The sequence below is a fragment of the Bradyrhizobium sp. SZCCT0148 genome (assembly GCF_018129985.1).
Taxonomy (GTDB): Bacteria; Pseudomonadota; Alphaproteobacteria; order Rhizobiales; family Xanthobacteraceae; genus Bradyrhizobium; species Bradyrhizobium japonicum_H.
The window spans coordinates 1-55,709 of record NZ_JAFCKT010000018.1 but is presented as its reverse complement, the minus strand read 5'-3'; the positions used below and the strand labels follow the sequence as shown (position 1 = coordinate 55,709).

Here is a 55,709-nt window from a genome sequence, read left to right as displayed (position 1 = left end):
TCCGCAGCGAGCTGATCGAGGCTGGTGATCAGCGTCACCGGCGGCGGCAGCATCTCGGCCTTTGCGGGATTGCGGATCAGCGCGATGACGTGATGCCCGGCGCCGCTGAGGCTTGCCGCGAGGCGGCTGCCGATGAAGCCGGTAGCGCCCGTGATCAGCACGGTCTTGCGGCCGGGAAGCTTTTCGACGAGTTCGGCCGCCGGCACGCTTCGCATGCGGCCGAGCCGGCGCATCGCCGCAAAGTCCCTGAGGCCGCACAGGGCCGCACCGAGCGCGCAGGCGGTGGCGGCGATGCTGAGCAGGCCCTGGTTCATCACGCTCACGCCGAAGGGCTGCATCGCCCACTCGGTCAGCACCGGCAGCAGCAGCACGAGAATGGCGCCGTAATTGATCGCGAGCAGCGTGTGATTGATGCGCTCGCTCGGCGGCAGCTTCCGGCTTAGATCCTCCTCGACGAAATCCATCAGGGTGATGACGATCTCGGCGACCAGGACCGCGACGATCAGCAGCGCCAACGATCCGTAAACCTCCAGCCAGCCGAGCACGAGGAACAAGAGCGCATAGAGCATGTTGCGGATGCCGTGCAGCTTGAGCTCGAAGCGCTGCGACACGCGCCAGGCCAGGCGTTCAGTGAACTCATGATGATAGAAGGTGTCGAACACGCCCATCACGATCTGGATGGCGATGAGGGTCCACAACAGCGTCGTCATGATATGGCCTCCCTGAAGGTGGCGGACTGGTGGATCAGCGCACCGTAACGCGGATGGATGACATCAAGGGTGAAGCGGAATGCGCCGTTGCCGAGGTCGCGGTGCGTCACCGTGAGATCGCCCGGCGTCAGCCAGCGCGGCAAGGGAATCCAGAGGCGTCCGAGCTGGAGCCCGTAGCCTGCGCTGCGGAAGATCAGCGTCTGGTCTTCGACCGCTGTGCGGAGCGCCATCGAGACGCCGAAGCCGACATATTCCTCGAGCCCGGTTGGACCGGCAAAACGCTTGGCGGAATGGATCACGTTCGGAAAGCCGCGCTTGCGCGCGCAGATGCGGGTCCAGGTCTGACCGCCGGTTGTGCCGTCCTCGGTGACCGTGACGATCATGGGAACACCGGTGTCGCGGCCGGTCGGCAGTGGCCCGCCGATCAGCCTCGCTGCTTGCGCGACCCACCAGCCGATCTCGCTGAAGGAGATCTCGTCGATCACGCCTACATAGACGATGCTGTCGCCGTCGGCGACGCGCTTGGAGAAACGCCGCCAGGTCGCGAGCGGCAAGCGGCCCCAATCCTCGTCCGACAGCAGCGCGCGGAAGCGACGGTCGTCGAGTAGCTTGATGTGAGCGGAGGAAGATGCGCTGGAGCCTGATAACCTTGCCGACGTCATCGCACCCTCCTCAAAACTATTTGACCTTGCCCAGCGGCAGCAGGCTGGCGATCTTTTCGCCAAGCCGCATCAAGGCGACCAGCCGCGGCCGCGGCACCTTCAGCATCTGCATGAACCAGTGATCGGCGAGCTCGGTGAAGGCGAGCATCTCCTTCAGTCGTTTGCTCGCGACCGGGTTGATGGTGGGATCGCCCGCGGCATCGGACACGCAGACCCTGAGTGCCGCGATCGCCGGATCGAGCTCCCGCTCCTTGCGCCGCGCCGCGATGCGGGCGGCGACCTCCCAGATATCGGTCTCGGCCTCGTAATGGTCGCGGCGGTCACCGAGGATCGGCACGCGCCTGATCAGATTCCAGGCGAGTAGCTCCTTGAGCGAGTTGGAGACGTTCGAGCGCGCCATGCCGAGGGTCTCGGCGATGTCCTCCGCCGTCATCGGCGCCTCGGCGAGATAAAGCAGCCCGTGAATCTGGCTGACCGAGCGATTGACACCCCACTCGTCCCCCATGTCGCCCCAATGCAGGATGAAGCGCTCAACGGCGGCGGGTAGTCTCTTTCTTCCGGTTATTTCTGTCATGACAGAAATATCTGACAAGACCGTTCCCTTGTCAAGTTGGCTTGGGGCCGGTACGAGTGCGGGATATCTGCCTAAAAATGCTCCACCGGTGGGGAACCATCCATCCCTCGCGGCGTTTGCCCCAGTTATGCGGGGTCCCGGAATGGTCGAAAAATTCAGTCAGCAGAGAGACTTGTTCGAAAGCGAACGTAGTTTCCGGCTGTTGGTTGAGGGAGTTGCGGACTACGCCCTCTACATGCTCGATCCCAAGGGGATCATCACGAGCTGGAACATCGGCGGCGAGCGTATCAAGGGCTACTCGCCGGGCGAGATTCTCGGCCAGCACTTCTCCCGCTTCTACACCGAAAGCGACCGCGCCAACGGCAAGCCGGGCCGCGCGCTCGGCATCGCCAGGGAAAAGGGCCGCTACGAGGAGGAAGGCTGGCGCGTTCGCAAGGACGGCACCTTCTTCTGGGCAAGCGTGGTCATCGACCCGATCTACGAGGGCGGTGAGCTGGTCGGCTTCGCCAAGATCACGCGCGACATCACCGAGCGCCGCAACACCCAGCTCAAGCTTGAGGCGATGCAGAAGCAGCTCGCCGAGTCCCAGAAGTTCGATGCGCTGGGACAGCTCACGGGCGGGGTCGCCCACGACTTCAACAACCTGTTGATGATCATCAGCGGCAGCCTGCACATGCTGAAGCGAGGGGCCGACGACCCCGTCAAGCTTCAGCGCGCGGTCTCGGCGATCGAAACCGCCACCAAGCGCGGCGCGGCGCTCACCAACCAGCTCCTTACCTTCGCGCGGCGGCAGAGCGTCAATCCGCAGGCGATCGATTTCGCCGAACGCATCGCTGCGATCCGCGAGGTGCTCGATGCCGGCGTCGGCAGCTCCGTGCGCCTGGCCTTCGAGATCGGCCGTGACGTCTGGCCGCTCAAGACCGACGCCTCGGAACTCGAGACCGCGCTGCTCAACCTGGTCATCAATGCCCGCGACGCGATGCCCGACGGCGGCACGGTGACGATCGGCGCGCGCAATGTTGCACTCGACGAGGCGCCGCTCGCCGGCGACTTCGTTGCAATCGACGTCACCGACACCGGGCTCGGCATTCCCTCCGACGTCCTCGACAAGATCTTCGAGCCGTTCTTCACCACCAAGCCGATCGGAAAAGGCACGGGCCTCGGCCTGTCCCAGGTCCACGGCTTCGCCCATCAGGCCGGCGGCACGGTGAAGGTCACAAGCGAGCTCGGCAAGGGCACGACGTTCACCATCCTGCTGCCGCGTGGGAACGAAGTCCCATCACAAGAGATGACGGGAGAACCGGCTTTCCAAGGCAGCGGCACGGTCTTGCTCGTGGAGGACAATCCGGACGTCGCGCTCGTCAGCGTCGGCCTGCTCGAACAGCTCGGCTACCAGGTGCGCCGGGTCGCGGACGCCGAAGCCGCCTTGCGTGAGATCGAAAGCAACGGCGTCGACTTCGTGTTCTCCGACATCGTCATGCCCGGCAAGATGGACGGCCTCACCCTCGCCCATCATCTCCGCCAGATCCGCCCTGGCTTGCCGATCCTGCTCGCCACCGGCTACAGCGAGGTCGCCGCCGGCGTGCGCGGCGATTTTCCGATCCTGCGCAAGCCGTATGAAATCCACGAACTGAGCGAGGCGATCGCCAAGCTGCCAAGGTGATGGCTCTTCGCCTCACCCCGCGTGCGGGACGCGGGGGATGCACTTACACCGTCGGCAACACCGAAAACGCTTCCCCTGCCCTGCGCAGGTTCAGCTCATCCGCGCTCCCCGTCTCGCTCGTCACGCTGTCCACGCGTGAGGACGGCGGCCCGTGGCGGCACAGCGCGACCATATCGGCAACATGCTTCGGCGCTCCCGCGAACAGCGCTTCGACGCAGCCGTCGCGGCGATTGCGCACCCAGCCTTCGAGGCCGCTTGCAGTCGCCTGCGACTCGAGCCAGGCCCGATAGCCGACGCCCTGCACGCGCCCGTGAATCATTACCTGGAGGATGGCTTGGCTCATTTTTTCAGCCCGAGAAAGTCGGCGCTGCGTGCCTTGACCTCGGCCGCGCGCATGACGCGGTTGGTCAACTCCGCCGACGGCAATCCGTTCAGGTCCTTTGGCGCCGTGCCTTCGCGCAATGCCTTCTGGGTCTCGTAGACGGCCTGAGTCGCCGCGGCGATCGGCGCGTGGCCCTGCAGCGCGATGCGCACGCGCCGGCCAGCGAGGTCATCGATCGCGTTCATTTCCTCCGGCGCACCACCGAGCACGAGGGGGAGACGCGTTGCAGAGGCAATCGCCTCGAGTTCGGCGCGCGACTTGAGACCGGTGAAGAACAGCGCATCCACGCCCGTCGCCTCATACGCCTTGGCACGCCTGATCGCGTCCTCGATCGAGCTGATCGAGGCAGCACCGGTGCGGCCCATGATGACCAGCGAAGGATCGCTGCGACCGTCGAGCGCCGCCTTCATCTTGCCGACGCCTTCCTCGAGCGAAATCAGCTGCGCCTTGGCCTCACCGAAGGCGGCCGGCAGCAGCGTGTCCTCGATGGTGAGGCCGGCAGCGCCGGCCGCCTCCAGCTCCTGCACCGTGCGGCGGACATTGAGCGCATTGCCATAGCCGTGATCGGCATCGACCAGCACGGGGAGCGTCGAAGCGCGCGACATCCGCCGCATCTGCTCGGCAAGCTCGGTGAGCGTGATCAGCGTGATATCGGGATCGCCGAGCACTGCCAGCGAAGCGACCGAGCCGCCGAACATGCCAAGCGGAAAGCCGAGATCCTCGGCGATGCGGATCGAGATCGCATCATAGACCGAGCCGGGATGGACGCAATCCGAGCCCGACAGGATGGAGCGCAGTTTCTCGCGGCGGGAACGAAAGGCCATGTTGCTGTCTCATAGGATCGCGAAGGCTGCATCATACTCCGTTATCGCGAGCAACGGAAATATGGCACTCTCGTGCCCCGGACGCAGCGCGGCGCCCTTCAGCGCTGCGCTGCTGAGCCGGGGCCCATGCTGCTGGAGTGATCCGCCAACGATCTGGGTCCCGGCTCTGCGAAGCAACGCGAATGCGTTGCATCGGGTCCGGGACACGCGAATGCGCTTAGTTACGCAAACTCCAGGATCAGCGCGTCCACCGCGAGCGTCGCGCCGGGACTGGCGTGGACCTTCTTCACGGTGCCGTCCTGCTCGGCGCGCAGCACGTTCTGCATCTTCATGGCTTCAACCACCGCCAGCGTCTCGCCGGCCTTGACCTCCTGCCCTTCCGTCACCGCAATCGAGACGATGAGCCCAGGCATCGGGCACAGCAGCTTCTTGCCGGTGTCGGAGGCCGTCGTCACCGGCATCAGCCGCGCCGAAGTCGCTTCCGCTTCGGTCCAGACATAGACCGGGACCTCGACGCCCTGATGCGCGAGGCGGATGCCGTTGGGAATTGGCCGCACCTGCACAGCAACCAAGTGGCCGTCGATGGTGCCTTGCCAGACCGGATCACCCGGCTTCCACGGCGAGGCCAGCAGATGCGAATTGCCGGCCTTGCCCGCGGCGTCGACGAAACGCACCGCGATGGCGTCGCCCTCGCGAGCGACCTCGAGCTGGATCTCCTGACGGTCGAGCCAGACCGCGCGGCGACGCTCGCGCAGCACGACGCGGCCACCCATCTGCCCCGAGATCTGCCGCTTGCGCTCACCCAGCACGTGATCGATGGCGGCGCCGACCGCGGCGATGCGCCGGGCGACCTCGCCTTCCGGCACGCGGACCGCAAAGCCCTTGGGGAATTCCTCGGCAATGAAGCCGGTCGACAGCCGCCCCTCGCGCCAGCGCGGATGATGCATCAGCGCCGACAGGAACGGAATGTTGTGGCGGATGCCGTCGACGTAGAAGGAATCCAGCGCGGTCGCCTGCGCCTCGATCGCGGCCGCGCGCGAAGGTGCATGCGTGACGAGCTTTGCGATCATCGGATCGTAATGGATCGAGATCTCGCCGCCCTCCTGCACGCCGGTGTCGTTACGCACGGTGATGCCGTCCTTGCTCACTTCCGCAGGCGGCCGGTACTTCACCAGGCGCCCGATCGAGGGCAGGAAGTTGCGGAACGGATCTTCGGCGTAGAGGCGCGATTCCACCGCCCATCCGGTCAGCGTGACGTCCTTCTGCGCGATGCCGAGCTTTTCCCCGGCGGCGACACGGATCATCTGCTCGACGAGGTCGATGCCCGTGACGAGCTCGGTGACGGGATGCTCGACCTGGAGACGGGTGTTCATCTCCAGGAAGTAGAAGCTCTTGTCCTGGCCTGCGACGAACTCGACGGTGCCGGCGGAATCATAGTTCACGGCCTTGGCCAGCGCGACCGCCTGCTCGCCCATCTTGCGACGGGTGGCCTCGTCGAGCAGCGGCGACGGCGCCTCCTCGATGACCTTCTGGTTGCGGCGCTGGATCGAGCATTCGCGCTCGCCGAGATAGACGACGTTGCCGTGCTTGTCGCCCAGCACCTGGATCTCGATGTGGCGGGGATCGACGATGAACTTCTCGACGAAGACGCGGTCGTCGCCGAACGAGGCTTTCGCCTCCGCCTTGGCGAGGTTGAAACCTTCCGCGACCTCGGCGGTCGAATGTGCGATCCGCATGCCCTTGCCGCCACCGCCGGCCGAAGCCTTGATCATCACGGGATAACCGATCTCGTCGGCGATCTTGACCGCGTGCTTGTCGTCCTCGATCACGCCGAGATAGCCGGGCACGGTCGAGACCTTGGCCTTGGCGGCCGCCTTCTTCGACTCGATCTTGTCGCCCATCGCTGCGATCGCGCCCGGGTTCGGGCCGATGAAGACGATGCCGGCAGCTTCCAGCGCACTCGGAAACGCCTCGCGCTCGGAGAGGAATCCGTAGCCGGGATGCACGGCCTGCGCGCCCGTCTTGCGGCAGGCCTCGACGATCTTCTCGATCACCAGATAGCTCTCGGCCGCCGCCGGCGGGCCGATCAGCACGGCCTCGTCGGCCATCTCGACATGGAGGGCGTCGCGGTCGGCTTCGGAGTAGACCGCAACCGTCTCAATTCCCATGCGGCGCGCGGTCTTGATGACCCGGCAGGCGATTTCGCCGCGATTGGCGATCAGAATGCGTTTGAACATGCTTTTCTTGAGTCTCGACCTTGGGCGGGACCCTTCCCTGGCCGTTCGGGCCTATGGGGGACGGGCCGTGTGGCTCCCGTGGTACATCAAAATGGGCCGGAGGCAACGGTCTAAATCCCGGCCGTCTGGCGTACCAGCGCAAGACCGACACGGGCTCGGGGGGCGGGGCCCGCGCCGCCCAGAGGCCTTACCCCTTTTTGGGCATGGACGCCGATTTGGCGACGTCCCGAACCAGGTTGTGAATGAAGTCCAGCTTGGCGACCACGGCCTGCGACAGGATGAAGGGATAGAGGTCGCGCGCGCCCATGGCGCGGTTGACGCTGTTCATGGCGAAGGTGAAAGGCAGCCATGCGTCGACGAGCGCCTGGACGTCCCGGGCCTCGTAGGGGTTGAACCGGATGCGCGCCGTCAACTCCCCGTCGCGGTCGATCTTGGGCCGCACCTCCATGCCGAACTCGCTGGCCATCTCCAGGGTGTCGACGATGTGGAGGTAGTGCGCCCAGGTCTCGGCGAAATCTTCCCAGGGGTGCATGGTGGCGTAGGCCGAGACATAGTTCTGCTGCCAATCGGGTGGCGCGCCTTCGGCATAGTGACGCTGCAGGGCCTGGCCGTAATCGGTGGAATCGTCGCCGAAGACCGCGCGGCATTCCTCGAGCTTGCCGCCGTCGCGGACCAGTACGTCCCAGAAATAGTGCCCGACCTCATGGCGGAAATGGCCGAGCAGCGTCCGATAGGGCTCGCCCATCTCGAGCCTGCGCCGCTCGCGCTCGATGTCGTCGGTCTCGGTGAGCGCGATCGTGATCAGACCGTTGTCGTGGCCGGTCATGACCTTCTCTCCGCTGCTGGGATCGTCGGCCAGGAAATGGAAGATCAGACCATGCTCGGGGTCGTCCTGCCGGGTCCGAAGCGGCAGCTTCCAGCGGATCAGGGAGTAGAACAGGCGGTGCTTGGCCACCTCCAGTTCGCGCCAGCCGGCAAGCTGGGCGGGATCGGACAGATCCGGCACGATGCCGTTGTGACGGCAGGCGCGGCAATAGCCGGTGGTATCGCCCGCATCCGTCAGCCAGTTGCAGGCATCGTACGCGGCATTCCGGCACAGCATCCGGCTTTCGCCCTCCTCCGCCAGGATCTTCCAGGCTTCGCCGTCGGGCTCGATCGCCGACATCGTCTCCTTTTCCGGCAGGAAGGCGACCTGGTGGCCACAGCGTTCGCAGGCACGGTTCTCGAAATAGAGAACGTTGCCGCAGGCCTGGCAGGCAAAGAGCTTCAAGATTTATCCTCTTGGGAAAGGGAGCCTTATCAAAAAGGCATTGGTGGCGACTCGCGAAAGACGCGCCCGCCGGCCGATCGTTCCCGTCTTCGGAACAAAATGCCGGACGCGGCGTTTGATCGATAGCATCGCCAGCCGTTCAGTGGCGCTTTCCATACCAATTCCTTTAAACAATGGCCATCACGCTCCGTCTGTGTGAATATCGGTCCGGCACGTGCGCTCCCGCATGACAACGGCCGATGCCTTGAACGATCCCCTGCCCGAGACCCTCGCCGCCGCTAGGCTGCGCCAGCACCTCGAAGACGTCGCCCGCGAGCGCGACAATGCCTATCGCGCGCTCCAGGAGCGCGAGGCCGAACTGGCGCGCATCCAGCGCATCGGCAAGGTCGGCGGCGTCGAGGTCGATTTCCGCGACGGCTTCAAGAACCGCCGCTCCCCCGAATACCTCATCATCCACGGCCTGCCGCCGGAGGCGGCCGAGGAATCGCACGAGGATTGGGTCAATCGCATCCATCCCGACGACCGCGACGCCACGGTCAAGCACTTCATCGATGCGCTCGCCGGGACCAGCGAGGACTACACCGCAGAGTACCGCATCATCCGCCCCAATGACGGCGAGACGCACTGGATACGGGTCGTCGCCAAGATCGAGCGCGACCAGGATGGCCGCGCCATCCGCCTCGTCGGCGCCCACATCGACATCACCGACCAGATGCTTGCGCGCGAGACCCTGCGCGAGAGCGAGGAGCGATTTCGGCTGATCGCCGACAGCGCACCCGTGCCGATCTGGGTGACCAAGCTCGACCGCAAGCGGTCCTTCGCCAACCAGGCCTATGTCGACTTCGTCGGCCTGCCCTACGACCAGGCGATCGACTTCGACTGGCGCAAGGTGCTGCATCCCGACGACCTGCCGCAGGTGCTGCAGCAATCCGTTCAGGGCGAAGCCTCGCTCAAGCCCTTCGTGCTGGAGGCGCGTTACAAGAACGCCGCCGGCGAATGGCGCTGGCTTCGCTCGGAATCGCAGCCGCGCTGGGACCCGACCGGCAAGCATATCGGCTTCATCGGCGTCGCCCACGACATCACCGTCGCCAAGCAGGCCGAGATCGAGCTGCGGCAGCTCAACGAGACACTGGAAGAGCGCATCGCCGAGCGCACCGCCGAGTTGGAATCAAACGAGGCGCGCCTGCGCGCGATCCTCGAGACCAGTAACCAGTATCAGGGCCTGGTCAATCTCAAGGGCGAGCTGCTCTACGCCAACAAGACCGCACTCGACGGCATCAAGGCGAGCTCTTCGGATGTGATCGGAAAGCCGTTGTGGGAGGCGCCCTGGTTCAGCGCGACGGAGGGCATGAGCGCGATGGTGCGCGAGGCCTTTCACACCGTGCTGCAGGGAGACGCCGTGCGGCTGGAGATGCGCCTGCGCCTTCCCGTCGGCGAGCGCGATTTCGATTTCGGCATGCGCCCCGTGCTCGACCGCCACGGCAACATCACCGGCGCCGTGCCTGAATTCGTCGACATCACCGAGCGCCGGCGCGGCGAGGAAGCTCTGCGGCAGTCGCAGAAGATGGAGGCGATCGGCCAGCTCACCGGCGGCGTCGCACACGACTTCAACAATCTCCTCACCATCATCCGCTCGGCCACCGATTTCCTGCGCCGCCGCGAACTGCCGGAAGAGCGCCGCCGCCGCTATGTCGATGCGATCTCCGACACAGTCGAGCGCGCCTCAAAGCTGACCTCCCAGCTGCTGGCGTTCGCGCGCCGGCAGCCGCTGAAGCCCCAGATCTTCAACGTCGGCAGCCAGGTCGAAGGCGTCGCACAGCTGGTCCGGCCGCTGGTCGGCGCCCGCATCGACATCGCGGTGGAAATTCACGATGCCGACTGCTTCACGGTGGCCGACATCGCCCAGTTCGAGACCGCGCTGATCAACCTCGCCATCAACGCCCGCGATGCCATGGACGGCGAAGGCCGCCTCGTGATCGCCGTGCGCAAGGTCTCGGGCATCCCGAGCCTGCGCGCTCAATCGGCGCGCGGTGGCGACTATGTCGCGATCTCCGTCACCGACACCGGCAGCGGCATCGCACCGGAACATCTCGACTCGATCTTCGAGCCGTTTTTCACCACCAAGGAGGTCGGCAAGGGCACCGGCCTCGGCCTCAGCCAGGCCTTCGGTTTCGCAAAGCAGTCCGAGGGCGACGTCGCGGTGACGAGCGTCCAGGGCAAAGGCGCGACCTTCACCATCTACCTGCCGCTGGGGCAAAGTCCCGGCGCCGAAAGCCAGGCGGCGGCACTCACCAGCGAGACCGCGACCACCGGGCGTGGCTATCGCGTGCTCGTGGTCGAGGACAATGACGATGTCGGCCAGTTCTCGACCGAGCTCCTGGAAGATCTCGGCTATGTCGTTCGCCGCGTCGCCAATGCCAATGCAGCGCTGGCCATCCTTGGCGAAAACGAATTCGCCGTCGACCTCGTGTTTTCCGACGTCATCATGCCCGGCATGAACGGCGTCGAGCTCGCCGGCATCATCCGTGAGCGCTATCCCGGCCTGCCCGTGGTGCTGACGTCCGGCTACAGCAACGTGCTCGCCGAGAACGCCCATCGCGGTTTCGAACTGATCCAGAAGCCGTACTCGGTGGAATCGCTGTCGCGCATCCTGCGCAAGGCGATCATGGAGAAGGTTTCGGCGGCGCGGTGAGAATGGCACGCACCTGTCGCAAACGCCGTCATACGAGCGAAGCGAAGCAACCCCGAACCTGTCCGCGAAGGGATCTGGATTGCTCTGTCACGCCCCTCGCAAAGAAGGCGCGGGCGTGTCGTCGCTGAACGAACGGATATCGATGAAATGAGACCCGCCCTTCTCTCAGCCTGGCAAACATGGGCCCTGCTGTCCGCCTGCTTTGCTGCGCTCACAGCGATCTTCGCCAAGATCGGCGTCGAGAACATCAATCCGGATCTGGCGACCTTCATTCGCACCGTCGTGGTGCTGCTCGCCTTCTCGGTCCTGCTGTTCTTCACCGGCCAGTTTGCGGTGCCGTCGGCGGTCTCATCGCGAACATGGCTGTTTCTGGTGCTGTCGGGACTTGCGACCGGGGCGTCATGGTTGTGCTATTTCAGGGCTCTCAAGCTTGGACCGGCCACCCTGGTGGCACCGATCGACAAGCTCAGCGTCGTGCTGGTCGCCCTGTTTGCCTTTGCCTTCCTCGGCGAGCGCCCGACCGGCCAAGGCTGGCTCGGCATCGCCATGATCGGCGCCGGCGCGGTGCTGCTGGCGGTGAAGCTGTGAGGCACCAATTCTCGTTCTCGCGCGTTTCCTAGCGCATGCGTTCTCTCCGCTCCCGACTGCTTGCCCTCTGGATCATGCTGGTGGTATCCGGCATGGCCACCGGCTATCTGCTGTTCGAATCCTTCCAGCAAACCGCGAATGCGCGGCTGGCGCGCTCCGAGGAGTTGGCAGCGCGGGCCTGCCGCGACCTTGCCGATCGCTACCAATTCTTCGTCACGGGCTGGAGCGGCGGCGAGATCGACGATCAGCTGAAGCAGCAGCTTGCGGCGGTCGTCCAGAGCGCGCTCTCCGGTGCGGCCGGCGTCGAAGGCGGAATCTGGCAGGCGGATGCCAGCTCCCTCGCCTACGCGTTTCCGACCTATGAAGGCACCGGGCCGAAGACAGACCTGCCCGCGGCCGAGTTCAACACCATTCGCGACGTCAATACGGAAGCGCAGCGATCCGGCCGGCCCTCCTCGATCCGGCAAAGCGGACGGTCACAAGTGCTGATCGTTCATGCCTGTCCGCTGCGCGGCCCGCTGGCCGGCGTGACCGGATGGACCATGACGCGGGCATTCACGGCGGAGGGGCCGGCCTACAATCAGTTGCTCGCCGGACTCCTGTTGCTGGCTCTCACGATTTTCGGCTCAGCCGCCTGGCTTGCACACGTGCTCTATGTCTGGTCGCGCAAGATCAACCGGATCGAGGCCGCTCTGGACGCACCGCACGCCGGCACCATCGACCTGCCGACTTTGCCGCGGACCGGCGCTCCCGAACTCGACCGCCTGGTCGATGCGCTCAATAGCACCGGCGAACGCCTGTCGGTGGAGCGACGCCGCGCTGCCGCAGCCGAGCGGCTCGCAGCGCTCGGGCGCATGTCGGCGGGCCTGGCGCATGAAATCCGCAATCCCATCGCCGCCATGCGGCTGAAGGCGGAGAATGCGCTGGCGGTCGCCGACGGCTCGCGCAGCGAAGCAGCCCTGACCTCGATCCTGCAACAGGTTGACCGGCTCGACGTCCTGCTGCGCGACCTCCTGGAGATGACGCAGGCGCGCGAGCCCCGGCTCGCGGAGGTCGATCTCGAAACCTTCCTGATGCGCACGGTCGAGACTCATCGCGACCTCGCCGCGGCCCGGAACATCGCGTTGACCGTGGGAACCGGGCCTGCATCCTCGCCGTTACCGCAGTTCGATCCGCTCCAGATGCAGCGGGCCCTGGATAATTTGATCATCAACGCCATTCAGAATACGTCCGCGGGCGGCGCGATCAGCGTGGATGCGCGCCGGAGAGGCGACATGTTGCTGCTTCAGGTGTCCGACAATGGTCCCGGCATTCCCGACGAACTGCGCGAGCGCCTGTTCGAGCCGTTCGTCACCGGGCGCGCCGACGGCACTGGTCTGGGGCTTGCCATCGTCCGCGAGATCGCGCGCAATCATCGTGGCCATGTCCGCCTGGTCCGCTCCGTCGGCGGCGCGGAATTCGAGATCGAGGTGCCATGGCAACCGTCCTGATCATCGACGACGACCGCGCCCTGCGCGAAGGTCTCGCCGAGGCCCTTGCCGATCTCGGCCATGAACCCCGCCTCGCCGCGTCCGGCCGCGAAGGCCTGGCGGCATTGAACGACGAGGTCGATGTGGTGCTGCTCGATTTGCGCATGCCGGGCGGCATGGATGGGATCGAGGTCCTGCGTCGCATCCGTGCGAGCGCCGGCTGCCCGCATGTCGTGGTGCTGACCGCGTTCGCCAGCGCCGCCAACACGATCGAGGCGATGCGACTCGGCGCCTTCGATCATCTCAGCAAACCGATCGGCCGCGCGGAACTGAAGGCCCTGCTGGAGCGCCTGCCCGGGCGCGCGCCGGTGATTGCGGCTCCGGAGGACGACGCCGGGGATGGCCTGATCGGATCGAGCGAGCCGATGCGCAGCGTGCAGAAGGCGATCGGTCTCGCCGCCGACAGCGACGCCAGCGTGCTGATCCGCGGCGAGACCGGCACCGGCAAGGAGCTGGTGGCGCGCGCGCTTCACATTCACGGCAAGCGCAAGGACGGTCCCTTCGTCGCGGTCAATTGTGCGGCGATACCCGCCGACCTGCTCGAAAGCGAGTTGTTCGGTCACGTCAAGGGATCCTTCACCGGCGCGACCGCCGACCGGTCAGGCGCCTTCCGCGATGCCGCCAACGGCACGCTGTTCCTCGACGAGATCGGCGACATGCCGCTGCCGATGCAGGCGAAGATCCTCCGCGCCCTGCAGGAGCAAGTGATCACGCCGGTCGGAGGCAAGCCCGTACGGACCAACGCGCGGATCATTGCCGCCACCCACCGCGATCTCGCCAGGCTCGCCGCGACCGCAGACTTCCGAGAAGACCTCTATTACCGGCTCGACGTGGTGCAGATCGCGCTTCCTCCGCTGCGCGATCGTGTGGCGGACATCGTGCCGCTCGCCCGACACTTCCTCGCGCGCGCGGGCGCGAGCAACAGCCGTCACAAGCAGCTCAGCGAAGCCGCGATCGACAAATTGCAGCGCCATCCTTGGCCAGGCAACGTCCGCGAACTGCGCAACGCGATCGAGCGCGCCTGCATCATGACACGCGGAGACGTGATCGGGGCGGAGGACATCGACACCAGCGCCAATCCGGCCGCGGCAGTCCCGGCGCCGGACAATGCGGACCTGCCCGCGGCGGTCGCGCAGCTCGAGAAGCAGATGATCGAGCGCGCGTTGGGGGCCTCCGCCGGCAATCGCACGGAGGCGGCACGCCGTCTCAACATCAACCGCCAACTGCTCTACACCAAGATGCAGCGCTACGGTCTTGCCGAGGCGTCAGAAAAGCTGACAGACCGTGTCGGCAAAGACGACGCCTGATTCCGCAAGCTCAGCAAAAACTCCTTTCAGATCAATCGTTTTGCGACTGGCACATGGCTTGCTGAACCCTGCGTAAGCGACGAGGTCGCGATCACGACAGGAGTTGTTCCATGAAGACCACACGCATACGCGCGCTGTTCTGGGTGTTGCTCGCCACCACAGCAATCGGCAGCGGGGCCGCCGCCTATTCGCAGGCCCGGGATTCCATGTGGGATTCCTCGCAGCTTCCGGAATCCCGCGGGACCGTGAAGCAGTACACCTTGACGCCGCGCGGCGACGTCGACGGAGTCATTCTCACCGACGGCACCGAGGTGAAGCTGCCGCCGCATCTCAGCGCCCAGACGGTGTTTGCCATCCGCCCCGGCGACCAGGTTTCGGTGCGCGGCTTGCGCGCACGCGCCATTCCGCTGGTCGACGCGGCGTCGATCACCAATGTGGCGACCGGCAAGAGCGTCATCGACAACGGCCCGCCGGACCGGCGCGGCAGCAATGACGACCAGACCATCAGCGGCCGCATCGCCCTGCAATTGCACGGCAAGCGCGGCGAGGTGAACGGCGTCGTGCTCGATGACGGCACCACGCTGCGCCTGCCGCCTCCGGAAGCCGAACGCGTGCAGGACCAGCTCGCTCAGGGCCGAAGCATCTCGGTGCGGGGCGACGTGCTCGATACCCCCCTCGGCAAGGTCGTCGACGTGCGCGCGATCGGCGCCTCGCCGGAGCAGATGACCGAGGTGCGCGGCCCTCGCCCGCCCGGACCGAAGGACGGCCCGGATCGTCGTGGTCCCCCGCCGCCGCCTCCGGGCTTCGGTCCGCCGCCCCCGCCGCCCCGCGGCTGACCCACGCTTCACACATCAACAGGAAGAGCTGCATCATGCACTGGATCGATCCCGACAGCCTGCCCGAGACGGCAGGCACCTTTGAGCGCTTCGTGCTCAACCCTCACGGCGAAGTCGACGGCTTCGTTCTGAGAGACAAGACAACGGTTGTCCTCGTTCATACGCCACCGCATATGGATGCGGAACTCACCCGCCATCTCAAGCAAGGCGAGAAGGTTCGCGTCCGCGGCGTGCGGCCACGCGGCGCGGCCCTGCTGGCCGCCGTCGCGGTGATCACCGCTGGCGACCGCGAGATCGTGGACAACGGCCCGGACCACGACCGCGAGCATCCCAAGGTGAAGCACGTCCCGATGGCGGCGGAGGGCACGGTCGAGCTGTCGCTGTTCGGCCCCGAGGGCGAACTGCGCGGCGCGCTCTTGTCTGATGGGACCGTGCTGCGCATCGGCCCGAAGGAGGCCGAGCACGTCGCCGCCTTGCTCGCGCCCGGTGCGGTGGTCGCGGCGCGCGGCGACGGCGTTCAGACCAAGCATGGCCGCGCGATCCATGTCGACGAGATCGGCCCGGATGAGGATCGGCTGAAGCCGATCAAGAAGCCGAAACCGAAGGACAAGAAGCCCAAGCACGGCCACCCGCACGTCCGCGCGGCCTGACCGGACGCTTCACAGGACCTGGGCGAGGAAGGAGACATTCATGTCTGACACGCACGACAAGGCACGGGCCGGCCGCGCGCTCGATGCCGCCAATTTCTTCCTCGCCGACGTCCGCGACGGCCTCGGCCCGTACCTTGCCGTCTATCTGCTCACCGAGCAGCATTGGGACGAGGCACGGATCGGCCTCGTGATGTCGGTTGCGACCATCGCCGGCATTGTTGCCCAGACGCCGGCCGGCGCACTGGTCGATGCGACTCGCGCGAAGCGGACGGTGATGGCAGTCGCCGCGATCCTCGTGACGCTCGCGTCATTGTCGCTGCCCTTGTTTCCGAGCTTCCTGCCGGTCGCGATCTCGCAAGGGGTTGCGCAGGCGGCCGGCGTGATTTTTCCGCCGGCGATCGCCGCCGTTTCGCTCGGCATCTTCGGACATCGCGCCTTCACCAAACGGATAGGCCGCAACGAAACCTTCAACCATGCCGGCAACGCCGTCGCGGCGGGCCTGGCCGGACTGTCGGCCTACTGGTTCGGACCGACGGTCGTGTTCTATTTGCTCGGCGGCATGGCCGTCGCAAGTCTCATCAGCATCCTCGCCATTCCCGAACGGACGATCGACCACGATCTCGCACGCGGGATGGACGGGGCGAACGAAGCCGAGCAACACGACCGGCCTTCAGGGCTGAAAGTGCTGCTGACCTGCCGCCCGCTACTCGTCTTCGCCATCTGCGCGCTCCTGTTTCACCTCTCCAACGCTGCGATGCTGCCGCTGGTTGGGCAGAAGCTGGCGTTACAGGACAAGAATCTCGGCACCAGCCTGATGTCCGCCTGCATCGTCGCGGCGCAGCTGGTGATGGTGCCGTTTGCGATGCTGGTTGGCGCCAAGGCCGACACGTGGGGACACAAGCGATTCTTTCTTGCCGCACTGCTGATCCTGCCGGTCCGCGGCGCGCTCTACACGCTCTCCGACAATCCGTTCTGGCTGGTCGGCGTGCAACTTCTCGACGGCGTCGGCGCCGGCATCTTCGGCGCGATCTTTCCGGTCATCGTCGCCGACCTCATGCGCAACACCGGCCGCTTCAACGTCGCGCAAGGCGCCGTCATCACCGCCCAGAGCATCGGCGCCGCGCTGTCGACGACGCTGGCCGGCTTCGTCGTGGTCGGCGGGGGCTACAGCGCGGCGTTCATCAGCCTCGGCGTCGTCGCCGCGATCGGCGCCGTGATCTGCCTTCTCGCGCTGCCCGAGACACGACATGGCGGCCAACGCCGGCGGGGGGAGACAGCGCCGCCGGCATCCGCTATCGCTGCCGAATGATCACACTTCACGTCAAGGACTGACCGTGCCGTCTGACGCCATCTGGGCCTGGAGCATCATCGTCGTCGCGACCGCATGCGTCATCATCCGGCCGTTCCGCCTGCCCGAAGCGATCTGGGCCGTGATCGGTGCGGGCGCCCTGGTGCTGTCAGGCCTGCTGCCCTGGCGGGACGCGCTCACCGGCGTCGAGAAGGGCCTCGACGTCTACCTCTTCCTGATCGGCATGATGCTGATCGCCGAGCTGGCGCGGCTGGAAGGCCTGTTCGACTATCTCGCCGCGCTCGCGGTGGAATATGCGGCCGGCTCGCCGCAGCGGCTGTTCCTGCTGGTCTATCTCGTCGGCACGCTGGTCACGGTGCTGCTCTCCAACGATGCCACCGCAATCGTGCTGACGCCCGCCGTCTACGCAGCGACGCGCGCGGCCGGCGCAAAGCCGCTGCCCTATCTGTTCGTCTGCGCCTTCATCGCCAATGCCGCGAGCTTCGTGCTGCCGATCTCCAATCCCGCCAACCTCGTGGTGTTCGGCGCGCGCATGCCCGAGCTCACCGAATGGCTGCGCATGTTCGCCCTTCCCTCGGCGGCGTCGATCGTGCTGACCTACATCGTGCTGCGGCTGACCCAGCACCGCGCCCTGAAGGGCGAGACGATTGCGTCCAGCGTGCCGCATCCCAAGCTTGGCCGCGGCGGCAAGCTGACGGCGATCGGCATCATCGCGATCGGCATCGTGCTGGTCACGGCGTCCGCGCTGGACAAGCAACTGGGCTTGCCGACCTTCATCTGCGGCGGCGTGACGGCTGCGATCGTGCTTCTGATCAGCCGACAGTCGCCGCTCCCCGTGCTGCGCGGCGTATCCTGGAGCGTGCTGCCGCTGGTCGGCGGGCTGTTCGTGATGGTGGAAGCGCTGGTCAGGACCGGCGTGATCGCTCAGCTCAGCGCGCTGCTGCATGAAGCGGTGGCGCAGTCGGTGCCGAAGGCGGCCTGGAGCGTCGGCATTGCGACCGCGATCGCCGACAACATCGCCAACAACCTGCCCGTCGGTCTCGTCGCCGGCTCGGTCGCCGCCAGCGACCATTTGCCGGCGCCCGTCGTCAGCGCCATCCTGATCGGCGTCGATCTCGGCCCCAATCTGTCGGTGACAGGCTCGCTCGCCACCATCCTCTGGCTGGTCGCACTGCGCCGGGAAAAGATCGAGGTCGGTGCCTGGCCTTTCCTCAAGCTCGGCCTGCTGGTGACGCCGCCGGCCCTGATCGCGGCCCTGGCGGCGGCGATCCGATAATCGATCGCTGTTTGCGGCGCATCAATGCGGCCGCCCAGGGCGGCGCTATCCTTCATTCTGCCGCGCGGCCCTGTGGTGCGCGGCAAGGAGGTTGATCATGCAGATCCAGTCGAAGGCGTTGCCGCAGAGTTATTCCCTGCGCCGCTCGTTTCAATTCCTCGGCGCCAACCAAACGGAAAGCCACCCGTTGCTGCTGGTTGCGGCCATCGTGCTGCTGACCCTGTTCACGATCGTGGAAGTCGACCTTCACAGCGCTCAGCTCCACGCCATCGGCCTGCTCGGCCACGGCACCGGGATCGATCCCGTCTTCCTGAGCCCCTAGCCGCTCAGACGGTCCCGATCGCGGCCTTGGCCGCGACCGGGTGATTCCGTCAATCGTTCTCGTAGCCGTAGACTTCCGGCAGAATGAAGATAGCGGCGAGCAATCCGATCAGCGGGAAGATCGCGACCATCAACGTGGCATTCGCCTGCCCGATCGCGGCGAACACCGTCGGGAACAGGAAGATCGCCAGAAACGACGGCAGCTTCACGAACATGTAGGCGAAGCCGGAGGCCGTGCCGCGATATTTCGGCTTGGCGACCATGGTCGGGATCGTCATGCAGTTCGACGCGTCCCAATAATGGCCCCACAGCATCGCGGCGGCCGCGAACGGCAGCAGGATCTTGTTGTCGGTGTAGAGCGCGAAGGCTGCCACCAGCAGCGAGACCAGCACGATCGAGAAGCCGGCGATCGAGATGCCGCGATGGCCGATCTTCGGCGTCAACAGCGGTCCGACCCAGCCGGACAGAGCGGCGAAGGAGAACAGCGCCATCGTCACCAGATTGATGCCGAGCACGCTCGACACGCCGACCATGACAAAGAGCACCGGCAGATAGAACGCGAAGGTCGAGAACTCGCTGGCTTGCACGAAGCAGGCGATCCAACCGTAGACCGTGGCGCGCCAGCGGATCGGATCCTTCCTGAGGTCGGCGATGAAGTCACGGGTGCTGACTTTCGGCACCACGACGTCCTGGTCGGGCAGCATGTCGAGATTGTCGTTGAACATCTCGCGCGCGACCTGCTTGGCCTCGCGGTAGCGTCCCTTCTGCACCAGCCAGACCGCCGTCTCCGGCACGTCGTGGCGCATGATCAGGATGATCAGCGCCGGCAGCGCACCGAGGCCGAGCGTCACGCGCCACAGCGTCTCGTGGTTGATGTCGAGCAGCAGGAAGATCACGATGACGCCGATGGTGAGGACTTCACCAACCGCGAACATGAACTGCCAGCGGTTGCCCATGACCTCGCGCTCACCCTTGGCCATGGATTCCATGATGTAGGTGTAGCCGGTCGAGATATCCGAACCGAGCGGAATGCCGAGCAGGAAGCGAACCACGACGAGCCAGAACACATTGGGCACGAAGGCCTGCGCCAGTGCGAGCACGATGAAAAGCACCATCGTGACCAGGAACATGACGCGGCGGCCGATCTTGTCGGAGAGCCAGCCGCCGAGCAGCGCGCCGATCAGGGCGCCGCCTTGCGTTCCGGCAGCGGCGAGACCGAGCATCAGCGGATCGGGATTGAACTGCTCCTTGATGAAGATCAGCACGAAGGCGATCGAATACAGATCCCAGGCCTCGACCAGGATCGAGGCCATCATCAGCCAGCCGACCTTGTTGCCCTTGGGACTGTAGTTGGTGATGAGGTAGCGGACCGCAGCTTCGCTCGCGGTCGGTTGTGGCATCGCCATCGTTGACATTTTTTTGGTCCTTCCTTCGAAACGCTCTACGTGCCGAGCAGCGGCTCGATGCTGCAATCGAGCAGGCGCGGGTCGATCCCCGCTTCCATGCCGGTGAATATCTCGCCCATGTAGTCGATCAGCCCATCGCTCGCCTTCACCGCGTCCTCGACGCGCCGGGAGGCCACCGCGGCGAGAATGGCGAGATGACGATCAATCGTGCCCGACAGATCGGCCTGCCCCGGCATGAAGCGGTGGTGGATGTAGCCGATGCGGCGGTACAGCGTGTGCAGAGGCCGCAGCGTGTGCACCAGGAACGGCTCGCCGGCCGCTTCCAGCACCAGCGCGTCGATGCGGCGGTCGATGTGGTTGAATTCGTCGAGGGTGAGGCTGGCGCGACGCTCGCGCAGCAGACGCTCGATGTGCAGCGCCTGATTGCGATGCGAGAGGCTGGCACGGTCGGCCGCAAGGCGGATTACGAAACGCTCCATGTCTCGGCGCAAGGCCAGCAGCATGCGCTCCCGCGCGAGATCGATCGGCGCGATGTGCAGGCCGTGGCGCGGCCGGATGATGATGAGCGTGTCGGCGGACAGACGATTGACGGCGTGATGCACCGGCGTACGGCCGAAACCGGTGATCTGCTGCAACTCCAGCATCGTCATGAATTGTCCGGGTTTGAGCTCGCAATGAACAAGGAGCTCTTCGATCTTCTGATAGGCCAGCTCGAAGAAGTTAAGCCGGTTGCGTCGCGAGGGCTTGCCCTCGTCGTTGTCGTTCCTCACCAATTCGAGCGTGCGCTTGCGCTTTGCCATCTCGTTCTCTCCCGTCAGGTCCGCGCGCTCGTTGCTGGGTGGCGCCCTCTTTGTCGCAGCCTTAAAACATGTTGTGATATATTACAAGCAGGCGTAAGACGTCGGCGCGAGCTGCATCATGCTGCAGTGCGAAATGAGACGTCAGGCGCGAGGCGCCTGTGATGGGAGGAAAGTTGCCGTGAAGATCACGTCGATCGAGACGCTGCGCACCGAGGAATTCTCCAACGTCATCTGGGTGCGCGTTCACACCGACTCGGGCATGATCGGTCTCGGCGAGACTTTCTATGGCGCGGGCGCGGTCGAGGCACAGATCCACGACACCTTTGCCGGCCGCCTGCTCGGCCGCAATCCGCTACACATCGAGGCGATCCACCGCGACATGCTGAACCTGCCGATGGCGCAGTCTTCCACCGGCGTCGAATATCGCGCGGCCTCCGCAATCGATATTGCGCTGTGGGATCTGTTCGGCAAGGTCTGCAATCAGCCGGTGCACCAGATGCTCGGCGGTCTCTGCCGCGACAAGCAGCGCATCTACAACACCTGCGCCGGCACGCAATATGTGCGCTCGACCAATATCAGCCCGGTCGCGAACTGGAATCTCGGTGGCAACAAGGGGCCCTACGAGGATCTCGACGGTTTCATGAACCGCGCCGATGCACTCGCCGAAAGCCTGCTCGAAAGCGGCATCTCCGCGATGAAGATCTGGCCGTTCGATCCGGCGGCGCAGGAGAACAAGGGCCTCTACATCACCGCCGCCCAGATGAAGCAGGCGATCGAGCCGTTCGAGAAGATCCGCAAAGCCGTCGGCGACAGGATGGAGATCATGGTCGAGCTCCACTCGCTCTGGAACCTGCCGACCGCCAAGCAGATAGCGCGTGCGCTCGAGCCCTACAAGCCGACCTGGTACGAAGACCCGATCCGGATGAACTCGCCGCAGGCGCTGGCCGAATATGCCCGCTCCACCGACGTGTGGGTCTGCGCCTCGGAGACGCTGGGCTCACGTTTTCCCTACAAGGACATGCTCGACCGTGACGCGATGCACGTCGTGATGGCGGATCTGTGCTGGACCGGCGGCCTCACCGAGGGGCGCAAGATCGCGGCGATGGCCGAGACCTATCACCGGCCCTTCGCGCCGCACGATTGCATCGGCCCGATCGGGTTCATCGCCGCCATCCACATGTCGTTCAGCCAGCCCAACACCCTGATCCAGGAATCGGTGCGCGCGTTCTACAAGGGCTGGTACAATGAACTTGTCACCACGATGCCCGTGATCAAGGACGGCTTTGTCTATCCGATGGAAGGTCCCGGTCTCGGCGTCGACCTCCTGCCCGCGGTATTCGACCGTTCCGATCTCACCGTGCGCCGCTCCAACGTCTAAGGACTTTTCGACATGAGCACCGCCCTCTTCGATCTCACCGGCCGCACCGCGCTCGTGACCGGATCCTCCCGCGGGCTCGGCCGCGCCATCGCCGAAGGCATGGCCAAGGCCGGCGCCAGGATCATCGTCAACGGCGTCGATCCCAAACGCGTCGAGCAGGCCATCGCCGAGTTCCGTGCCGCCGGACATCAGGCCGAAGGCGCAGCCTTTGACGTCACCGACGAGCCCGCCATCGTCGCGGCTTTCGAGCGCTTCGATCGCGAAGGGCTCGAGATCGACATTCTCGTCAACAACGCCGGCATCCAGCACCGCAAGCCGCTGGTGGAGTTCACCACCGACGAATGGCGCAAGGTGATCGAGACCGACCTCACCAGCGCCTTCGTGATCGGCCGCGAGGCCGGCAAGCGCATGATTCCGCGCAAGCGCGGCAAGATCATCAATATCGGCTCGCTCGGCAGCGAGCTTGCGCGCCCGACCATCGCGCCCTACACCGCGGCCAAGGGTGGCATCAAGAACCTGACCCGCTCGATGGCGGTGGAATGGGGCCAGCACGGCATCCAGGCCAATGCGATCGGCCCCGGCTACATGCTCACCGACATGAACGAGGCGCTGGTCAACAACCCCGATTTCAACAATTGGCTGATGGGCCGCATCCCATCCAAGCGATGGGGCAAGCCGGAAGAACTGGTAGGCGCAGCGATCTTCCTGGCGTCGGACGCCTCGACCTATGTCAACGGCCAGATCATCTATGTCGATGGCGGCATGATCGCCGCGATGTAATCGCCAACAGGGAGCAAGCCATGCGCGCCGTCGTCATCCACGCCCCGAAGGATCTGCGGATCGACAGCTACCCCGATCCGGCCCCCGGTCCGGGCGAGGTCCGCGTCAAAATCGCCAACGGCGGCATCTGCGGCTCCGATTTGCATTATTACCACCACGGCGGTTTCGGCGTCGTGCGCATTCAGCAGCCGATGGCGCTGGGCCACGAGATCGCCGGCGTGGTCGCCGCCGTCGGCGACGGCGTCACAGGCGTAAAATCAGGCACGCGCGTTGCGGTCAACCCGAGCAAACCATGCGGGGCGTGCCTGCATTGCCAGGAAGGCATGCGCAACCAGTGCCTCGACATGCGTTTTCTCGGCAGCGCGATGCGTTTTCCTCATGTGCAGGGCGGCTTTCGCGAGTTCATCACCGTCGATGCCACGCAGGCCGTGCCGATCGCGGACAAGTTGTCGTTGGCTGAGGCTGCGGTCGCCGAGCCGCTCGCGGTGTGCCTGCATGCCGGCAAGCAGGCCGGCCCCCTGCTCGGCAAGCGCGTGCTGATTACCGGCTGTGGTCCGATCGGCGCGCTGATGATTTTGGTCTCGCGCTTCGGCGGTGCGGCCGAGATCGTCGTGACCGACGTGGCCGACGCGCCACTGGCCGTCGCCAAAAAGCTCGGCGCGACGCACGCCATCAACGTCGCGACGAACGCCAATGCGCTCGATCCCTGGCGCGCCGGCAAGGGCGTGTTCGACACCCTGTTCGAAGCTTCCGGCAATCAGGCCGCGCTGCGCACAGCTCTCGACGTGCTCCGGCCCGGCGCCACGCTGGTGCAGCTCGGCCTCGGCGGCGAGATGACGCTGCCGATCAATTCCATCGTTGCCAAGGAATTGCAGCTGCGCGGCACCTTCCGCTTCGATCCCGAGTTCGAGCTAGCGGTACGGCTAATGGGCGAAGGCCTGATCGACGTGAAGCCGCTGATCACGGCGACGATGCCGTTCGAGAACGCGGTCGCCGCCTTCGAGCTTGCCAGCGACCGCTCGCAATCGATGAAGGTCCAGCTCACTTTCTAGACGGTTTTCCGATTAGATCATGCTCAGAGGCATAACCTGAAGCGCGATGGCGACTCGTCCTCATCTCATCGCGCTTTAGCCGCGTCGGCGGCCTGCTGGCTCTCGATCAGCCGGTCGCTCACCAGTCGAACCGCACCGCGCTTCCAGGAGTAGTCCGCACCCATGCGCAGGCCGCTGTCGCCACGCGCCAGCACCTCACCGGTGCGGGCGTCGCGCAGCTGAAAGCCGAGCGTGTATTCGGTGCGGCTCACTCGTCGCACCACGCCGATCAGTGACTGATCAGCACCGAGCTCTTTCGCAATCGCCGCCTCGCAGCCGCCGCAGTCACGTAAAGCGCGCGCATTGGCCACCTCGCCCCTGATGTCGACGATCCGGTAGCGGCCGGACTGGCCGAGCACGTCACGTACGCCGCCGGTGGCCTCGGCAAGGTACGATGCATCCGAAGCCGCCGAGGTGCCCACCGAGGCGGCGGTGGTGTCCTCCAGCTCGAACTCGAACACGGCGAGCGCGACCGGCACGGGCGTACCGAGCGCCGCGATGACTTCGCGGGCGAGGAACGCTTCGGCGCGGTCCCAGGCCTCGTCGTTGTCGCCGCGGAACGTGTACAGCTTCTCGAATAGGACCTTGTTGGCCGCGGTATCGATCACGGCGACCCGCGCCCATTGCACCAGTGTGCTCGTCTTCTGGACGCCGCCGACGACCTTGAATTTTGCATCGGTTTGTCCGGCTGGCACGAGATGGTAACGCTTGTCCGCCCCGACATCCCGACGCAGCGCGACCATGAATGCGCCCAGCCGCTTCTCGTGGACGGCGGTCTGGTCAACCGGCTCGCCGGACGTATCCAGATACTGGAATTCTTCGATCGACACGCCGGCCGGCGCTGCCGCAGCCGCCGCGGCGCCGGCAGGCGAGACATCCACGAGGACGGCAAGGAGAAGCGCAGGGAGGATCAACCGGATGGAGTGCATGAGCGGGGCCTCGCAGCTGGAGCCGTTCGCAAATCTTGGCGGCAGCCGGAGCCCATGCAACGGCGACCGTCCCGGCAAGCGCCGGGAGAATTTCACGCCATTGCACTGCGGTAGAGCGTAGCGCTTTGCGCGGCCGGCATTCTGCCGTTTACTGCGGCGGCGACAAACCGTTCGCGCAAGGTGCCCGCCCGATGTGGAACCGCCCGAGATTCGACCTCAAGGTTCGGTTGACGTTGCGCGTGGCCACCATAACGGCCGCCTGCTTCGCTGCAATCTCCGCCTATTTCCTGATCGCAGCCGATCGCGAGGCTCATGCGCGCCTCGACGGCATCGCGGCGATTGTCGCGAAGTCGCTGGAGCTGCAGCAGGGCAAGATCCAATGGGTGGCCGGCCCGCGCGACTTTCCCAACCTCGATCCCGTCGCGGCCTATGTGATGACGCCTGGCCTGTGCCTGGCATTTCGTGGCCCGGGCGGCGAGATGCTGCAGCGGTTCTGCAGCGGCGCGCCTGCCCCGGAGAGCCCGCCGCCGCAGGCCTTTGCGGCCTTCTATCGCGGGCTGTTCGACCCCGGCCGCGAAGCGGCACGGCCCGTGATCGTGCGCGGCGCAAAGCTCGGCGAGACCGTGGTTTCGGTCGACCCCGCCGTGCGAACGGCGGAGGCCTGGCACGACGCCGGCCGCCTGACGATCGCCCTTGCGATCGCGCTGCCGCTGTTGTGCCTGCTGGTCTACGCCGCGCTGGCGCGCGCGCTGCGCCCGACCCGTCTGATCCGCACCGGCCTCGAGCGGATCGCCGCGAACGACCTCTCGGCGCGGCTGCCGCCGTTCGATCTCGCCGAACTCTCCGCGATTCGCGACGGCTTCAACCATCTTGCCGAAAACCTCGACAATGCGCTGGCCGAACGCAGCGAGCTGACGCGCAAGCTGATTGCGCTGCAGGACGACGAGCGCCGCCATCTGGCGCGCGAGCTGCACGATGAGTTCGGCCAGTCGCTCGCCGCCATCCGCGCACTCGCCTCCTCCGCCCGCCAGACCGCGGTGCAAGACTGCCCCGCCTTGCTCTCCGAGTGCGACGGCATCGCGCGGACCGCGACCGGCATGATGGAGATGCTGCGCGGCACGCTGTTCCGGCTGCGACCGCCCGACGTCGAGGAACTCGGGCTGGTTGCGAGCCTGGAAGGCCTCGTCGCAGGCTGGAACGGACGCAGCCGCGGCGAGACCCGCTTTTCGATTCATTTCGACGGCGCGTTCGAGACCCTCCCCGCAGCCGTCAGCGCCAACCTCTACCGCATCGTACAGGAAGCGCTCACCAACGCCGCCAAGCATGCCGGCGCCACGAAGGTCGACCTGCATTTGACGATGGCGGCAAACGAGATCGCACTTGCCATCGACGACGACGGCCGGCCGAACGATGCCTCCAGCAAATCCGGCATGGGCCTGCTCGGCATGCGCGAGCGCGTCGCGGCCCTGCGCGGCCGGATGAGCTTCGAAGTCGGTGCCAACGGCGGCTCGGCGCTGCGCGTCGTCATTCCGCTCACCGCCACCGACCGGCCCACGCTGGAGCAGGCGGCATGAGCGCGGCCGATGCCTCCATCTTGCTGGTCGACGACCATTCCGTGGTCCGCGAGGGCTACCGCTCCGTGCTGCAGAAGCAGCCGGGCCTGCGCGTCATCGCCGAAGCCGCCGACGGCGCGGAGGCCTATCGTCTGTACAAATCCGAGACACCGGACCTCGTCATCATGGATCTGAGCATGCCCGGCATCGGTGGCATCGAGGCCGTCAGGCGGATCCGGCAGTGGGACAAGGGCGCAAGGATCCTGATCTTCACCATGCACCAGAACGCGGGCTTCGCCGTGCAGGCGATCCGCGCCGGCGCCAGGGGTTACGTCACCAAGACCAGTCCGCCGGAAACGCTGGTGCGGGCCGTGATGGACGTGCTCGCCGGCAAGATTGCCATCAGTCCCGACATCGACCACGAACTGGCGCTGAGCCGGCTCGGCGACGAAAGCACGGCCGCCGACGTTCTCACCGCCCGCGAGTTCGAGGTGCTGCGGCTGCTGCTCGCCGAGAAGACCACAGACGAGATCGCGCAGACGCTGCATGTCAGCCCGAAGACGGTGGCGAACCTGCATTCGCTGATCAAGGACAAGCTCGGCGTCGGCTCCGACATCGAGCTGGTCCGCCTCGCGCTGCGCCAGGGACTGTTGACCGAGCCCGATCTCGGCGAGGCCTGATCGCCCAGGCGACGCCGCATCGCCACGGATCATTCGCGCGCGACCACCTGGTCCAGCCACGCGCAGTTGAGCGGCGGCACGCGGGGATCGGCGACGCGCACGCCGCGCGCCGCCGCATCGAGCCGCATGTCGCGCAGGCGCTTGCGCTGCTCTTCCGGCATATGGAGACGCTCGTGGCCCCACAGCGACGGCCCATCGAACGTCTCGTGCGGTTGCCAGGTCTCGGGATCGATCACGCGCGCGCCCCAGCCATATTCGATGAAGAACTCCGACGGGGTGTTCACGTAAAACGAGGTCATGTGGTCGTTGGTGTGCCGGCCCAGCGTATAGGCGATACGGCCCTCGTCCAGTTGCGCAAGGTCGTAGCCTTGGCCGACATCATCGAGGCTGCCGAGCTCGACCATGAAGTGGTGCATCGCCTTGCGCCCCGAGCCGACCATCGCAAAGGAGTGGTGGCGGCCGTTGACGTGGAAGAAGTAAAGCCCGTAGGGCTTCAGTCCGAAATCCGAGACGTGGAAGCCGAGCACGTCGCGGTAGAACGGCAACAGCAGTTCGACATTCACCACGTTGAGCACGACATGCCCCATGCCGAGCGCGCCGGTGCGAAAGCCCGAGATCGGCCGCCCCGGCTGGAATGGCTCGGTCGCAAGCTCCGGCTTGCAGAAGGCCTCGAGCCGGTTGCCGGCGGGATCAGCGAACGCGATCAGCTCGGCGACATGACGCTCGTCGGCGAGCGCGCGCGAGCCGCGCGTCACCTTGACGCCGTGGCTTTCGAGCCGCGCGGCCAGTTGATCCAGCTCTGCTGCGGACGGAACTTCCCATCCCATCACCGCAAGGCCGGCGTCGCTGCTGCCGTCGACGATCAGCCGCTGCTTGCGATCGTCCATGCGGAAGGCGCGCATCGTGCCGCCGCGATCGACCTGCTGCATGCCGAGCAGCCCCGTCGCCATCCGGCCCCACTGGTCGAGCTGCGATGAGTTGATCCCGATATAACCGAGCGCGGTGATTTCCATCGAATTCCTCCCGAAGGCATCGTGTGTGCCGCAATGCGGCGAACTTGATACCGGCCGCGCACGCTTTTAACGTAGCGTTCCGCAATCGCTTCGCGTTCGCAACGATAATCGCGAGACCGTGCGTCACAAGGGAGGAAATGCGAAGTGTCCAAGGAGCGGACGGACAGGGCTGTCCCCCGGCAGTCGGAAGGCGTCCGCGCCTTCAAGCGCGGGCTCGACGTGCTGCGGGAGGTCAACCGCTCGGGCGGCATCCGTGCCGGCGACGTCGCCCGCGCGCTCGACCTGCCCCGCCCCACCGTCTACCGCCTGCTCGAAACGCTCGAGGAACTCGGCTATATCGCCCGCAGTGCCAGCGACGACCGCTTTCGCGTCACCCGGCGCGCGCTGAGCCTCGGCGACGGCTACGATCCCGGCGTGGTGATTTGCCAGGCGGCGGCGCCCTATCTCGCCGAGCTCAGCAGGACCCTGGTCTGGCCGGTCGATCTCTCCACCTACGAGAACGCGGCAATGGTGGTGCAGGAGACCACGCATTCGCGCAGCCCGCTCTCGATCGACCGCGGCATGATCGGCAAACGACTGCCGATGCTGCGGACCTCAGCGGGCCGCGCCTATCTCGCCGCCTGCCCCGCCCACGAGCGCGAACTGATCCTCAATCATCTGCGCCGCATCGACGAGGCCGACGACCGCCCCTTTCTCGACGAAGCCCGCCTCGATCGCATGATCGCGGAGACGCAGGCCCGCGGCTATGCGATCCGCAGCGAGGGCGAATTCAATCCCAAGACGGCGTCGATCGCCGTTCCCATCGTGCGCAACGATGCCGTGTTCGGCTGCATCTCCATCATCTGGATCCGTTCGGCGCTGGGAATCGAGGAGGCTGTCGCCACCTTCGTCGAGCCGATCCGCAGCGCCGCGGCAACCATCGATTTGGGGAGCTGAATTGGCGCCTCGCTTCGGCAAGGGTATCGACCATCGCGCACGGCGTCGGCTACGCGCGAACGATTTGGACCGGCAGAGACGCGAGACCGCGCAACACGTTGTTCATCGCGAGCACGGGCTCGCCGATCCGGAACCCAGCGACGCGTTCCACGAGAACCTCAAGCAGCGCCGTCATCTCCAGCCGGGCCAGATGCAGGCCTGCGCACATATGCGTGCCGTTGCCGAATCCGAGATGATCGTTGGCGCGGCGCCTGACGTCGAATTGCTCGGGATCCTGCCACTTTCGCTCGTCGCGATTGGCCGACGCGTAGAGTAGCAGCACCCGGCTGCCGCGCGGTACGGCCATCCCGCCAATGGTCGCATCGGCCGCGAGGTGCCGTGTGAACCCGCGGACCGGCGATTCCAGCCGCAAGGACTCGTTGATTGCGTTGGGGATCAGGGACGGATCGTTGCGGACGAGATCCCATTGGTCGGGATGGCGGCCGAACAGCAGGATGAGGTTGGCCGTTGCGAAGATCGTCGTATCCAGACTTGGTCCGAGATAATCCCGCATCAGGACCGGACAGCGTTCAGCCTCGACCTCGCCCCGATCTGCCGCTGCAAAGATCCGGTCGCCCCAACTGCCGGGCCTCAGCCGCGTCCTGATCTCATCTCCGCCGAGATAGGCACGCATTTCCTGAACGTCTTTCAGCGCCGCGCACGCCCGTGCGTTCATGCCACCCAGCACGTTGAAGGTCGCCGCAGCCCATCGCAACATGCTGCTGCGGCCGTAATCCTCCAGCCCGACGAGTTTCGAGACGATCGTCAGGGGCAGGTGCTGGGCCAGATCGGTCACCGCATCGAACGCGCCGCGGGCGACGAGATCGTCGATCAGCAGGCCGGCCTCCGCCCTGATCTGCGGCGCGATGTCTTCGAGGGCCCGCGGCAACAAGGGCGCCGCGATGATGGCGCGCAACCGGTCATGCAGAGGCGCATCGCTCGCCAGCGTCGTGCCGCGCGAGATCTCGTTGACATGATCGTTCGCCGCAACCCCCTGGGCCGACGAGAACAATGCTGGGTTTCGCAACGCTGCACGGACATCGTCGAAGCGGGCGACCACATGGAGACCGCTTCGTGGTAGCCAGACCACCGCGCCCAGTTCGCGTAGCGCGCGATAATGCGGATATGGGTCCTGCAAGACCTCATCGCTGTAGAGATCGACGTCGTAGACCGGTTGTCCGGGAACGGCCGGCATTCTTTAACCTCTCTGATCAGCCAAGAGCACGCTTCAGTGCACCGCCACCCATTCGCCCTTCTCGAGCCGACCGAGCGTCAGCGCGCTCTGGTCGAGGCCGGTGTGGTCGTTGGCTCCGTAATTGTAGACGCCACGCGAGCCGGCCACGCCCTTGAGCCCTTCGATGGCACTGCGGAGTCCTTCCCGGAATTCGGCGGTGCCGGGCTCTCCCGCCTTGAGCGCCGCGGGCGCGGCGCGCTCGACCAGGAGCAACGCGTCATAGGCTGAGCCCGCAAAGATGTTGCGGCTTCCCGGACCGAACTTGGCCTCGTAGCGCTGAATGAATTCCAATGCAGCCTGCTTGGCGGGATGCCCATCCGGCAACGAGGCCGCCCCCACGGCCGGGCTCAGCGGCACGAAGATCCCGTCGCCCTGGGCGCCGGTCAGCTTGCGAAAATCGCCGAAGGTCGCACCGAGCGTGCCGTACACCTTGCCCTCATAGCCCTTTTCGCGAAGTTGAAGCAGCGGCAGCGCCGCAGGCGCGCCGGAGGCTGCAATGAGAACGGCGTCGGGATTGGCGGCGACGATCTTGAGCACCTGCCCGCTGACGGTGGTGTCGGTGCGCGCATATTTCTCGTCGGCAACCAGCTTGATGCCATTGGCCGCAGACATGTCCGCGACGACCTTGCTCCAGGCGTCACCGTAGGAATCGCCGAAGCCGATCAGAGCGAGTGTCTTGACGCCGGTCTTCTTCATGTGAGCGAACAACGGTGTCGCTTCGTGATCGTCGTTGGTGGTCGTCTTGAAGATCCAGCGCTTGCGCGCGTCGACCGGCGCGACCAGCGCGTTGACGGGCGCCAGGGTGATGACAGGAAGCCGGTATTCGACCGCCGGATCGATCACGGCAAAGGAGCCTGGCGTCGTGGTCGGACCGACGAGGATGTCGATCTGGCTGCCCTGGAACAATTTCCGCAGCGCCGCGACCGCCGCGGTGCTGTCCGAGGCCTCGTCGAGAAACAGATAGTTGATCTTGTGTCCCGCAATTTCGGTCGCGCCAAAGCTGGTCCCGTTGCGCTCGGCATTGCCGATCGCCGCGGCCGGGCCGGTGGCAGACAGCAGGATCCCAACGTTGATGTCCGCGGCCCGAGCCGGCGTCGCCAAAAGCTGGATCGCAAGACAGGCCACTCCCGCGTATTTCAGCATCGTCGTTCCCTCCGCGGCTGCCTCGATCGACAACCTGCACTTTTTTTCCTGCCATTAGCTAGCCGGGCCGAACCTGTTCAAGACAGCCCAATTGCCGAAATGTCCGGCTGGCGGACAGCGGCTGTTTCGCCGTTCGTCGTCCGCAGGGCGGACACTTGGCGCGGCGGCGTTGCTACCGCGGCGCGGCTCGGAAAGAGATACCCCCCATGCAAGATAAATCCGTCCCTGAAGACTATGACGTCGTCATCGTCGGCCGCGGCCCGGTCGGCGCCACGCTCGCCAATTTGCTCGGCCGTTGCGGCGTGCGGACTCTCGTGCTGGAGCGCGAGGCGCGGACCTATCATTTGCCGCGTGCCGTGCATTTCGACGACGAATGCATGCGCGTGTTCCAGACCATCGGCCTCGCCGACGCGATCCTGCCGCACGTCATCCTCAGCCCCGGCATGCTGTTTCTGGATGCCGACGGCAAGATGCTGCTGGATTGGTCGCGGCCGCAAACCCCGACCCCGATGGGCTGGAATCTCAGCTACCGCTTTCACCAGCCCGATCTGGAGGACGTGCTGATCGGCGGCCTTGCCCGCTTTGCACACGTCACCCTGCAGAGCCGCTGCGAGGTCTTCGCGCTCGACCAGGACGAGCACGGCGTGCGCGTCCGCTACGAGGATCTCTCCAACGGCAAGTTGTGCGAGGTCCGCGCGGCCTATGTCGTCGGCTGCGACGGCGCGCGCTCTCTGGTTCGCCGCTTCATCGGCTCCGGCATGGACGATCTCGGATTCCACGAGCGCTGGCTGGTGATCGACGTGCTGCTCAAGCGCGCGCGCGAGGATCTCGGCGACTACAGCATCCAGCATTGCAACCCCGCCCGCCCCGCGACTTACGTGCGCGGCACCGGAACGCGGCGGCGCTGGGAGATCACGGTGCACCCGCACGAGGATTCCCAGGATGTTGCCCAGCCGGCGAAAGTCTGGGAGCTGCTGTCGCGCTGGATCACGCCTGAGGATGCCGAACTCGAACGCGCCGCGGTCTACACGTTTCATTCGGTGATCGCACAACAATGGCGCAGCGGCCGATTGCTGCTGGCCGGCGATTCCGCGCACCAGACCCCGCCCTTCCTCGGCCAGGGCATGTGCGCCGGCATCCGCGATGCCGCCAACCTCGCCTGGAAGCTCGCCGCAATCATTCAGGGCGGCGCCGCGCCCGATCTGCTCGACAGCTATCAGAGCGAACGTCAGCCGCATGTGCGCGAGTTCATCGAGCTCGCCATCCGGCTCGGCGGCATCATCAACACAAGGGCGATCGAGGCCGGCCTTGCCGTGGGCGAAGCGCGTCCGAATGCGCCGGCCAAACTGGAGGTGAAAAAGCCCCTGCTCGGCCCTGGACTGGCGCTGGCGGATCTGCCGCTGTCTCGCCATCTCGCGCCTCAATTCGTGCTCGGCAATGGACAGCGCAGCGACGACCGCACCGGCTACCGCCCCGTGCTGCTCGTCGAGACCACGGCCGCCCTGCCGTCGCGCCCCGCTCTGGCGCGGGCCGGATTCGAGATTCTCACCGCCGACGATGCAAAGGGCATTGGCGACTGGCTGCGCGAACACGGCATCATCGCCGCACTGGTTGGTCCCGACCGCTATATCCGCGGCACCGCCCGCAACGAGATCGAGCTCGACCGACTCGCCGCCGCCGCCATTCCCCCCAACCCCGTGCCGTCCGCGGCCTGATCCCAGGGATACCCCATGAAGCTGCTTTCTTTCATTGCCGACGGCCGCGCCTCCTTCGGCGCCGTCAAGGACAACGGTGTCGTCGATCTCGGCGCGCGCATGGCGCCCTGCAGCTCGCTGCGGCAGTTGCTCGAAGCCGGTCGCCTCGCCGAGGCGACGAAGCTGGTCGCATCCACTGCGCCTGACCATCCGCTCGACAAGATCAGCTTTGCTCCGGTAATCCCAGATCCCGGCAAGATCATCTGCGTCGGCCTCAACTATCGCGACCACGTCGCCGAGACCGGACGCACCGTCACCGAGAAGCCGGCGCTGTTCGTGCGCTTTCCCTGCAGCCAGGTCGGCCATCTCCAGCCGATCGTGAAGCCCAAGGTGAGCGACGATTTCGATTATGAAGGCGAGCTCGCGCTGGTGATCGGCAAGCAAGGCCGGCACATCTCCGCAAGCCGCGCGCTCGATCACATCGCCGGCTATTCCTGCTACAACGAGGGCAGCATCCGTGACTGGCAACGCCACACCAGCCAGTTCCTCTCCGGAAAGACCTTCGCGGAGAGCGGCAGCTTCGGTCCATGGCTGGTGACGGCGGACGAGATTCCAGATCCTTCGAAGCTCAGCTTGCAGACTCGCCTGAACGGCGCCGTCGTGCAGGACACCACCACCGATCTCCTGATCACCGGCATCCCCGAGCTGATCGCGTACATCTCGACGATCTGCCCGCTGGTCCCCGGCGACGTCGTCGTCACGGGCACGCCGGGCGGGGTCGGCGCCAAGCGCACGCCGCCGCTGTGGATGCGTCCTGGCGACACCGTCGAGGTCGAAATCTCGGGCATCGGAACCTTGCGCAACAAGGTCGTCGCCGAACCGGCCTGACCACGCATTCGAACAATCAAGAACAACAAAACCGGGAAACGCCATGGCCAACCTCCGCATGACATCCGCCGCCACGCTGCTGGTCACGCTGGCGCTCGCAGGCCCGCCTGCGCGCGCCGAGATCAAGGGCGATGCCATCCGCATCGGCGTCCTCACCGACATGAACGGTGTGTTCGCAACCGCGATGGGGCCGGGATCGGTCGAGGCGGCCCGGATGGCCGCGGAGGAGTTCGGCGGCAAGATCAACGGCAAGCCGATCGAGATCCTGCAGGCCGACCACCAGAACAAACCAGATCTCGCGGCATCGCTCGCCCGCAAATGGTTCACCGACGGCGTCCAGGCGATCGCCGACGGCGGCAGCTCCGGCGCCGCCCTCGCCGTGCAGGAGCTCGTCCGCGGCAACGGAAAGATCTTCCTCGTCTCCGGCGCCGGCGCCAACCAGCTGACCGACGAGGCGTGCGCGCCAAACAGCGTGCAATGGACCCAGGACGCCTATTCCACCGCGACCGCCGTGGTCTCCGGCATCATGCAGACCAGCAAGGAGCCATGGTTCTTCATCACTGGCGACTACGCCTTCGGCCATTCGATCGAAGCGACCGCCCGCGCCCGCATCGGCGAGCTCGGCGGCAAGGTCGCCGGCAGCGTCAAGGCGCAGCTGGGCACGCCCGATTACTCATCGTTCCTGCTTCAGGCGCAGTCCTCAGGCGCCAGGATCCTCGCCATCAACGTCGCCGGTGACAACGCAACCGCGATCAAGCAGGCCAAGAATTCGGCCTTGCCGACCAGGGCATCAAGATCGTCCCGATGTCGTTCCAGAACGTCGATATCCATGCCGTCGGCTTGAAGGCAACCCGCGGCGACCTCATCGTCACCTCGTTCTTCGAGGACGTCTCGCCGGCCGCGCGAAAATTCTCCGACGCCTTCTATGCGCGCCGCAAGGCCATGCCCTCGCAGATCCAGGCCGGCGTCTATTCCGCCGTGCGCCATTATCTGCAGGCGATCAAAGACACCGATTCCGACGACAGCACCGCCGTGATGGCGAAGATGAAGGCGACGCCGGTGTCGGATGCCTACACTCCCAACGGCCGCATCCGCGAGGACCAGCGCATGGTGCACGATCTTTATCTCGTGCAGGTCAAAACGCCTGAGGAGTCCAAAGGTCCATGGGATTTCGTCAAGCTGGTCGCGACCATCCCGCCCGATCAGGCCTTCCGTCCGCTCGACCGCAGCAAGTGCAGCCTGGTGGGGAAATAGGCTCATAGACCCGGGTCAAACGCGATCGATGTAAGCCATGCTGAGGAATATCTGCTTCGGACAATAGCGGACGATTCGGCGGGCGGAGCAACAGGTCTGCTACGGGCCCAACAGCGGAAGTGAACTGAAGCTCTTACCTCCGTGCTGCTACAGCGGCTCAATCTCGCCTGGCCGCCAGGTTTTGTCGAACCAAGGTTGGAGCGGGCCGTAGAGGCGCAGGAGCGTATTCCATCCCTTGCCGGGGATGGTCTGCACCCAGTTGTTCTCCTTGCCGGCCGGCGCCTTGGGCCCGAAATAGACGTCCACTGACCCGTCCGCATTGGCCATGAGTTTCGGGTTCTGACTGGTTGCGGCTGGCCAGCGCTGGTCGGTCTGGAGCATGGAGCGGGTCTGATTGTCGTAGAGGATGACCGACCAGAATTGCTTGACCGGGATATTGGGCGGCAAGTGCAGCTTGTAGTTTTTCCCGCCGTCCAGTGGCTTGTTTTGGCTGTCGACGAACGCGGCCATGTACTGTGACCCCTCGCCAACTGACTTCGAATCCATCGCCGGCGTCACGCCTGTCGCGTAGAAGAAGAATGCCGAGTAGGCATCGAGGATGCGCGCACCGTTTTCCTCGAACTTGTAACCGCCGAAGAAGCCCGTGCGCCACGCGCTGTTGGGATAGTAGTAGCTTTCCTTGATCCGCAACCGGCCATTGATTGCACGCGCGGTGGCGTCACCTACCAAGGCGGCTTCGGTCAGAATCTTCTTCATCCGTGCATCAGGTGCGAAGGGCTTACCCTTCTGGATGCCGACCGCTGCGTAGAGGCCGAGTGTGACCGGGTCGACCGTGTCGGTCGGCTCTTCCTGCACAACCTGATTCAGATACTCCCAAAAGGGATAATCTCCCGGCGCCAGCGTGCTAAATGCCTTACCGGAAACATGCACGAAATTGAGTTTCGGGGGATTGGCAGCATCTTTCAGGCGATAGATTCGCGTGTGCTGTTCAACCAAGTCGACGCCTGGCTTCGGATCGCCGTTCACCAGGAATGAGCGCCACGGAACCCAGACGCTGAACGTCGCCGGCTTCACGACAAAATATCCGCTGGGCACCTCGCCCTTGTAGCCGGGCGGCAGGATCAGGTATTTGCCGCCCTGACCTTTGTCCGGCCCGACGAGCCCGACATCGGTAACAAAATTATACCACATGTCGTTGACGAGGCCGAGCACATTGGGAGGCACCTCGAGCACCAGAGGCCCGTCGCGCAGATCAAGCCAAAACCAAGTGTACGGGGTGTTGTTGTTCGGGGTGAGAAAAAGCGACTTCGAGTCCATCCTGTCCTCGAAGATCGGCACCGTTAAATTGAACGGACCCAGTTCCGCGATGCCCTTCCGATTTGCCAACTGGTTCACTGGAGCCAGCGCCAACATGTAGGCCTGGACGGCGTGCTGGAAGTCCAGATTGTCGTAGAGCTTTTCCACGGTCGCATCGTCGGGAAAGCCGTCGAAGAAGTTCAGCGTCCCAAGGCGGGTCTCCACCTTGTCCGGGATTGCAACGCCCGGCGGTATCGGTGTTTGCATCTTGTATTGCTGGGCGTTGAGCGGAATTGCTGAGAGCGCCGCGAAAGATAACGCAGACAGCACTGATGCCACCATTCTCATGACATGGCCCTTCTCGTCAGATTGAATTCATAAAACTGTTCCGCGGAAATCCCATGATTGTCGGGATTTCCTGCAGAGCTGAAACTCTCGCGAAACGACCGATTAACGCCTGCCAGCGCGATTGACCGGGCCACCGCGATTTACAGTCCCAGCACCCACCACCGCTTGTCGCGCAACGGGCCGCGGCCGCAGCACTGCGCCCGGCCGTACGACGCAATTGGCGGGATAACCAACGTATGTGCAGTAGACCACAGCGCTGGCTTTCTCAGTGCTCGCGGCTACGAACCCGGTTACCAGCAGGCTAGCCACCAGTGCGAACGAGAGCTTCATTTGGGCCTCCTCGGTTAAGAACGATTAGTCCCATTAAAATCGATCTTCGGGTTGACCCAGATCAACAGGTCGAACCCCAATGTCCGAGGTGGGTCAAAATCGGCAAAAAGCAGGATCGGCACTAGCGTCCGCTTAGCGTCCAGACGCCGACATTTGCAGTCCATGCCCTAGGCCAGATACAGCGCCAGATAGCCTTCCATGGCATAGAGCGCGCAGAGCGCCAGGCTCGACCACACCGCGGCGCTGAAATACAGGAACATCCAGGTCAGCTCGCCCTTCCAATGCGCGATGTCGTGGGTCACGACCCAGCGCGTCGACACGTCATGCAGGCCTTCGAGGAAGCCGAGGAACGTGTTGCCCTCCGCGTGCCCAGCGCGCCAGCGGCTGAGATACATGGGAACGTCGACGGTGACGAGGAAGGCGAGGAAGCAGGCGATGCCGACGATGCCCGACATCAGCGCCCAGCGGACCACGCCCTGGAATTCCGGCATCAGGCGGCACAGCGCGAGGCCGGCGAGGAAGAACGTCACCGCCCACAGCGAGTTCTCGATCGCGTTGAAGAGGAAGTTGGTCGTCACCACCGCGTACCAGGAGAAACACTCCGCGATGATGATGATCGGCACGATCACGAGCGCGATGTTCACCGCGGTCTCGGCGCCCGTCATCCTGCCGAGCTGATGCAGGATGATGGCCCATTGCGCGACGAAGCAGAGCTCGGCCACGGTCGCGACCGTGCGGCCGACGACGACGCTCGACAGCCAGGTGTCGAACAGGCAGATGCGTTGCACGTCGGCGCGCGGCAGCACCGAGCGGAACGCGCAACCGAACACGTAGCCGGCGCACAGCAGCAACATCAGTCCGATATCCGAAGCGCCACCATGGCTGCCGGAGGGCGTCGGATAGAACTCGCGGTACAGCATGAACCAGACGAGGATGTTGGCGCCGCTCACGAGCGTGAGGGATCCCCACCACCACGCGAGGGGATTTGACCGCGCCTGCCACTGCAACATGAACCGCTCCGCAAATTATCGATCTGACATGCCGTCGTAATAATCCTGTCACAGGACGGCACGCAATCACGACAAAAATCCGTGTGTTTGGCCCGCCCGGCGCGTCCTTCAGCGAAAATATCGACGCGAAGCGCTGTCCACATATCGGACAATTTTCCCTCTTTTGTAGAATCTATTGGACAGCTGCAACTTCACCGTCTGATATTCGGCAATGGCCCCGAGAGATCTGTCCAGACCGCGACATCCACCCTCCTCCGCCGCCGCGGTGCTGGCGGACAGCGTCGATGACGCCGCCTTCGCCACGACGCTGGCGAAGGGGCTGGTCGTGCTCGAGGCGTTCAAGGCGGGAAGCACGTTGCTGGGCAACATGGAGCTGTCGACGCTGACGGGCATCCCGCGGCCGACGGTGGCGCGGCTGACCCACACGCTGGCCGAGCTCGGCTATCTCCGCTACGACGCCGAACGGGCCAAGTACCGCGTCGCTGCGCGGGCGCTGCGGATCGCGCATCCGCTGCTTGCCGGAATGCAATTCCGCCAGGTCGCGCGGCCCATGATGCAGGAGCTGGCGCTCAGCGTCCGCGACACGGTCTCGATCGGCCTGCTCGACGCGACGTCGATGATCTATGTCGAGACCGCGCGCTCCGGCGATGTCGGACCGCACGCGCCCGACATCGGCATGCCGATTCCCGTGGTGATGACCGCCATGGGACGCGCTGCGGCTGCGACCCTGCCGCCGGCCGATGCCGACCGGCTCGAACGGAACATCGCCGCCGAAGACGGCGAGCTGTGGTCGGCGTTTCGCGACAAATACCGGGCCGGGATCGCGCAGTGCAAAAGCCGCGGCTTCTGCACCTGCTGGGGCGAGTACATGGCCTCGATCCATGCCGTCGCCGCGCCGCTGTTTCACGCGGGCGAATCGCGGCAGTCGTTCTCGATCAATTGCGGCATCCCCGCCTTCCGGCTCCAGCCGGGACAATTGGAGAGTGAGATCGGCCCGCGCATTGCCGCACTCGCCGACAGCATCCGCGCCATCGTCGGACAGGCAGAACCCGCGCCGCCGCGCAAGGCCAGGAAAATCACGAGCGGCAGGGCATGAGATGGCTGGACCGCTCGAAGGTTTGAAGGTTCTCGACATCGCCACCATCATCGCCGCGCCCTTTGCCGCGACGCTGCTGGCCGACTACGGCGCCGAGGTGCTCAAGATCGAGATGCCGGGAAACGGTGACGGCGTCCGCTCGTTTCCGCCGTTCAAGGACGGCAAGCCGCTGTGGTGGAAGGCGGCCAATCGCAACAAGAAGTTCGCCACGCTGGATCTGCGCACACCGGACGGACTTGCGCTGTTCAAGCAGCTGCTGCCCCGCTTCGACGTGCTGATCGAGAATTTCCGTCCGGGAACGCTCGATCGCTGGGGCCTGTCGAAGGAAGTGCTGTGGTCGATCCAGCCCCGCCTCGTGATCCTGCGCGCCACCGCCTTCGGACAGGACGGCCCCTATCGCGAACGGCCCGGCTTTGCCCGCATCTTCGAGGCCATGGGCGGGCTCACCTACATCACCGGGGAGAGCGGCGGCGAGCCGACCCATCCGGGATACCCGATCGGGGATTCGATCGGCGGCCTGTTCGGCGCCGTCGGCGTGCTCGCAGCGCTGTGGAAACGCGCCCGCGACCCCGATGCGCCCGGCGAGGAGATCGACCTTTCGCTGACGGAGGCGACCTTCCGCCTGCTCGACGTCCTCGCCATCGAGCACGACCAGCTCGGCACCGTTCGCAGCCGCATCGGCAATGCCAACGGCTATTCGGCGCCGGCCGCGGTGTTCCGCACCAGCGACGATCACTGGGTGACGCTGGCGGGATCGACCAACGCGCTGTTTGCCGCGAACTGCCGCGCGATCGAACGGCCCGACCTGATCGACGATCCGCGCTTCGCCAGCAACGACCGGCGGGTCAAGCACGCTTCCGAGCTCAACGACATCTTCGCCGGCTGGTGTGCCGCCCATCCCCTCGACATGGTCCTCGCGCTATTCGATGCCGCGAAAGGCACGCTCGCTCCGATCTATTCGATCGACCAGATCGCCGACGACCCGCAGGTGAAAGCGCGCGAGGTCATCACCCGCGTCCCGGACCGGGATTTCGGCACGGTTGCCATGAGCAACGTCGTTCCGCGCTTCACCAATGATCCCGCGCAAATGCGCCACGCCGCCGGCGACGTCGGCCAGGACAATGACGAGGTGTTTCGCAACTGGCTCGGCCTGTCCGACCAGGAGGTCGAAAGGCTCACCGAGCGAAAGGTGATCTGAGCGCAACAACAAGATCAACAAGACCAAAAAGAAGCAGACAAGAAATTACGGAGGAAGAGACAGTGACATCATTCAAGGTCACACGCAGAACCCTGCTGGGCACGCTCGCAGGCGGACTGGTCGCCGGCTCGAGCCTGACAGTCCAGGCCGACGATGCATGGCCGGCGCGCATGGTGCGGCTGATCTCGCCTTACGGTCCCGGCGGCTCCAACGACATCTCGCTGCGCCTTTTGGCCGAAGAGTTCGGCCGCAGCCTGCGTCAGCAGTTCATCGTCGAGAACAAGCCGGGTGCCGGCACCCGTATTGCCAACGACATGGTCGCCCATGCGCCGGGCGACGGCTACACCCTTCTCTATGTCGCGGCTCCCTACGCGACCGCCGAGGCGTTGTTCGGCAAGCTGACCTATGACCGCAAGGATCTGCAGCCGGTCGCGATGGTCGTGGTCGCGCCGCTGTTCCTCATCATCAGCGCCGATGCACCTTTCAAGACGCTCCCCGAGTTGATCGCTTATGGCAAGTCGAAACCGGATGGGCTGACCTTCGCCTCTCCCGGCGCCGGCTCGCAGCCGCACCTCGCCGGTGAGCTGCTGTTCCGCGACGCCGGGGTCAGAGGTCTCAACATCCCGTTCCGGGGCGATGCCGCCTCCTACACCGAGCTGCTGGCCGGCCGCGTCGACGCCACGCTGACGGCGCTGCCGACTGCCCTGCCCTACATCCAGAGCGGCAAGTTCACCGTGCTCGGCGTCGCCTCGGCCGAGCGCAGCGCGCTCTATCCGCAGGCCCTGACCCTGCGCGAGCAGGGCTTTCCCAACGTGGCCGCCGCGGGCTGGTACGGCTTCATGGCGCCCGCCACGACGCCGCGCGCGATCGTCGACAAATTCCAGGCCGAGGTTCTGCGCGCGCTCGCCGAGCCTGGGATCAAGGACAAGCTGACCGCCCAGGGCCTCGAAGTGCGTGCCGGCACCGCGGCCGAGTTCGGCCAGTTCATCGACGCCGAGACCCAGCAATGGACCAAGCTGATCCGCGACGCCGGTCTCAAGGGCGAATGACAATCGGGAAGGACCGGACATGACAAGCGCTTCTCTCAAACACATCGCAGCCTCCGCATTGCTGCTCGCGCTGTCGCTCTCATGCGCGCAGGCGCAGAAGAAATACGATGTCGGCGCGTCCGACACCGCGATCAAGGTCGGCCAGACCGTCCCACTCAGCGGCCCGGCCTCGGCCTATGCCGTGATCGGCAAGACCCAGGCCGCCTACATGAAGATGATCAACGACGAGGGCGGCGTGAACGGCCGCAAGGTCGAGCTGATCCAGTACGACGATGCCTATTCGCCGCCGAAGACGGTGGAGCAGACCCGCAAGCTGGTCGAAAGCGACGAGGTGCTGCTGACGTTCCAGATCATCGGCACCGCGCCGAACGTTGCCGTGCAGAAATATCTCAACGCCAAGAAAATCCCGCAGCTGTTCGCGGCGACCGGCGCGGCGCGCTTCACCGATCCCAAGAACTTCCCCTGGACCATGGGCTTCAATCCGTCCTACCTCGTCGAGGGCCGGATCTACGCGCAATACTTGCTGAAGAACCATCCGAACGCCAAGATCGGCGTGCTCTACCAGAACGACGACCTCGGCAAGGATTATCTCGCCGGCCTCAAGGCCGGCCTCGGCGACAAGGCGAAGATGATCGTGGCCGAGACGTCCTACGAGATCACAGAGCCGACGATCGATTCGCAGATCTTGCGGCTGAAAGATGCCGGCGCCGACGTGCTGTTCAGCGCCACGACGCCGAAGCAGGCGGCGCAGGCGATCAAGAAGGTCGCCGAGATCGGCTGGAAGCCGCTGCACATCATCGACATCAACGCCTCCTCGGTCAGCGCCGTGCTGAAGCCGGCGGGCCTGGACAATTCCAAGGGCGTCGTCAGCGTCGGCTACGTCAAGGATGCCGCCGATCCCGAATGGAAGGACGATGCCGGCATGAAGCGCTATCTCGCCTTCATGGCGAAATACTACCCCGAGGGCGACAAGGATTCGAACCTGAACGTCTACGGATACATCACGGCCCAGCTCCTGGTGCAGGTGCTGAAGCAATGCGGCGACGATCTGACCCGCGACAACGTGATGCGGCAGGCCGCCAACCTCAAGAACGTCGTGCTCGACCTGACGCTGCCGGGGATCTCGGTCACGACCTCGCCGACCGACTATCGCGTCAACAAGCAGTTCCAGATGGTGCAGTTCGACGGCCAGCGCTGGCAGAAGCTCGGCGACATCGTGACCGACGAAGCGAAGGAATGAGTTTTCAGGTTATGCGCCGTTCCCACTCCTCTCGTCATGGCCGGGCTTGTCCCGGCCATCCACGCCCAACCGCGCAGCACGCATAACGTGGATGCCCGGGACAAGCCCGGGCATGACGACCAAGACCTTGGCTTACCGCTTCAAGCCCGCCACATAGGCCGCGAGCTTGTCGAGTGTCTGATAGCCGTATTCGACGGCGCCGAAGCCGATCATGCCGTCGCGCTGCTCGGTGCTCGAGGCCAGCTGGCGCATCATCAGCACGGTCTTGCCGTTGCTCTGCTCGGCAAACGTCAGAGTGAAGCGGAACATGCCGGGATCCTCGTCCTGGTCGACGCCGTGATCCATTTCCATCAGCGACGGCCGCTCGATACGGCGGAAGCGCATGCGGTTCGGATAGACCGTGCCGTCGGGCCCGATCATGTTGAAACGCCAGACGCCGCCGACCCGGACGTCGATCTCGAAGGTCTCGATCTTGAATCCCTTCGGCCCGAACCATTGCGGCAGATGCTTCGGGTCGGACCACGCCTCGAACACCAGATCACGCGGCGCGTCGATCACGCGCGACATCACGATCTCGCGGTCCAGCGACCATTGCGACAGTGCGGGATTGGCAAAACTGGTCATCACTTGGCACCTTTCCGTTTGCTTGTTCGGGACGGCTTTCCGGCCGACTCCCTCTCCTTCTTGAGCTTCATCACATAGGCCTCGAACCGGTCGAGACGCGCCTCCCAGATCGCCCGCTGCTGCTGGAACCAGTCCTCCGCGCCGAGCAGCGCATCCGGGCTGAGGCGGCAGGTGCGCACGCGGCCGGATTTCTCCGACAGCAGCAGCCCGCTCGTCTCCAGCACATGGATGTGTTTCATGAAGCTGGGCAGCGCCATGTCGAAGGGATCGGCGAGTTCGCCGACCGAGGCCTCGCCGGCACACAGCCGCATCACGATTGCCCGCCTTGTGGGATCGGCAAGCGCTGCGAAAACTTGGTCGAGGCGGGATAATTGGTTAGCCATGAAGCTAACTATAGGGCGATCTTGGTCCCGACGTCAATAATTGTTAGCTCAATGGCTAAGTAATTATTTTGCGCCGCGCAGGACCGGAACTCCAACGAAAAAAGCCCCGGCTGGGCCGGGGCTTTCCACACTCTATGGGTAACTGCGACGAAGCTCAGTATCTGGCGATGACCGGGCCCCCGAACTTGTAGTTCACGCCGACGCGGACGATGTTCGACTTGAGATCGACCGAGTGCGTGAAGACGTTGGTCGGGAAGCCGGTGGCGGGCACGAACGCGGCCAGATTGGTGCTTGTCACACTGGCCCGGCCGAGATCGACATAGAGGTACTCGGCTTTCAGCGACCAACCGCCGCCGAAGGCGTATTCGGTGCCGACGCCGGCAGTCCAGCCGACCCGGGTATCGCGGATCGCAGCGGATTCTGTCGCAGCCGCGAACGTATCTGTGAAGTTGAAGTTGCCCTTCACCTCGGCAATCGCTGCACCGCCGGTGGCATAGAGCAGCCACGTCGGGGCCGCCAGGAATCCGATACGGCCGCGGATGGTGGCGAGCCAGTCGGCCGAGACCGACGAATTGACGGTGAAGCCGGTCGGCGCGCAGCAGGGATACAACGCCGATCCGCTCGCGCTGCCCTTGAAGCCGAAATAGTTGATGTCGCCTTCCAGACCGAGCACGGCTCGGTTGATCTGCCAGTTATAGCCGGCGGTTAAACCTCCGGTCACGCTGGAGCTATTGGCGCCCTGGACGCCGACCGCGTTGACGGCGGGGACACTGCTGGCGGCGAAATAGCCCACCGGAGAATACACAGTCGAGGTGGTCAGATCGGCGCTGCCCCACTGCCCGCCGACATTGCCGCCGACATAAAAGCCGGTCCAGTTGTAGACTGGCGCTATCGCCGGCGCCTTGGTGTAGTGCGCCGCGAGGTCGGCGGCCTGCACCGAGGCGGTGCCGAGCACAAGCGATGCGGCCGCCAGCAAAAACTTCTTCATTCCAGTCTCCATGCCTCACGCGATAGACCTCGCGCCGCGAATGCGCGGTCGAAGCAACCGGCGCAGTCAGGGCATAGGGCGCGCGCCGTTGATCGTCTTGGGCTGCGGCGCAGTTCGCAAGGACTATGACGTAATTTGCGCCTCGGATCATGCGAACGAATGACCGGTGTGACCGTACAGCCACGCCTCATCCATCATCGGCGGCGCGCAGAGCAGGCCCGCGTCGCATCGCGACAACGCCACCGGACACGCTCGAGACTGCGCGCCTCACACCGAGCGCGTCAGGCCGCCGTCGACGCGGATGTTCTGGCCGGTGATGTAGGCGGCACCCTCGGAGGCCAGGAACGAAATCGTCGCGGCGATCTCCTCGACCTTGCCGTAGCGCTTCATCGGCACGCTGTCGCGGCGCGACTCCTGCTGCGGCAGGCTGTCGATCCAGCCCGGCAGGACGTTGTTCATGCGGATGTTGTCGGCCGCATGGGCGTCGGTGAAGATCTTGGTGAAGGCGGCGAGCCCGGCGCGGAACACCGCCGAGGTCGGGAACATCGCGCTCGGCTCGAACGCCCACGCCGTCGAAATGTTGATGATGGCGCCGCCTTGCTGCGCCTGCATGATCGGCGTCACCAGCCGCGTTGGACGGATCACGTTCAGGAGATAGGTGTCGAGGCCGGCATGCCACTGCTCGTCGGTAATCTCGGTGATGGGTGCACGGGGCCCGTGGCCGGCGCTGTTGACGAGCACGTCGATGCGTCCCCACTTGGCCATGGCGCCGTCGACGAGGCGCTTCAGATCGTCATTCTCCTTGTTGGAGCCGGTGACGCCGAGCCCGCCGAGTTCGGCCGCCAGCGCCTCGCCCTTGCCGGAGGACGACAGGATCGCGATGCGAAACCCATCCGCCGCCAGCCGCCGGGCAGCCCCTGCTCCCATGCCGCTGCCGCCGGCGGTTACGAGCGCAACCTTCTCTGCTGCCATGACTGATCATCCCTTCAGTTGAGGCGAGCCGCAGGCTCGGCCTATCATGCGGCCTTCTACCGCCAGACCAGTCGGCAGGTCCATGGTCGAAAGCATCCGTCATGAGCCACCCGCGATGAGTGATTTGCTGATCCGCAATCTGCGCCCTGAGGAAATCTCCCTCGCCGTCGACTGGGCCACAGCCGAAGGCTGGAATCCGGGTCTCTGCGATGCAGCCTGCTTCGCTGTGCCCGACGCGCAAGGCTTCTTCGTCGGCGAGATCGAGGGCGAGCCGGTCGCGACCGTCTCCTGCGTCAATTACGATGATCGCTTCGCCTTCCTCGGCTTCTACATCGTGCGTGCAGATCTTCGGGGCTCCGGCCACGGCCTGCGCATCTGGAACGCGGCGATCGCGCACGCGGGCGCCCGCGTGATCGGACTCGACGGGGTCGTGGCGCAGCAGGACAATTACAGGAAATCCGGCTTCCAGCTCGCTTACGCCAACATCCGCTACGGCGGCATCATCGCCGCGCCATTGAGGCCGCCGCCCGATGTCGTCGCGCTCGATACCATCCCGTTTGCGCTTGTGGAGGCCGACGATGCCACCGTCTTCCCGGCCCGGCGCGGCACCTTCCTGCGCGCCTGGATCGGCACTTCAGGTCATGTCGGCCGCGCGCTGATGCGTGACGGTGAACTCCACGGATGGGGCGTGATCCGGCCCTGCCGGACCGGGCACAAGATCGGCCCGCTCGTCGCCCACGATCGCGCAGCGGCGGAGGCGATCGTTCAGGCTTTGCTGGCAAGCGCCACTGGCCGCGAAATCTTCCTCGACGTTCCCGCCGTCAATCGCGCGGCGGTCGCGCTCGCAGAAGCGCTCGGCTTCAAGCCGGTGTTCGAGACCGCGCGAATGTACACGGGGCCGATCGCGCCGCTGCGCATCGACCGCGTCTTCGGCGTGACCAGCTTCGAGCTGGGCTGAATTCAGTAGCAGCGCATGATGTTGACGGTGTGCTCGCTGCCGCCGCGGCCGGGCACCGTCACCTGCTCCGTCGGGCAGCTCGGCACGTAGGGTCGGTCGGACGGCACCACGTTCGGCGGGAAGCGATGCGACCAGTCCCAGGGGACGTCATAGGTGTAGGTGTAGCGCACGTCGGTGGAGACAGGCTGCCCGGCATCGACGAAGGGCTGGCTATAGCCGGCGCCGTCGTAGAACCCGCCGCCGCCCGGCCAGTAGACGAAGGGGCTGCTCCGCCGGTGGAACCGGGCGCCCGGCCCGATCGGCGCACGCGCCATGGCGCCGGAAGGCGGAGCGGTCATTCCATGCGGCGCGCTGCCGCCGGCTCGGCCAAAACTGTCGTCGGGATGAAGGAGCAGCGCGGCTGCGCTGAGCGAGGCGAGCAAGGCCCCATGAATTCGATAGGTCATGTTACGCACCAACTCGTTTGACTTACGCGGATCGCGGCCCCCCTCGGCCACGCTAGGCCGGCCCGTCGCTCCCCCGCAAACCTATAATTAATTAATGGTTAAGGCACCGTCCCGGCGCGGGGAACCGGTGCGACAAGAGCGCCCGCAATCGTCGGAAGCGCGTCCCTCCTCATCACGGCACTTCATAACCAGGTGATCGGAGTTTGATCGCGCCGCCATACGCCGGCCCGGAACGCTCCCGCAGTGCAACCGTTGCTTCCCCACACACAAGAAGGAGCATCTCCAATGCACAACAAGTCGAAACTCCTCGCGCTCGTCACCGCATCCCTCATCGCCGGGACGGCGGCCGCCTCGGCACAGGGCTACGATTGGAACGGCCCGCGCGCCGGCTGGGACCGCACCGCGCCGGCCTATGAGCCGGTACAACCGCGTGCGTATTATCCTGATGTCGCGAGGCCCTACGGCGCCCTCAACGGCACCAATCATCCGACCCCGAGCTCGACGCAGGGCGACGTCGGCCCCGAGGGCAACAACAACGGCACGCTGACCGGCGGCTATCGCTGGTAAGGCTGCGTCATGCGAGGCCCACCGTCCGCCATGGACGGTGGGCCTTCACGTGTCAGCGTCCCTGCTGCTTGCGCAGCCAGTCGAGCATGTCCTGCGCATTCCCGGTGCCCTGCGTCACGATCGCGGTGTTGCCGCCGCTGCGGCGATAGACCGTCGTACGCCCGGGCTCCTTCTCGATTTTGACCTCGGCCTGCGCGGGATCACCGCTTTGCGTGATCACCGATGTGCCGTTCTCGTCCTGGACCACCGTGGTGTGACCATCGTCAGCGCCCGCCGGCGCGGCCGCGATCACGCTCATGAGTCCTATTCCGGATGCGAGCAGGAGCAACTTCATCTCTCACCTCCATCATCGGCCGAACTGGAAGATCGCCAGCCAATTGAAACGCCCGAACTGTCTCACCGCTCCACTGTTCATGTCGCCGATCTGGAGCAGGAGCGCGTTGGTGGAATTGCCGATCTGGGTAATGTCGGCGGTATTGCTCACGCCGGACTGGCCGATGATCGCATTGGTGGTGCCGCCCACCTGGATCACATTGGCATAATTGCGCGTGCCGTTCTGGATGATGGTCGCATCCACCGTCCCGGTCCCGCCGATCTGGATCACCCGCGCAATGTTGATGCGGCTGTTCTCCTCGATCGTCACGGGCTGAACATTGTCGCCGAACTGCACGATCGTTTCGATGCTGACGTTGCGGTTGGTTACGCTGCGCTGGACCGACCCGGCCGACGCCGGCGTCGCCGCGCCGATGGCAGCCAGCAACGCCGCCCCGGCCAGAACCCGCTTCAAGATCTCTCTGCCACACCGCATCGCTCTCCCCCCTGATTTCCGACGCCGATGAGTTCGCGCGATTTACGGACCGGTCTGGACGATCGTGGAGTGGTTGACCGTGCCGAATTGCGCCACCGTGCCCGCATTCATCGTGCCGAGCTGCGATATCAGGCTGCTCGTCGATTGCCCGACCTGACCGACGAAGGCGAGGTTGTTGGACCCCGCCTGCCCGATTGATGCGGAGTTCGTGCCGCCGAATTGCAGGACGCCCGTCGCGTTGTTGGTGCCGTTCTGCGTCACGGTCGCGCTGGTGCTGCCGCCGATCATGAACACGCCCGCCATGTTGAGCTGGCTGGTCTGGTTCAGCACGACCGGAGGCCCGCCGACCGAGACGATGGTCTTGATGTCGGCGGTCTGCGCGCCGGCCGACCCGGCGCCGACCGAGCAGAGAGCCAGCGCGACGGCGCCCGCGCGTCCCAGATGGTGTTTCATGACATGCCTCGCAACTTTCGGTCCGCTCACGGAGCCTGCTGGAGAATGGTCGAGCCATTCAGAATTCCGAGCTGACCGACGCCGGCGGTGTTGTTCGCTCCGATCTGACCGATCAGGCTCGAATTGGAGCCGCCGACCTGGCCGGCGAGCGCCATATTGGTCGCCGTCGCGGTCGTGCCGCCCTGCCCGATCACCGAAGTGTTGGCGGTGAGAAGCGAGCCGGACTGCAACGTCGTCGCGGTATTGGTCGCCCCGAACTGCATCGTCGTGGCGCTGTTGCTGGTGCCGCCGCTCTGCGAAATGAACGAAGTGTTGGTGGTTCCGAACTGCAGCACGCTGGCGCTGTTGCCGGCCTGTGCATCGGCAGCCGTCAGCGCGCAGAGCGCCGTGGCCGTTGCAATGAAATAGGTGATCCGCATGTCATGTCCTCCGCGAGATGAAGCGAGCCGTCGCAATTGATCGGCCGGCCGGTTGCGGTACTTCGAGAACGGTCCGGACGCACCGCATCAGGTGCGTCCGGCCGTACGATACGTGCCTCAGTGCGCCGTCTGCGAGACGGTGCTGCCGTTCGTGCCGAACACGCTGAGCTGGCCGACGGCGGCGGCGTTGTTCTGCAGCGCGGCGGGCCCGAACGAATTCTGGGTGATCCCGCTGGAGTTGTTGCCGAACGCTACCTGGCCGGTGGTCGCCGAGTTCTGCACGCCGATCTGGTTGACCGTGCTGCCGTTGTTGAGCGAGGCGGAGCTGGTGCCCTGCATCGTGGACGCGCTGTTGACGAGGCCGAGCTGGCTGGTCGAGGACGAGTCGTTGGTGAGGCCCTGCTGCGAAACGCTGGAGCCGTTCACGACGCCGACCTGTACCGTGGTCGCGGTGTTGGCAGCCTGCGCTGCCGACGACAGGGCGAACAATGCAACGGAGGCAAAAAGAAATTTGCGCATGGAGAATTCCTTTCGGGCAAAGTTGTCTGACTGGGTTCGGATGCCGTCTTAGAAGAGGCCGACATCGTAAGGACAACTTTGAACCGGTCCTTGCCTGCGCGACAGACTGCAGTTCATGCTAATCGGTACGGACTAGACGTCGTGCGAAATGCAGGCCCGTGAAGGCCGCAGCAGCGCTATTCCGCACCGGCGCGCGTCTCGGTCTCGTGCCCCATGCTGTCGATCAGCCGCACCACCTCGATCGGCGTACGCAGCTGCAGCTTTCGCATCATCCTGGCGCGATGCACCTTCGCCGTCACTTCGCTGACGCCGAGTCGCGCGGCGATCTGCTTGGCGACGAGTCCCTCGGCCATCAGCAGCATGATCTCATGCTCCCGCGCCGTCAGCGTCTCGACGCGTTGGCGGGCTTCGCGCATGCTGTCCTCGCGTTCCAGCCGCCTGCGGTCGCGCTCGATGCCATGCCTGATTGCGTCGAGAATCTCCTGCTCCCGGAAGGGTTTTGGCAGAAACTCGACCGCGCCGCGCTTCATGGCCTCGACCGAGACGCGGACGTCCGAATGACCGCTGATGAAGACGATGGGAATGGACACGCCCGTGTCGGCGAGCCGGCGCTGCAGCTCGAGTCCGGTCGGCGACGTCCCGGGAAAGCGGACGTCGAGCACGAGACAGGACGGCCCGGCGGAAATATTCTCCGTGAGAAACTCGTCCGTCGACGCAAACAACTTCACCTGATGACCGGTCTCCTCGCAGAGATTTCCGATCGCGGTTCGGATCTGGACTTCGTCATCAACGATATAAACTGTGGCTTGACCTGAACTCATGGGCAACGGCCTCCCCGGCTTGGGGCTCGATGAAAAAGCAGCGAGCCGTCCAATCTTCTTGCAAGCGTGATCAAGGTGCTTGGATGGAATTGCGGAGATCGAACGCGGCGCCGCGCTGCGCCGGTTCGACCTCATAGAGCCAACACGCGCAGGAAACGAGTGAAGGCGTTCACATATCGGGCTTCGTGATTGAGAGGATGCGGTCGTGCCGCCGGCGAGATCGCGGCGGGCTGTTATCGAGAATGCAGCATTCCTGCGTCGTGATATCGCCGGCTGGATCATGGCATCGCCACCCATCCACCGTCGCGAACGCCGGCAAGTGGCCGCTTTCGGCCAGACCATACGGGACGTTCGGTCGGCTTATCGAGTTCGATACCGCGCGCCTCATATCGATACGCCCGGTATCCATTGTCTTCAAGTCACGAATAGTGGCGCTGCGCGAACTTTACTTTTTAATCATGGAGCGCGCCCGTCCGTCGCGTTAAGAACGGCGACATAGTATTGAGACGCGATGATCGCCTGGGGCGAACTTCATACTCTCACCATTTCAGGTTGTTCCTCCGGCGGTGCCTGTTCGGTCAAACGGGGGCTTTTAATATGCGATTTGTGTCAGCAATTGCGTTGCTGGGAACTGCGTGTTGCCTTGCCGTGGCCGTTGCCATGGGGGCGGATGCTGTTACCGGCGCAGCCAAGAGCGCGACGAACGGTGCGACGCGCGTTTACGAGACGACCAGGCAGCTTCTCGTCCCCCGAGGGCGCGACGCGCCGACCTTCGGATCGGACGCACCCGTGTTCCGCTACGCCGCGATCCAGCGCGGCAGCATCGAGCAGACCGTCACCGTCACCGGCGCCCTGCAGCCGGTCAAGACGATCGAGGTCGGCTCCCAACTGTCCGGGCAGCTGGCCCGGGTCTATGTCGACTTCAACGATACCGTTGCCAGGGACCAGCCGCTCGCCCTGATCGACCCGCGCAGCTTTGCCGCCAAGGTCGACGAAGCCCGCGCCTCTCTTGCGGTCGCCGATTCCCTGGTCGACATCGCCAGGGCCAAGCTTGATCGCGCCAGGATCGACCTGCAAAACGCCAGGGGCAGCCGCGACGTGCTCGCCGCCAAGCTCGAAAGCGCACAGGCCGTGAAATCCTCGGCGCAGAAGACCCTGCAGCGCAAGCTGGCGCTGCAGTCGCAGAACGTGGTGGCGACGACGACGGTCGATGACGCGCAGACGGAGTTCACCGCTCGCCTCGCCCAGGAGCGCGAGGCCGAGGTGCTGATGTCGCTCAACTCCTATTCGGTGGAGGGTGCGCAAGCCGATGTCCGCCGCATCGAGGCGGAGCTGCAGCAGGCACGAATGGCCGTGCCGGAGAAGGCGGCCGTGCTCGCTGCAGCCCAGGCCGATCTCGACCGCACGGTGATCCGCTCGCCGATCGACGGCGTCGTCGTCGGCAGGTTCGTCAACGAAGGCCAGACGCTCGCGGTCGGCCTGGAATCGCGCACCACCTTCGTGGTCGCCCACCGCCTTGAAGACATGGAGATCCACGCCCAGGTCGACGAAGCCGATATCGGCCGGATCGCTTCCGGCCAGCGCGCCCATTTCACCGTCGACGCCTATCCCGACCGCCGCTTCGAGGCGGTGGTACGGCAGGTGCGCAAGGCACCGCAGACCCAGCAGCACGTCGTCACCTATACCGTCGTGCTGGCAACCTCGAATCTCGACGGCGCGTTGCTTCCCGGCATGACCGCCCTGGTGAAGATCGTGATCGATCGGCAGGACGACGTCCTGAAGGTGCCGCTTGCCGCGCTGCGCTTCCAGCCTTCCGGCACGCGGGCGGCCCCGGCCGGCTCGCAGAGCGGGGTCTGGGTGCGCACCGCGAGCGGCTCGCTGCAGCGGATCGCCGTGACGGTCGGCACGGCCGGCACCGAGCAGGTTGCGCTCAAAAGCGGAGATCTCGACGAAGGCAGCCAGGTCGCGGTCGGCCAGGCCATTCGCTCCGCAGGCTTTGAATTCCTCGGAATCAGGTTCGGATCATGACTGCCTCCCCGCCCCTCATCAGCCTCCGCTCGGTCAGCAGAACCTATCGCACCGACGGGATCGCGGTGACAGCGGTGCGTAATGTCAGCTTCGACATCGCGCAAGGCGAGATCGCAGCGGTGATGGGACCGTCCGGCTCCGGCAAGTCGACATTGATGAACATGATCGGCCTGCTCGACCTGCCGAGCGAAGGCGCGATCTACCTTCAGGGCGCGGACGTCGCCGGCCTCTCGGAAGATCGCCGCTCGTCCTTGCGGGCCCGCAGCATCGGCTTCGTGTTCCAGTCCTACAATCTGCTGGCCCGCCACGACGCGATCGAGAACGTCGCGCTGCCGCTGGTCTATTGCGGCATCAGCCGCAAGGAGCGCCTAGCCCGGGCCGAGCAAAGCCTTCGGGCCGTCGGCATGCTGCACCGGGCCCATCATTTCCCGCGGCAGCTCTCCGGCGGCGAGCAGCAGCGCGTCGCGATTGCGCGTGCACTGATCGCCTCCCCGCTGATCGTGCTCGCCGATGAGCCGACCGGCGCGCTCGACAGCCGCACCGGGGCCGAGATCCTGGCCCTGTTCGCCGCGCTCAACCAGACCGGCCAGACCATCGTGATGATCACGCATGATCCTGGCATCGCGACGCAATGCCGGCGCACCATCCGGCTTCATGACGGCGAGCTCGTCGCCGACGAAACCCAGGCCATGGTCCTGCCGAAACGGAGCGTTGCGCCATGACGATGCTCCAAGGCTTCCAGATCGCTCTGCACGCCCTGCGGCTCAACCCGCTGCGCAGCTTCCTCACCATGCTCGGCATCGTGATCGGTGTCGCCTCCATCGTGACGGTGTTTGCGATCGGTGCCGGCGCACAGCTGCGCCTTCAGGAGCAGATCCGCTCGATCGGTGCCAACGTGCTGATGATCACCCCGGGCGCGGCTTACCAGGGTGGCGTGCGTCTCAAGGACGGCAGCAAGCTGACGATGACCGAGAGCGACGTGCAGGCCATCCTCGAGCAGATTCCCGAAATCCAGGCCGCCGCCGGCTCGATCGCCGGCACTGCGCAGGTCATCCACGAGAGCAAGAATTGGAACACGACGATCAACGGCACCACGACGGCCCATTTCATGGTGCGTGACTGGCAACTCGCCGCAGGCCGCTATTTTTCCAACGCTGAAGAGGCCGGCGCGGGCAAGGTCGTGATCCTCGGAAACAGGGTCGCACGCGAACTGTTCACGGCCGGCGAGGACCCGATCGGTGCTCAGATCCGGATCATGAAGGTCCCGCTGGAGGTGGTTGGCGTTCTCGACCGCAAGGACCCCGCGCAGGACGACGTCGCCTTCGTGCCGCTCTCCACCGCCAAGCTGCGCTTCCTCGGCAGTGCCAGCAACATCAACCGGGATTCGGTCGCCTACATCATCGCCAAGGTCGCCGGCGACGGGCAGATGGCGGGCGCGCGATCGGAGATCGAGAACCTGCTGCGCCAGCGCCACCGTGTCCCCGCAGGCCAGGAGGACGACTTCAAGGTCCAGGATCCTGCCGCCGCCATGGAAGCGCAGCAGGGCGCGATCCGCACCGTCGCACTGCTGCTCGTCGCCATCGCCTCGGTTTCGCTGCTGGTCGGCGGCATCAGCATCATGAACGTCATGATCGTGTCGGTCACGGAACGCACGCGGGAGATCGGAATCCGCCGCGCGCTCGGCGGGCGGATGCGCGACATCCGTCTGCAGTTTCTCTGCGAGGCGCTGGTGCTCTGCCTGCTCGGCGGCGCCATCGGCGTCGCCGGCGGAGTCACGCTTTCGATGACGGTCGCCCGCATGGCCGGGTGGATCACCTCGATCGATGGTCAGGCGATCGCCCTTGCCCTCGTCTTCTCGATCGCCACCGGCCTCATCTTCGGTTTCTACCCCGCCCACAAAGCATCCAAGCTCAGCCCGATCGAGGCGCTCAAAACGGAGTGAGAAGATGCCGCAGGCGGCCACATCATGCGGAAGACCAGCGAGGAGCCAACCATGAGCGCAGATCCGAGGGATTCGATTACACCGACACCGCGCGAACGAGAGCTGATGATGTTGATCGCTCGTGGGCTGCAGAACAAGAACATCGCCTACGAACTCAAGATTTCGGAAAACACGGTGCGGGCGCATATCGGCAACATCATGCGCAAATACCGGCTCCAGAACAGGACGCAGATCGCGATCGCCTTCGCGCTGCACGCGGCGCCGCTGCCGCTGCGCCGCGATCTAACCAGGGCCGGCCGCCATCCGCCGTCGAAGCCCGCGCAGGCTGCCGCGCAGAATCCGGGAGTACCGACCGCGCCGGACTGAAGCGCCTCTCACCCACAATCCCTCGCGCTGCCCGACGGGCGAAACACCCTACCCATAGGTCAACGCGACGCGGTGAAAATACTCCACTTCACCGAATTTCGGAAACGGCGTATGTGTCCCCTTAACCCGGCCCAAGGAAGAGGGGCGTATCGCGATCGTCACGAACGCGGGCCGGGCGGCGGTGGACGCAGATCGCATCG

54 protein-coding genes and 1 pseudogene (1 of these 55 running past the window's edge) are annotated in these 55,709 nt (G+C 65.2%); 29 read left to right on the top strand and 26 right to left on the bottom strand.

What is annotated here, in order from left to right:
* The 3 genes in view from JQ580_RS30635 to JQ580_RS30625 are tightly spaced (at most 16 nt apart) and all read right to left on the bottom strand, a layout consistent with a single transcriptional unit that may run on beyond the window.
* Positions 1-710 carry the 5' portion of a TIGR01777 family oxidoreductase gene (locus tag JQ580_RS30635; protein WP_212284589.1) on the bottom strand. Its footprint begins 727 nt before the window's first position, so only the first 710 of its 1,437 coding nucleotides appear in the window; it begins with the start codon at positions 708-710; its stop codon lies beyond the left edge, outside the window.
* On the bottom strand, positions 707-1,372 hold the full coding sequence (locus tag JQ580_RS30630; protein WP_212284587.1) for a DUF4166 domain-containing protein: 666 nt from the start codon (positions 1,370-1,372) through the stop codon (positions 707-709). The genes JQ580_RS30635 and JQ580_RS30630 overlap by 4 nt, the downstream gene beginning before the upstream one ends.
* A gap of 16 nt (positions 1,373-1,388) precedes the next feature.
* A complete protein-coding gene (locus JQ580_RS30625; protein WP_212284585.1) occupies positions 1,389-1,946 on the bottom strand; it encodes a GbsR/MarR family transcriptional regulator in 558 nt (185 codons plus the stop codon).
* 142 nt (positions 1,947-2,088) lie between these two features.
* Here JQ580_RS30625 and JQ580_RS30620 point away from each other — a divergent pair, with 142 nt between their 5' ends.
* Positions 2,089-3,609 carry a PAS domain-containing sensor histidine kinase gene (locus JQ580_RS30620; RefSeq protein WP_212284583.1) on the top strand — a complete coding sequence of 507 codons (1,521 nt, stop codon included), beginning with the start codon at positions 2,089-2,091 and terminating at the stop codon, positions 3,607-3,609.
* A gap of 43 nt (positions 3,610-3,652) precedes the next feature.
* On the opposite strand, the gene JQ580_RS30615 is transcribed toward JQ580_RS30620, so the two are convergent.
* The 4 genes from JQ580_RS30615 to JQ580_RS30600 all read right to left on the bottom strand — a co-directional run bounded on the left by JQ580_RS30615 (position 3,653) and on the right by JQ580_RS30600 (position 8,322).
* Complete coding sequence (locus JQ580_RS30615; protein WP_212284581.1) at positions 3,653-3,952, bottom strand: acylphosphatase; 300 nt, start codon at positions 3,950-3,952, stop codon at positions 3,653-3,655.
* Complete coding sequence (locus tag JQ580_RS30610) at positions 3,949-4,815, bottom strand: isocitrate lyase/PEP mutase family protein (RefSeq protein WP_212284579.1); 867 nt, start codon at positions 4,813-4,815, stop codon at positions 3,949-3,951. Before JQ580_RS30610 ends, JQ580_RS30615 begins: the two co-directional genes overlap by 4 nt.
* 221 nt (positions 4,816-5,036) lie before the next feature.
* Positions 5,037-7,052: an acetyl-CoA carboxylase biotin carboxylase subunit gene (locus tag JQ580_RS30605; RefSeq protein ID WP_212284577.1), complete on the bottom strand. Its 2,016-nt coding sequence runs from the start codon at positions 7,050-7,052 to the stop codon at positions 5,037-5,039.
* A 187-nt stretch (positions 7,053-7,239) separates the two neighbouring features.
* Positions 7,240-8,322 carry a zinc-binding metallopeptidase family protein gene (locus JQ580_RS30600; RefSeq protein WP_212284575.1) on the bottom strand — a complete coding sequence of 361 codons (1,083 nt, stop codon included), beginning with the start codon at positions 8,320-8,322 and terminating at the stop codon, positions 7,240-7,242.
* Positions 8,323-8,536: 214 nt separating this feature from the next.
* Here JQ580_RS30600 and JQ580_RS30595 point away from each other — a divergent pair, with 214 nt between their 5' ends.
* The 9 genes from JQ580_RS30595 to JQ580_RS30555 all read left to right on the top strand — a co-directional run bounded on the left by JQ580_RS30595 (position 8,537) and on the right by JQ580_RS30555 (position 18,831).
* Positions 8,537-11,014, top strand: coding sequence for a hybrid sensor histidine kinase/response regulator (locus JQ580_RS30595; RefSeq protein WP_212284574.1), 2,478 nt, complete (start codon positions 8,537-8,539; stop codon positions 11,012-11,014).
* A gap of 147 nt (positions 11,015-11,161) precedes the next feature.
* The gene (locus tag JQ580_RS30590) at positions 11,162-11,602 is read left to right on the top strand and encodes an EamA family transporter (protein ID WP_212284572.1); all 441 of its coding nucleotides are present in this window, start codon (positions 11,162-11,164) and stop codon (positions 11,600-11,602) included.
* A 35-nt stretch (positions 11,603-11,637) separates the two neighbouring features.
* Complete coding sequence (locus JQ580_RS30585; protein WP_212284570.1) at positions 11,638-13,092, top strand: sensor histidine kinase; 1,455 nt, start codon at positions 11,638-11,640, stop codon at positions 13,090-13,092.
* Positions 13,077-14,438: a sigma-54-dependent transcriptional regulator gene (locus JQ580_RS30580; RefSeq protein WP_212284567.1), complete on the top strand. Its 1,362-nt coding sequence runs from the start codon at positions 13,077-13,079 to the stop codon at positions 14,436-14,438. The genes JQ580_RS30585 and JQ580_RS30580 overlap by 16 nt, the downstream gene beginning before the upstream one ends.
* 110 nt (positions 14,439-14,548) lie before the next feature.
* Positions 14,549-15,274 (top strand): hypothetical protein, encoded by a 726-nt coding sequence (locus JQ580_RS30575; RefSeq protein WP_212284565.1) that lies wholly within the window; start codon positions 14,549-14,551, stop codon positions 15,272-15,274.
* Between the two features lie 35 nt (positions 15,275-15,309).
* On the top strand, positions 15,310-15,924 hold the full coding sequence (locus tag JQ580_RS30570; protein WP_212284563.1) for a hypothetical protein: 615 nt from the start codon (positions 15,310-15,312) through the stop codon (positions 15,922-15,924).
* Positions 15,925-15,964: 40 nt separating this feature from the next.
* Complete coding sequence (locus tag JQ580_RS30565; protein WP_212284561.1) at positions 15,965-17,233, top strand: MFS transporter; 1,269 nt, start codon at positions 15,965-15,967, stop codon at positions 17,231-17,233.
* 25 nt (positions 17,234-17,258) lie between these two features.
* Positions 17,259-18,509, top strand: a complete 1,251-nt coding sequence (locus JQ580_RS30560; RefSeq protein ID WP_212284559.1) for an arsenic transporter — start codon at positions 17,259-17,261, stop codon at positions 18,507-18,509.
* Between the two features lie 97 nt (positions 18,510-18,606).
* Positions 18,607-18,831: a hypothetical protein gene (locus tag JQ580_RS30555; RefSeq protein ID WP_212284557.1), complete on the top strand. Its 225-nt coding sequence runs from the start codon at positions 18,607-18,609 to the stop codon at positions 18,829-18,831.
* A 49-nt stretch (positions 18,832-18,880) separates the two neighbouring features.
* Here the strand turns inward: JQ580_RS30555 and JQ580_RS30550 are convergent, their stop codons facing one another.
* Complete coding sequence (locus JQ580_RS30550) at positions 18,881-20,245, bottom strand: MFS transporter (protein WP_212284555.1); 1,365 nt, start codon at positions 20,243-20,245, stop codon at positions 18,881-18,883.
* A 26-nt stretch (positions 20,246-20,271) separates the two neighbouring features.
* A complete protein-coding gene (locus JQ580_RS30545) occupies positions 20,272-21,036 on the bottom strand; it encodes a GntR family transcriptional regulator (RefSeq protein WP_212284553.1) in 765 nt (254 codons plus the stop codon).
* Positions 21,037-21,214: 178 nt separating this feature from the next.
* Here JQ580_RS30545 and JQ580_RS30540 point away from each other — a divergent pair, with 178 nt between their 5' ends.
* From JQ580_RS30540 to JQ580_RS30530, 3 genes are read left to right on the top strand one after another with little or no spacing between them, the layout of a single operon-like run.
* On the top strand, positions 21,215-22,414 hold the full coding sequence (locus JQ580_RS30540) for a mandelate racemase/muconate lactonizing enzyme family protein (protein WP_212284551.1): 1,200 nt from the start codon (positions 21,215-21,217) through the stop codon (positions 22,412-22,414).
* Positions 22,415-22,426: 12 nt separating this feature from the next.
* Positions 22,427-23,194, top strand: coding sequence for an SDR family oxidoreductase (locus JQ580_RS30535; protein WP_212284549.1), 768 nt, complete (start codon positions 22,427-22,429; stop codon positions 23,192-23,194).
* A gap of 20 nt (positions 23,195-23,214) precedes the next feature.
* Positions 23,215-24,246 carry an L-idonate 5-dehydrogenase gene (locus JQ580_RS30530; RefSeq protein WP_212284547.1) on the top strand — a complete coding sequence of 344 codons (1,032 nt, stop codon included), beginning with the start codon at positions 23,215-23,217 and terminating at the stop codon, positions 24,244-24,246.
* A 65-nt stretch (positions 24,247-24,311) separates the two neighbouring features.
* On the opposite strand, the gene JQ580_RS30525 is transcribed toward JQ580_RS30530, so the two are convergent.
* On the bottom strand, positions 24,312-25,214 hold the full coding sequence (locus tag JQ580_RS30525) for a DUF3280 domain-containing protein (protein ID WP_212284546.1): 903 nt from the start codon (positions 25,212-25,214) through the stop codon (positions 24,312-24,314).
* 191 nt (positions 25,215-25,405) lie between these two features.
* Between JQ580_RS30525 and JQ580_RS30520 the strand changes: the two genes are divergently transcribed.
* Complete coding sequence (locus JQ580_RS30520) at positions 25,406-26,788, top strand: sensor histidine kinase (RefSeq protein WP_212284545.1); 1,383 nt, start codon at positions 25,406-25,408, stop codon at positions 26,786-26,788.
* Entirely contained in the window at positions 26,785-27,447 is a 663-nt protein-coding gene (locus JQ580_RS30515) for a response regulator (RefSeq protein WP_212284543.1), read from the top strand. Before JQ580_RS30520 ends, JQ580_RS30515 begins: the two co-directional genes overlap by 4 nt.
* A 29-nt stretch (positions 27,448-27,476) precedes the next feature.
* Here JQ580_RS30515 and JQ580_RS30510 read toward each other — a convergent pair whose 3' ends face one another.
* A complete protein-coding gene (locus JQ580_RS30510) occupies positions 27,477-28,460 on the bottom strand; it encodes a VOC family protein (RefSeq protein WP_212284541.1) in 984 nt (327 codons plus the stop codon).
* Between the two features lie 144 nt (positions 28,461-28,604).
* Between JQ580_RS30510 and JQ580_RS30505 the strand changes: the two genes are divergently transcribed.
* Positions 28,605-29,396, top strand: a complete 792-nt coding sequence (locus JQ580_RS30505) for a DNA-binding transcriptional regulator (RefSeq protein WP_212284539.1) — start codon at positions 28,605-28,607, stop codon at positions 29,394-29,396.
* Between the two features lie 49 nt (positions 29,397-29,445).
* On the opposite strand, the gene JQ580_RS30500 is transcribed toward JQ580_RS30505, so the two are convergent.
* Together JQ580_RS30500 and JQ580_RS30495 are read right to left on the bottom strand one after the other, a co-directional pair.
* Positions 29,446-30,630, bottom strand: a complete 1,185-nt coding sequence (locus JQ580_RS30500) for a cytochrome P450 (protein WP_212284537.1) — start codon at positions 30,628-30,630, stop codon at positions 29,446-29,448.
* Positions 30,631-30,663: 33 nt separating this feature from the next.
* Complete coding sequence (locus tag JQ580_RS30495) at positions 30,664-31,845, bottom strand: ABC transporter substrate-binding protein (protein WP_249134556.1); 1,182 nt, start codon at positions 31,843-31,845, stop codon at positions 30,664-30,666.
* 173 nt (positions 31,846-32,018) lie between these two features.
* Here JQ580_RS30495 and mhpA point away from each other — a divergent pair, with 173 nt between their 5' ends.
* From mhpA to JQ580_RS34175, 3 genes and pseudogenes are all read left to right on the top strand, one after another.
* Positions 32,019-33,527 (top strand): bifunctional 3-(3-hydroxy-phenyl)propionate/3-hydroxycinnamic acid hydroxylase MhpA, encoded by a 1,509-nt coding sequence (mhpA, locus tag JQ580_RS30490; RefSeq protein WP_212284535.1) that lies wholly within the window; start codon positions 32,019-32,021, stop codon positions 33,525-33,527.
* 15 nt (positions 33,528-33,542) lie between these two features.
* Positions 33,543-34,394 (top strand): fumarylacetoacetate hydrolase family protein, encoded by an 852-nt coding sequence (locus JQ580_RS30485; protein ID WP_212284534.1) that lies wholly within the window; start codon positions 33,543-33,545, stop codon positions 34,392-34,394.
* Positions 34,395-34,437: 43 nt separating this feature from the next.
* A pseudogene (locus JQ580_RS34175) lies at positions 34,438-35,648 on the top strand (ABC transporter substrate-binding protein).
* Positions 35,649-35,795: 147 nt separating this feature from the next.
* Here the strand turns inward: JQ580_RS34175 and JQ580_RS30475 are convergent.
* Together JQ580_RS30475 and JQ580_RS30470 are read right to left on the bottom strand one after the other, a co-directional pair.
* Positions 35,796-37,292 (bottom strand): DUF1254 domain-containing protein, encoded by a 1,497-nt coding sequence (locus tag JQ580_RS30475; RefSeq protein ID WP_212284532.1) that lies wholly within the window; start codon positions 37,290-37,292, stop codon positions 35,796-35,798.
* A gap of 497 nt (positions 37,293-37,789) precedes the next feature.
* A complete protein-coding gene (locus JQ580_RS30470; RefSeq protein WP_212284530.1) occupies positions 37,790-38,632 on the bottom strand; it encodes a hypothetical protein in 843 nt (280 codons plus the stop codon).
* 211 nt (positions 38,633-38,843) lie between these two features.
* Between JQ580_RS30470 and JQ580_RS30465 the strand changes: the two genes are divergently transcribed.
* The 4 genes from JQ580_RS30465 (at position 38,844) to JQ580_RS30450 (ending at position 43,215) form a co-directional block, all read left to right on the top strand.
* Positions 38,844-39,728 (top strand): IclR family transcriptional regulator, encoded by an 885-nt coding sequence (locus JQ580_RS30465; RefSeq protein ID WP_212284528.1) that lies wholly within the window; start codon positions 38,844-38,846, stop codon positions 39,726-39,728.
* A 1-nt stretch (position 39,729) separates the two neighbouring features.
* Positions 39,730-40,926, top strand: coding sequence for a CaiB/BaiF CoA transferase family protein (locus JQ580_RS30460; protein ID WP_212284526.1), 1,197 nt, complete (start codon positions 39,730-39,732; stop codon positions 40,924-40,926).
* A 62-nt stretch (positions 40,927-40,988) separates the two neighbouring features.
* Complete coding sequence (locus JQ580_RS30455; protein ID WP_212284524.1) at positions 40,989-41,975, top strand: Bug family tripartite tricarboxylate transporter substrate binding protein; 987 nt, start codon at positions 40,989-40,991, stop codon at positions 41,973-41,975.
* 19 nt (positions 41,976-41,994) lie between these two features.
* Positions 41,995-43,215 carry an ABC transporter substrate-binding protein gene (locus JQ580_RS30450; protein WP_212284522.1) on the top strand — a complete coding sequence of 407 codons (1,221 nt, stop codon included), beginning with the start codon at positions 41,995-41,997 and terminating at the stop codon, positions 43,213-43,215.
* Between the two features lie 132 nt (positions 43,216-43,347).
* Here JQ580_RS30450 and JQ580_RS30445 read toward each other — a convergent pair whose 3' ends face one another.
* The 4 genes from JQ580_RS30445 to JQ580_RS30430 form a co-directional block, all read right to left on the bottom strand.
* Positions 43,348-43,839: an SRPBCC family protein gene (locus JQ580_RS30445; RefSeq protein ID WP_212284520.1), complete on the bottom strand. Its 492-nt coding sequence runs from the start codon at positions 43,837-43,839 to the stop codon at positions 43,348-43,350.
* On the bottom strand, positions 43,839-44,222 hold the full coding sequence (locus JQ580_RS30440; protein WP_212284518.1) for an ArsR/SmtB family transcription factor: 384 nt from the start codon (positions 44,220-44,222) through the stop codon (positions 43,839-43,841). Before JQ580_RS30440 ends, JQ580_RS30445 begins: the two co-directional genes overlap by 1 nt.
* A gap of 154 nt (positions 44,223-44,376) precedes the next feature.
* On the bottom strand, positions 44,377-45,210 hold the full coding sequence (locus JQ580_RS30435) for an outer membrane protein (protein ID WP_212284516.1): 834 nt from the start codon (positions 45,208-45,210) through the stop codon (positions 44,377-44,379).
* A 267-nt stretch (positions 45,211-45,477) separates the two neighbouring features.
* Positions 45,478-46,182: an SDR family oxidoreductase gene (locus JQ580_RS30430; protein ID WP_212284514.1), complete on the bottom strand. Its 705-nt coding sequence runs from the start codon at positions 46,180-46,182 to the stop codon at positions 45,478-45,480.
* Between the two features lie 115 nt (positions 46,183-46,297).
* Between JQ580_RS30430 and JQ580_RS30425 the strand changes: the two genes are divergently transcribed.
* A complete protein-coding gene (locus JQ580_RS30425) occupies positions 46,298-47,140 on the top strand; it encodes a GNAT family N-acetyltransferase (protein ID WP_212284512.1) in 843 nt (280 codons plus the stop codon).
* Positions 47,141-47,142: 2 nt separating this feature from the next.
* Here JQ580_RS30425 and JQ580_RS30420 read toward each other — a convergent pair whose 3' ends face one another.
* Complete coding sequence (locus JQ580_RS30420; RefSeq protein WP_212284510.1) at positions 47,143-47,586, bottom strand: hypothetical protein; 444 nt, start codon at positions 47,584-47,586, stop codon at positions 47,143-47,145.
* 285 nt (positions 47,587-47,871) lie between these two features.
* Between JQ580_RS30420 and JQ580_RS30415 the strand changes: the two genes are divergently transcribed.
* Positions 47,872-48,153, top strand: coding sequence for a hypothetical protein (locus JQ580_RS30415; protein WP_212284508.1), 282 nt, complete (start codon positions 47,872-47,874; stop codon positions 48,151-48,153).
* Between the two features lie 52 nt (positions 48,154-48,205).
* Here JQ580_RS30415 and JQ580_RS30410 read toward each other — a convergent pair whose 3' ends face one another.
* From JQ580_RS30410 to JQ580_RS30385, 6 genes are all read right to left on the bottom strand, one after another.
* Positions 48,206-48,487 (bottom strand): hypothetical protein, encoded by a 282-nt coding sequence (locus JQ580_RS30410; RefSeq protein WP_212284506.1) that lies wholly within the window; start codon positions 48,485-48,487, stop codon positions 48,206-48,208.
* A 12-nt stretch (positions 48,488-48,499) separates the two neighbouring features.
* Positions 48,500-48,940 carry a curlin gene (locus JQ580_RS30405; RefSeq protein WP_283814010.1) on the bottom strand — a complete coding sequence of 147 codons (441 nt, stop codon included), beginning with the start codon at positions 48,938-48,940 and terminating at the stop codon, positions 48,500-48,502.
* Positions 48,941-49,003: 63 nt separating this feature from the next.
* Entirely contained in the window at positions 49,004-49,414 is a 411-nt protein-coding gene (locus JQ580_RS30400; protein ID WP_212284502.1) for a curlin, read from the bottom strand.
* A 26-nt stretch (positions 49,415-49,440) separates the two neighbouring features.
* Complete coding sequence (locus JQ580_RS30395; protein ID WP_212284500.1) at positions 49,441-49,833, bottom strand: curlin; 393 nt, start codon at positions 49,831-49,833, stop codon at positions 49,441-49,443.
* 117 nt (positions 49,834-49,950) lie between these two features.
* A complete protein-coding gene (locus JQ580_RS30390; protein WP_212284499.1) occupies positions 49,951-50,352 on the bottom strand; it encodes a curlin subunit CsgB in 402 nt (133 codons plus the stop codon).
* A 176-nt stretch (positions 50,353-50,528) separates the two neighbouring features.
* Positions 50,529-51,173, bottom strand: a complete 645-nt coding sequence (locus JQ580_RS30385; protein WP_212284497.1) for a response regulator transcription factor — start codon at positions 51,171-51,173, stop codon at positions 50,529-50,531.
* Positions 51,174-51,770: 597 nt separating this feature from the next.
* Between JQ580_RS30385 and JQ580_RS30380 the strand changes: the two genes are divergently transcribed.
* From JQ580_RS30380 to JQ580_RS30365, 4 genes are read left to right on the top strand one after another with little or no spacing between them, the layout of a single operon-like run.
* A complete protein-coding gene (locus JQ580_RS30380) occupies positions 51,771-53,201 on the top strand; it encodes an efflux RND transporter periplasmic adaptor subunit (RefSeq protein WP_212284495.1) in 1,431 nt (476 codons plus the stop codon).
* Positions 53,198-53,923, top strand: a complete 726-nt coding sequence (locus JQ580_RS30375) for an ABC transporter ATP-binding protein (RefSeq protein WP_212284493.1) — start codon at positions 53,198-53,200, stop codon at positions 53,921-53,923. The genes JQ580_RS30380 and JQ580_RS30375 overlap by 4 nt, the downstream gene beginning before the upstream one ends.
* Complete coding sequence (locus JQ580_RS30370) at positions 53,920-55,143, top strand: ABC transporter permease (RefSeq protein WP_212284491.1); 1,224 nt, start codon at positions 53,920-53,922, stop codon at positions 55,141-55,143. Before JQ580_RS30375 ends, JQ580_RS30370 begins: the two co-directional genes overlap by 4 nt.
* Before the next feature lie 51 nt (positions 55,144-55,194).
* A complete protein-coding gene (locus JQ580_RS30365; RefSeq protein ID WP_212284489.1) occupies positions 55,195-55,509 on the top strand; it encodes a response regulator transcription factor in 315 nt (104 codons plus the stop codon).
* Positions 55,510-55,709: the final 200 nt, after the last annotated feature.

What these genes read in the sequence shown, in the direction of transcription:
- JQ580_RS30630 (WP_212284587.1), bottom strand. Translation starts at nt 1,372, where the DNA reads ATGACGTCGGCAAGGTTATCAGGCTCCAGCGCATCTTCCTCCGCTCAC.
- JQ580_RS30625 (WP_212284585.1), bottom strand. Translation starts at nt 1,946, where the DNA reads ATGACAGAAATAACCGGAAGAAAGAGACTACCCGCCGCCGTTGAGCGC.
- JQ580_RS30620 (WP_212284583.1), top strand. Translation starts at nt 2,089, where the DNA reads ATGGTCGAAAAATTCAGTCAGCAGAGAGACTTGTTCGAAAGCGAACGT.
- JQ580_RS30615 (WP_212284581.1), bottom strand. Translation starts at nt 3,952, where the DNA reads ATGAGCCAAGCCATCCTCCAGGTAATGATTCACGGGCGCGTGCAGGGC.
- JQ580_RS30610 (WP_212284579.1), bottom strand. Translation starts at nt 4,815, where the DNA reads ATGGCCTTTCGTTCCCGCCGCGAGAAACTGCGCTCCATCCTGTCGGGC.
- JQ580_RS30605 (WP_212284577.1), bottom strand. Translation starts at nt 7,052, where the DNA reads ATGTTCAAACGCATTCTGATCGCCAATCGCGGCGAAATCGCCTGCCGG.
- JQ580_RS30590 (WP_212284572.1), top strand. Translation starts at nt 11,162, where the DNA reads ATGAGACCCGCCCTTCTCTCAGCCTGGCAAACATGGGCCCTGCTGTCC.
- JQ580_RS30585 (WP_212284570.1), top strand. Translation starts at nt 11,638, where the DNA reads ATGCGTTCTCTCCGCTCCCGACTGCTTGCCCTCTGGATCATGCTGGTG.
- JQ580_RS30580 (WP_212284567.1), top strand. Translation starts at nt 13,077, where the DNA reads ATGGCAACCGTCCTGATCATCGACGACGACCGCGCCCTGCGCGAAGGT.
- JQ580_RS30575 (WP_212284565.1), top strand. Translation starts at nt 14,549, where the DNA reads ATGAAGACCACACGCATACGCGCGCTGTTCTGGGTGTTGCTCGCCACC.
- JQ580_RS30570 (WP_212284563.1), top strand. Translation starts at nt 15,310, where the DNA reads ATGCACTGGATCGATCCCGACAGCCTGCCCGAGACGGCAGGCACCTTT.
- JQ580_RS30565 (WP_212284561.1), top strand. Translation starts at nt 15,965, where the DNA reads ATGTCTGACACGCACGACAAGGCACGGGCCGGCCGCGCGCTCGATGCC.
- JQ580_RS30555 (WP_212284557.1), top strand. Translation starts at nt 18,607, where the DNA reads ATGCAGATCCAGTCGAAGGCGTTGCCGCAGAGTTATTCCCTGCGCCGC.
- JQ580_RS30550 (WP_212284555.1), bottom strand. Translation starts at nt 20,245, where the DNA reads ATGTCAACGATGGCGATGCCACAACCGACCGCGAGCGAAGCTGCGGTC.
- JQ580_RS30545 (WP_212284553.1), bottom strand. Translation starts at nt 21,036, where the DNA reads ATGGCAAAGCGCAAGCGCACGCTCGAATTGGTGAGGAACGACAACGAC.
- JQ580_RS30535 (WP_212284549.1), top strand. Translation starts at nt 22,427, where the DNA reads ATGAGCACCGCCCTCTTCGATCTCACCGGCCGCACCGCGCTCGTGACC.
- JQ580_RS30530 (WP_212284547.1), top strand. Translation starts at nt 23,215, where the DNA reads ATGCGCGCCGTCGTCATCCACGCCCCGAAGGATCTGCGGATCGACAGC.
- JQ580_RS30525 (WP_212284546.1), bottom strand. Translation starts at nt 25,214, where the DNA reads ATGCACTCCATCCGGTTGATCCTCCCTGCGCTTCTCCTTGCCGTCCTC.
- JQ580_RS30520 (WP_212284545.1), top strand. Translation starts at nt 25,406, where the DNA reads ATGTGGAACCGCCCGAGATTCGACCTCAAGGTTCGGTTGACGTTGCGC.
- JQ580_RS30515 (WP_212284543.1), top strand. Translation starts at nt 26,785, where the DNA reads ATGAGCGCGGCCGATGCCTCCATCTTGCTGGTCGACGACCATTCCGTG.
- JQ580_RS30510 (WP_212284541.1), bottom strand. Translation starts at nt 28,460, where the DNA reads ATGGAAATCACCGCGCTCGGTTATATCGGGATCAACTCATCGCAGCTC.
- JQ580_RS30500 (WP_212284537.1), bottom strand. Translation starts at nt 30,630, where the DNA reads ATGCCGGCCGTTCCCGGACAACCGGTCTACGACGTCGATCTCTACAGC.
- mhpA (WP_212284535.1), top strand. Translation starts at nt 32,019, where the DNA reads ATGCAAGATAAATCCGTCCCTGAAGACTATGACGTCGTCATCGTCGGC.
- JQ580_RS30485 (WP_212284534.1), top strand. Translation starts at nt 33,543, where the DNA reads ATGAAGCTGCTTTCTTTCATTGCCGACGGCCGCGCCTCCTTCGGCGCC.
- JQ580_RS30475 (WP_212284532.1), bottom strand. Translation starts at nt 37,292, where the DNA reads ATGAGAATGGTGGCATCAGTGCTGTCTGCGTTATCTTTCGCGGCGCTC.
- JQ580_RS30470 (WP_212284530.1), bottom strand. Translation starts at nt 38,632, where the DNA reads ATGTTGCAGTGGCAGGCGCGGTCAAATCCCCTCGCGTGGTGGTGGGGA.
- JQ580_RS30465 (WP_212284528.1), top strand. Translation starts at nt 38,844, where the DNA reads ATGGCCCCGAGAGATCTGTCCAGACCGCGACATCCACCCTCCTCCGCC.
- JQ580_RS30460 (WP_212284526.1), top strand. Translation starts at nt 39,730, where the DNA reads ATGGCTGGACCGCTCGAAGGTTTGAAGGTTCTCGACATCGCCACCATC.
- JQ580_RS30450 (WP_212284522.1), top strand. Translation starts at nt 41,995, where the DNA reads ATGACAAGCGCTTCTCTCAAACACATCGCAGCCTCCGCATTGCTGCTC.
- JQ580_RS30445 (WP_212284520.1), bottom strand. Translation starts at nt 43,839, where the DNA reads ATGACCAGTTTTGCCAATCCCGCACTGTCGCAATGGTCGCTGGACCGC.
- JQ580_RS30440 (WP_212284518.1), bottom strand. Translation starts at nt 44,222, where the DNA reads ATGGCTAACCAATTATCCCGCCTCGACCAAGTTTTCGCAGCGCTTGCC.
- JQ580_RS30435 (WP_212284516.1), bottom strand. Translation starts at nt 45,210, where the DNA reads ATGAAGAAGTTTTTGCTGGCGGCCGCATCGCTTGTGCTCGGCACCGCC.
- JQ580_RS30430 (WP_212284514.1), bottom strand. Translation starts at nt 46,182, where the DNA reads ATGGCAGCAGAGAAGGTTGCGCTCGTAACCGCCGGCGGCAGCGGCATG.
- JQ580_RS30425 (WP_212284512.1), top strand. Translation starts at nt 46,298, where the DNA reads ATGAGTGATTTGCTGATCCGCAATCTGCGCCCTGAGGAAATCTCCCTC.
- JQ580_RS30420 (WP_212284510.1), bottom strand. Translation starts at nt 47,586, where the DNA reads ATGACCTATCGAATTCATGGGGCCTTGCTCGCCTCGCTCAGCGCAGCC.
- JQ580_RS30415 (WP_212284508.1), top strand. Translation starts at nt 47,872, where the DNA reads ATGCACAACAAGTCGAAACTCCTCGCGCTCGTCACCGCATCCCTCATC.
- JQ580_RS30410 (WP_212284506.1), bottom strand. Translation starts at nt 48,487, where the DNA reads ATGAAGTTGCTCCTGCTCGCATCCGGAATAGGACTCATGAGCGTGATC.
- JQ580_RS30400 (WP_212284502.1), bottom strand. Translation starts at nt 49,414, where the DNA reads ATGAAACACCATCTGGGACGCGCGGGCGCCGTCGCGCTGGCTCTCTGC.
- JQ580_RS30395 (WP_212284500.1), bottom strand. Translation starts at nt 49,833, where the DNA reads ATGCGGATCACCTATTTCATTGCAACGGCCACGGCGCTCTGCGCGCTG.
- JQ580_RS30390 (WP_212284499.1), bottom strand. Translation starts at nt 50,352, where the DNA reads ATGCGCAAATTTCTTTTTGCCTCCGTTGCATTGTTCGCCCTGTCGTCG.
- JQ580_RS30385 (WP_212284497.1), bottom strand. Translation starts at nt 51,173, where the DNA reads ATGAGTTCAGGTCAAGCCACAGTTTATATCGTTGATGACGAAGTCCAG.
- JQ580_RS30380 (WP_212284495.1), top strand. Translation starts at nt 51,771, where the DNA reads ATGCGATTTGTGTCAGCAATTGCGTTGCTGGGAACTGCGTGTTGCCTT.
- JQ580_RS30375 (WP_212284493.1), top strand. Translation starts at nt 53,198, where the DNA reads ATGACTGCCTCCCCGCCCCTCATCAGCCTCCGCTCGGTCAGCAGAACC.
- JQ580_RS30370 (WP_212284491.1), top strand. Translation starts at nt 53,920, where the DNA reads ATGACGATGCTCCAAGGCTTCCAGATCGCTCTGCACGCCCTGCGGCTC.
- JQ580_RS30365 (WP_212284489.1), top strand. Translation starts at nt 55,195, where the DNA reads ATGAGCGCAGATCCGAGGGATTCGATTACACCGACACCGCGCGAACGA.